Source organism: Castellaniella hirudinis (assembly GCF_042651965.1).
GTDB lineage: Bacteria > Pseudomonadota > Gammaproteobacteria > Burkholderiales > Burkholderiaceae_B > Castellaniella > Castellaniella hirudinis.
In genome coordinates this window covers 221,998-278,500 of record NZ_JBHSDY010000010.1, presented here as the reverse complement: position 1 = coordinate 278,500, position 56,503 = coordinate 221,998, and the positions used below count along the sequence as shown (strand labels likewise).

General features: G+C 66.9%; 48 protein-coding genes (2 of these 48 running past the window's edge). 18 read left to right on the top strand and 30 right to left on the bottom strand.

The window, feature by feature from the left end; all coding sequences use genetic code 11:
- Window positions 1–164: the 5' portion of a glutathione-dependent disulfide-bond oxidoreductase gene (gene yghU, locus ACFO0J_RS14970; protein WP_376813886.1), read on the bottom strand. 706 nt of this gene lie to the left of the window's left edge; only the first 164 of its 870 coding nucleotides appear in the window; it begins with the start codon at window positions 162–164; the stop codon falls past the left edge of the window.
- 122 nt (window positions 165–286) lie between these two features.
- A complete protein-coding gene (locus ACFO0J_RS14965) occupies window positions 287–697 on the bottom strand; it encodes a hypothetical protein (RefSeq protein ID WP_376813885.1) in 411 nt (136 codons plus the stop codon).
- A 200-nt stretch (window positions 698–897) separates the two neighbouring features.
- Here ACFO0J_RS14965 and ACFO0J_RS14960 point away from each other — a divergent pair, with 200 nt between their 5' ends.
- Window positions 898–1,146, top strand: coding sequence for a GlsB/YeaQ/YmgE family stress response membrane protein (locus ACFO0J_RS14960; protein WP_376813884.1), 249 nt, complete (start codon window positions 898–900; stop codon window positions 1,144–1,146).
- Between the two features lie 76 nt (window positions 1,147–1,222).
- Here ACFO0J_RS14960 and ACFO0J_RS14955 read toward each other — a convergent pair whose 3' ends face one another.
- The 5 genes from ACFO0J_RS14955 to ACFO0J_RS14935 all read right to left on the bottom strand — a co-directional run bounded on the left by ACFO0J_RS14955 (window position 1,223) and on the right by ACFO0J_RS14935 (window position 5,678).
- Complete coding sequence (locus tag ACFO0J_RS14955) at window positions 1,223–1,456, bottom strand: SlyX family protein (protein WP_376813883.1); 234 nt, start codon at window positions 1,454–1,456, stop codon at window positions 1,223–1,225.
- Window positions 1,457–1,637: 181 nt separating this feature from the next.
- Window positions 1,638–2,885 (bottom strand): M20/M25/M40 family metallo-hydrolase, encoded by a 1,248-nt coding sequence (locus ACFO0J_RS14950; RefSeq protein ID WP_376813882.1) that lies wholly within the window; start codon window positions 2,883–2,885, stop codon window positions 1,638–1,640.
- An 11-nt stretch (window positions 2,886–2,896) separates the two neighbouring features.
- Window positions 2,897–3,937: an allantoicase gene (gene alc, locus ACFO0J_RS14945; RefSeq protein ID WP_376813881.1), complete on the bottom strand. Its 1,041-nt coding sequence runs from the start codon at window positions 3,935–3,937 to the stop codon at window positions 2,897–2,899.
- 25 nt (window positions 3,938–3,962) lie between these two features.
- Window positions 3,963–4,892, bottom strand: a complete 930-nt coding sequence (gene puuE, locus ACFO0J_RS14940; RefSeq protein WP_376813880.1) for an allantoinase PuuE — start codon at window positions 4,890–4,892, stop codon at window positions 3,963–3,965.
- Window positions 4,893–4,913: 21 nt separating this feature from the next.
- On the bottom strand, window positions 4,914–5,678 hold the full coding sequence (locus ACFO0J_RS14935; protein WP_376813879.1) for a GntR family transcriptional regulator: 765 nt from the start codon (window positions 5,676–5,678) through the stop codon (window positions 4,914–4,916).
- Window positions 5,679–5,896: 218 nt separating this feature from the next.
- On the opposite strand from ACFO0J_RS14935, the gene uraH reads away from it, so the two are divergent.
- The 3 genes from uraH (at window position 5,897) to ACFO0J_RS14920 (ending at window position 9,194) form a co-directional block, all read left to right on the top strand.
- Entirely contained in the window at window positions 5,897–6,250 is a 354-nt protein-coding gene (gene uraH / locus ACFO0J_RS14930; RefSeq protein WP_376813878.1) for a hydroxyisourate hydrolase, read from the top strand.
- Between the two features lie 54 nt (window positions 6,251–6,304).
- Entirely contained in the window at window positions 6,305–7,534 is a 1,230-nt protein-coding gene (locus ACFO0J_RS14925) for a urate hydroxylase PuuD (protein WP_376813877.1), read from the top strand.
- 172 nt (window positions 7,535–7,706) lie between these two features.
- A complete protein-coding gene (locus ACFO0J_RS14920) occupies window positions 7,707–9,194 on the top strand; it encodes a TPM domain-containing protein (protein ID WP_376813876.1) in 1,488 nt (495 codons plus the stop codon).
- Window positions 9,195–9,264: 70 nt separating this feature from the next.
- On the opposite strand, the gene prpF is transcribed toward ACFO0J_RS14920, so the two are convergent.
- The 11 genes from prpF to ACFO0J_RS14865 form a co-directional block, all read right to left on the bottom strand.
- Window positions 9,265–10,443, bottom strand: a complete 1,179-nt coding sequence (prpF, locus tag ACFO0J_RS14915; protein ID WP_376813875.1) for a 2-methylaconitate cis-trans isomerase PrpF — start codon at window positions 10,441–10,443, stop codon at window positions 9,265–9,267.
- Window positions 10,444–10,571: 128 nt separating this feature from the next.
- On the bottom strand, window positions 10,572–11,666 hold the full coding sequence (locus tag ACFO0J_RS14910; protein WP_376813874.1) for a hypothetical protein: 1,095 nt from the start codon (window positions 11,664–11,666) through the stop codon (window positions 10,572–10,574).
- Entirely contained in the window at window positions 11,656–12,231 is a 576-nt protein-coding gene (locus ACFO0J_RS14905; protein WP_376813873.1) for a type 4 pilus major pilin, read from the bottom strand. The genes ACFO0J_RS14910 and ACFO0J_RS14905 overlap by 11 nt, the downstream gene beginning before the upstream one ends.
- Before the next feature lie 44 nt (window positions 12,232–12,275).
- Window positions 12,276–13,391: a hypothetical protein gene (locus ACFO0J_RS14900; RefSeq protein ID WP_376813872.1), complete on the bottom strand. Its 1,116-nt coding sequence runs from the start codon at window positions 13,389–13,391 to the stop codon at window positions 12,276–12,278.
- On the bottom strand, window positions 13,388–15,112 hold the full coding sequence (locus tag ACFO0J_RS14895) for an ATPase, T2SS/T4P/T4SS family (RefSeq protein WP_376813871.1): 1,725 nt from the start codon (window positions 15,110–15,112) through the stop codon (window positions 13,388–13,390). Before ACFO0J_RS14895 ends, ACFO0J_RS14900 begins: the two co-directional genes overlap by 4 nt.
- Window positions 15,109–15,717: a hypothetical protein gene (locus ACFO0J_RS14890; RefSeq protein ID WP_376813870.1), complete on the bottom strand. Its 609-nt coding sequence runs from the start codon at window positions 15,715–15,717 to the stop codon at window positions 15,109–15,111. Before ACFO0J_RS14890 ends, ACFO0J_RS14895 begins: the two co-directional genes overlap by 4 nt.
- Window positions 15,701–16,969 carry a hypothetical protein gene (locus ACFO0J_RS14885; RefSeq protein ID WP_376813869.1) on the bottom strand — a complete coding sequence of 423 codons (1,269 nt, stop codon included), beginning with the start codon at window positions 16,967–16,969 and terminating at the stop codon, window positions 15,701–15,703. The genes ACFO0J_RS14890 and ACFO0J_RS14885 overlap by 17 nt, the downstream gene beginning before the upstream one ends.
- 1 nt (window position 16,970) lies before the next feature.
- Window positions 16,971–18,569 (bottom strand): hypothetical protein, encoded by a 1,599-nt coding sequence (locus ACFO0J_RS14880; protein WP_376813868.1) that lies wholly within the window; start codon window positions 18,567–18,569, stop codon window positions 16,971–16,973.
- Window positions 18,566–19,444, bottom strand: a complete 879-nt coding sequence (locus ACFO0J_RS14875; protein WP_376813867.1) for a TrbG/VirB9 family P-type conjugative transfer protein — start codon at window positions 19,442–19,444, stop codon at window positions 18,566–18,568. The genes ACFO0J_RS14880 and ACFO0J_RS14875 overlap by 4 nt, the downstream gene beginning before the upstream one ends.
- 169 nt (window positions 19,445–19,613) lie before the next feature.
- Entirely contained in the window at window positions 19,614–20,927 is a 1,314-nt protein-coding gene (locus ACFO0J_RS14870; protein WP_376813866.1) for an extracellular solute-binding protein, read from the bottom strand.
- A 6-nt stretch (window positions 20,928–20,933) separates the two neighbouring features.
- A complete protein-coding gene (locus ACFO0J_RS14865; RefSeq protein WP_376813865.1) occupies window positions 20,934–22,187 on the bottom strand; it encodes a D-amino acid dehydrogenase in 1,254 nt (417 codons plus the stop codon).
- 271 nt (window positions 22,188–22,458) lie between these two features.
- Here ACFO0J_RS14865 and ACFO0J_RS14860 point away from each other — a divergent pair, with 271 nt between their 5' ends.
- From ACFO0J_RS14860 to ACFO0J_RS14835, 6 genes are all read left to right on the top strand, one after another.
- Entirely contained in the window at window positions 22,459–23,037 is a 579-nt protein-coding gene (locus ACFO0J_RS14860; RefSeq protein ID WP_376813864.1) for a methylated-DNA--[protein]-cysteine S-methyltransferase, read from the top strand.
- Window positions 23,038–23,063: 26 nt separating this feature from the next.
- Entirely contained in the window at window positions 23,064–23,756 is a 693-nt protein-coding gene (locus ACFO0J_RS14855) for a 2OG-Fe(II) oxygenase (RefSeq protein WP_376813863.1), read from the top strand.
- A gap of 2 nt (window positions 23,757–23,758) precedes the next feature.
- Window positions 23,759–24,403 carry a DNA oxidative demethylase AlkB gene (gene alkB / locus ACFO0J_RS14850; RefSeq protein WP_376813862.1) on the top strand — a complete coding sequence of 215 codons (645 nt, stop codon included), beginning with the start codon at window positions 23,759–23,761 and terminating at the stop codon, window positions 24,401–24,403.
- Window positions 24,404–24,502: 99 nt separating this feature from the next.
- Window positions 24,503–25,366 carry a bifunctional DNA-binding transcriptional regulator/O6-methylguanine-DNA methyltransferase Ada gene (ada, locus tag ACFO0J_RS14845; protein ID WP_376813861.1) on the top strand — a complete coding sequence of 288 codons (864 nt, stop codon included), beginning with the start codon at window positions 24,503–24,505 and terminating at the stop codon, window positions 25,364–25,366.
- Between the two features lie 14 nt (window positions 25,367–25,380).
- Window positions 25,381–26,121 (top strand): 2OG-Fe(II) oxygenase, encoded by a 741-nt coding sequence (locus ACFO0J_RS14840; protein ID WP_376813860.1) that lies wholly within the window; start codon window positions 25,381–25,383, stop codon window positions 26,119–26,121.
- Entirely contained in the window at window positions 26,105–26,413 is a 309-nt protein-coding gene (locus tag ACFO0J_RS14835; protein ID WP_376814170.1) for an Ada metal-binding domain-containing protein, read from the top strand. Before ACFO0J_RS14840 ends, ACFO0J_RS14835 begins: the two co-directional genes overlap by 17 nt.
- Here ACFO0J_RS14835 and ACFO0J_RS14830 read toward each other — a convergent pair.
- From ACFO0J_RS14830 to ACFO0J_RS14820, 3 genes are read right to left on the bottom strand one after another with little or no spacing between them, the layout of a single operon-like run.
- Entirely contained in the window at window positions 26,376–27,422 is a 1,047-nt protein-coding gene (locus tag ACFO0J_RS14830) for a CDP-6-deoxy-delta-3,4-glucoseen reductase (RefSeq protein WP_376813859.1), read from the bottom strand. The genes ACFO0J_RS14835 and ACFO0J_RS14830 overlap by 38 nt on opposite strands.
- A 60-nt stretch (window positions 27,423–27,482) precedes the next feature.
- Window positions 27,483–29,795, bottom strand: a complete 2,313-nt coding sequence (gene parC, locus ACFO0J_RS14825) for a DNA topoisomerase IV subunit A (RefSeq protein ID WP_376813858.1) — start codon at window positions 29,793–29,795, stop codon at window positions 27,483–27,485.
- 9 nt (window positions 29,796–29,804) lie between these two features.
- Window positions 29,805–31,766 (bottom strand): DNA topoisomerase IV subunit B, encoded by a 1,962-nt coding sequence (locus ACFO0J_RS14820; protein WP_465251289.1) that lies wholly within the window; start codon window positions 31,764–31,766, stop codon window positions 29,805–29,807.
- Window positions 31,767–31,907: 141 nt separating this feature from the next.
- Here ACFO0J_RS14820 and trxA point away from each other — a divergent pair, with 141 nt between their 5' ends.
- From trxA to gdhA, 3 genes are all read left to right on the top strand, one after another.
- Complete coding sequence (gene trxA, locus ACFO0J_RS14815) at window positions 31,908–32,234, top strand: thioredoxin TrxA (RefSeq protein WP_376813857.1); 327 nt, start codon at window positions 31,908–31,910, stop codon at window positions 32,232–32,234.
- 108 nt (window positions 32,235–32,342) lie between these two features.
- Window positions 32,343–33,599 (top strand): transcription termination factor Rho, encoded by a 1,257-nt coding sequence (gene rho, locus ACFO0J_RS14810; protein ID WP_376813856.1) that lies wholly within the window; start codon window positions 32,343–32,345, stop codon window positions 33,597–33,599.
- Window positions 33,600–33,618: 19 nt separating this feature from the next.
- A complete protein-coding gene (gene gdhA / locus ACFO0J_RS14805) occupies window positions 33,619–34,959 on the top strand; it encodes an NADP-specific glutamate dehydrogenase (protein ID WP_376813855.1) in 1,341 nt (446 codons plus the stop codon).
- An 86-nt stretch (window positions 34,960–35,045) separates the two neighbouring features.
- On the opposite strand, the gene ACFO0J_RS14800 is transcribed toward gdhA, so the two are convergent.
- Complete coding sequence (locus tag ACFO0J_RS14800; protein ID WP_376813854.1) at window positions 35,046–38,657, bottom strand: YhdP family protein; 3,612 nt, start codon at window positions 38,655–38,657, stop codon at window positions 35,046–35,048.
- Window positions 38,658–38,701: 44 nt separating this feature from the next.
- Between ACFO0J_RS14800 and glnE the strand changes: the two genes are divergently transcribed.
- Window positions 38,702–41,455 carry a bifunctional [glutamate--ammonia ligase]-adenylyl-L-tyrosine phosphorylase/[glutamate--ammonia-ligase] adenylyltransferase gene (glnE, locus tag ACFO0J_RS14795; protein WP_376813853.1) on the top strand — a complete coding sequence of 918 codons (2,754 nt, stop codon included), beginning with the start codon at window positions 38,702–38,704 and terminating at the stop codon, window positions 41,453–41,455.
- 158 nt (window positions 41,456–41,613) lie between these two features.
- Here glnE and ACFO0J_RS14790 read toward each other — a convergent pair whose 3' ends face one another.
- The 5 genes from ACFO0J_RS14790 to ACFO0J_RS14770 all read right to left on the bottom strand — a co-directional run bounded on the left by ACFO0J_RS14790 (window position 41,614) and on the right by ACFO0J_RS14770 (window position 46,763).
- Window positions 41,614–43,263: a TRAP transporter large permease gene (locus ACFO0J_RS14790; protein WP_376813852.1), complete on the bottom strand. Its 1,650-nt coding sequence runs from the start codon at window positions 43,261–43,263 to the stop codon at window positions 41,614–41,616.
- Window positions 43,260–43,841 carry a TRAP transporter small permease subunit gene (locus ACFO0J_RS14785; RefSeq protein WP_376813851.1) on the bottom strand — a complete coding sequence of 194 codons (582 nt, stop codon included), beginning with the start codon at window positions 43,839–43,841 and terminating at the stop codon, window positions 43,260–43,262. Before ACFO0J_RS14785 ends, ACFO0J_RS14790 begins: the two co-directional genes overlap by 4 nt.
- Window positions 43,842–43,937: 96 nt before the next feature.
- A complete protein-coding gene (locus ACFO0J_RS14780; RefSeq protein WP_376813850.1) occupies window positions 43,938–45,038 on the bottom strand; it encodes a TRAP transporter substrate-binding protein in 1,101 nt (366 codons plus the stop codon).
- Between the two features lie 106 nt (window positions 45,039–45,144).
- Window positions 45,145–45,882: a glutathione S-transferase family protein gene (locus ACFO0J_RS14775; protein ID WP_376813849.1), complete on the bottom strand. Its 738-nt coding sequence runs from the start codon at window positions 45,880–45,882 to the stop codon at window positions 45,145–45,147.
- Window positions 45,879–46,763 carry an HpcH/HpaI aldolase/citrate lyase family protein gene (locus ACFO0J_RS14770; RefSeq protein ID WP_376813848.1) on the bottom strand — a complete coding sequence of 295 codons (885 nt, stop codon included), beginning with the start codon at window positions 46,761–46,763 and terminating at the stop codon, window positions 45,879–45,881. Before ACFO0J_RS14770 ends, ACFO0J_RS14775 begins: the two co-directional genes overlap by 4 nt.
- Window positions 46,764–46,889: 126 nt before the next feature.
- On the opposite strand from ACFO0J_RS14770, the gene ACFO0J_RS14765 reads away from it, so the two are divergent.
- The gene (locus ACFO0J_RS14765) at window positions 46,890–48,320 is read left to right on the top strand and encodes an aminotransferase-like domain-containing protein (RefSeq protein WP_376813847.1); all 1,431 of its coding nucleotides are present in this window, start codon (window positions 46,890–46,892) and stop codon (window positions 48,318–48,320) included.
- On the opposite strand, the gene ACFO0J_RS14760 is transcribed toward ACFO0J_RS14765, so the two are convergent.
- Entirely contained in the window at window positions 48,315–49,667 is a 1,353-nt protein-coding gene (locus ACFO0J_RS14760; RefSeq protein ID WP_376813846.1) for an aminotransferase-like domain-containing protein, read from the bottom strand. The two genes, ACFO0J_RS14765 and ACFO0J_RS14760, sit on opposite strands and share 6 nt — an antisense overlap.
- Before the next feature lie 126 nt (window positions 49,668–49,793).
- Between ACFO0J_RS14760 and ACFO0J_RS14755 the strand changes: the two genes are divergently transcribed.
- A complete protein-coding gene (locus ACFO0J_RS14755) occupies window positions 49,794–51,011 on the top strand; it encodes an MFS transporter (protein ID WP_376813845.1) in 1,218 nt (405 codons plus the stop codon).
- A 37-nt stretch (window positions 51,012–51,048) separates the two neighbouring features.
- Here the strand turns inward: ACFO0J_RS14755 and ACFO0J_RS14750 are convergent, their stop codons facing one another.
- Window positions 51,049–51,897: an SDR family oxidoreductase gene (locus ACFO0J_RS14750; protein WP_376813844.1), complete on the bottom strand. Its 849-nt coding sequence runs from the start codon at window positions 51,895–51,897 to the stop codon at window positions 51,049–51,051.
- Between the two features lie 157 nt (window positions 51,898–52,054).
- Between ACFO0J_RS14750 and ACFO0J_RS14745 the strand changes: the two genes are divergently transcribed.
- Together ACFO0J_RS14745 and ACFO0J_RS14740 are read left to right on the top strand one after the other, a co-directional pair.
- Window positions 52,055–52,453 carry a winged helix-turn-helix transcriptional regulator gene (locus ACFO0J_RS14745; protein WP_376813843.1) on the top strand — a complete coding sequence of 133 codons (399 nt, stop codon included), beginning with the start codon at window positions 52,055–52,057 and terminating at the stop codon, window positions 52,451–52,453.
- A 12-nt stretch (window positions 52,454–52,465) separates the two neighbouring features.
- Window positions 52,466–54,016 carry a phospholipase D family protein gene (locus ACFO0J_RS14740; protein WP_376813842.1) on the top strand — a complete coding sequence of 517 codons (1,551 nt, stop codon included), beginning with the start codon at window positions 52,466–52,468 and terminating at the stop codon, window positions 54,014–54,016.
- 95 nt (window positions 54,017–54,111) lie between these two features.
- On the opposite strand, the gene clpB is transcribed toward ACFO0J_RS14740, so the two are convergent.
- Window positions 54,112–56,503, bottom strand: the 3' portion of a protein-coding gene (gene clpB / locus ACFO0J_RS14735) for an ATP-dependent chaperone ClpB (protein WP_376813841.1). 200 nt of this gene lie beyond the right edge of the window; the window shows 2,392 of its 2,592 coding nt (coding positions 201–2,592); the start codon falls outside the window, past its right edge — the gene reads right to left on this strand; its stop codon occupies window positions 54,112–54,114.

Sequence of the window (56,503 nt, the reverse complement as noted above, 5' to 3'; positions counted from 1 at the left end):
TTGGGCGTGCCCTGGGAATAAAGCTGCAAAGGGTGCCGCCCGACCGGCAGTTCGCGCTCATGCGTCGGCCCCGAGACGGGACGATTGATGTTGGCGAACTTGCCGCCGCTGGGCTGATCCCAGGTCCACACCCTGGGGGGCTGGTATTCGGACGACTGACTCATGCTGCATGCTCCTGAAGGCTGACCCGAAGGGCGTCAGGCGCCCGGCACGGTCAGCGACAAAAGCATCTACGGTAACAGCGATTCCAGCATCTCATCAACGCGGCTCAATGCCGCAACGCTGTTCAACGCGGCTTCTTCGATTCAGACGACGGCTTCGTTTCAGGCGGCTGCTTCGGTTCATAGAATTTCTTCGGCTCAACGAGCTCCCAGCTCCAGCCCTTCATGCCCATGCACTGCTTGACCATGTGATTACGGCCGCCTGCATTCCCATCGACGTACTCAATCTGTTCCGGCACATAGTCTCCCCCCGTCGTGATGCATTCGAGCTTCTTGCCGACCGTTTCGCAGCTGGTCTTTTTAGGCGTGGTGTAGGCGGTTCTGGCGATCCTCGAAACTTGCTTTGGGGGGTAGAGCTTCGTCGCCTCACCCAGGCACGCATAGTTGTCTCGATCCTGCTCCTGTTGGGTGGCCCCCGGCTTCACCCACTGATACTGAGCACACCCGCCCAGCATGAGGACAAACACAGCAGCCATCCATCTACGCATCGTCGGTCTCTCCCCTCGGCGGCTCAAATGCTTCAAAAACAATTCAATTTTTAACAATCCAAGACTGTATTATTCGCCACGGAATGTAGCATGAGGCATGATGGATGGCCCTAGGTATTAATACTGGACGAGCCGCTGACCCGGCCCTATGATGTGCCCAAACCCTTGAACCCTAAAAGGAGCAGCACATGGGTATTATCGGCATGATCATCGTCGGTTTCATCGTCGGCCTGATCGCACGGGCGCTCATGCCCGGCGAGCAGAAGCTGGGCCTCATCCTGACCACACTCCTGGGGATCGTCGGTTCGGTCGTGGCCGGTTACCTGGGGGCCGCGCTGGGCATCTACCAGGCCGGCCAGGGCGCAGGCTGGATCGGCTCCATCGTAGGGGCTCTGATCGTGCTGTTCATCTACGGCCTGATCGCCAAAAAAGCCTGATCGCCCGCACGTCCCGAGCGGATGCGATGCGCCGGCCCGAGGGTCGGCGCAGTCCTGCAATCGTCGCAAGCCGCGGTCAGTAGTGCGGCGGTCGTTCGTCAGTGCCGCCGCCGGGGCCGGGCGTGCCGCTGGCCGCGAACTGCTGGCGCAAGGCCAGCAGTTCGCGCGCCAGGGACTCGATCTGCTGTTGCTGGCGGAAGATCGTATGGTTCAAGCGATCCAGCAGGTCGTCGGCGTACGCGGCCTTGACCTCCAGATCGACCAGACGTTTTTCCAGTGCGGCGTCGGAATCATGGTCGGTTTCGTTCATGCTCGTATCCTACCGGGATTCCCGCACTCAGGCGGCCGGCGCCGGAAAAATACCCCCACGCTGCGCCCTGCGGGCTTGCATCCACCGCGCGGCTTGCAAGCCGCTTGGATTCGCCAGGCAGGGAACAGTCCATTGGGACTGCTCCCTGTCCGGGCTCATCCCCCAAGGGGGCCGTTTTTGTCTAGGGACGGCCCGGCGCCAAAAAATCCGCCAGCACGCAGGCCATCACCCGGGTGGCGCCGCGCAGATCCTCCAGCGCCACGTGTTCGTCGGACTGCTTGGCGCGCGATTCCATGACCGTGCGCGGCCCGGCCCCGTACATGACGGTCGGCACGCCGTGTTCGGCATACAGCCGCGCATCCGCATACAAGGGCGTGCCCACGGCCGGGATGTCTTCGCCGAACACCGCGCGCGCATGCGCCTGCAGGCTGGCGACCAGCTTTTCATGGCCCGGCAGCGGCCGCAAGGCGCGGGCCAGCAGGATGCGGCTCACCTCGACGGTGATGCCCGGCAGGCCGGCCACGGCGGCGGCGATGAAGGCGCGCACTTCGGCCTCGACCGTTGCGGGGTCTTCCTCGGGGATCAGGCGGCGGTCCATCTTCAGCACGACCTTGCCCGGCACCACATTGGTATTGGTGCCGCCGTCGATGCGGCCCACGATCATGGTGGGATGGGTGATGCCGTCGATCCGGGAATGGATGCCGTCGAGCGCGTCGGCCTGGCGGTAGATCTCGTCCAGGATGCGGCTGGCGGCCCGCAGAGCGTCATGCCCGGTCTTGGGCGCGGAACCGTGCGTGGCCTTGCCATTGACGGTGATCTCGAACTGCAGGCAGCCGTTATGCGCCGTGACCACGGCGTAGCTGAAACTGGCGCAGATCGCGTAGTCCGGCTTGCTCAGGCCGCGCTCCAGCAGCCAGCCCGGCCCCTTGAGTCCGCCGAATTCTTCGTCATAGGTGAAGTGCAGTTCCACCGCGCCCTTCAAGGGCGCGCCGCCGGCCTCCAGGGCGCGCACGGCGTGCAGGTAGGTGGTGAAATCGCTCTTGGACACGGCCGAAGCCCGGCCGTAGAGACGCCCGTCCGCGACCTCGCCGCCGTAGGGATCATGGGTCCAGCCTTCGCCCGGAGGCACCACGTCGCCGTGGGCGTTGAGCGCCAGCACCGGGCCGTCCGCGCTGTAGCGGCGGCGCACGATCAGGTTGGTGATGCTGCGCATGCCGTAGGCCTGCATTTCTTCATCGGGCACGGCATGGCGCTCGACTTCCCAGCCCCAGCCTTCGAGAATGGCGGCCACGGTTTCGGCATGCGGGGCGTTGTCGCCCGGCGGCGTGTCGGTGGGCACGGCCACCAGGCGTTGCAACAGCGCGACCTGCTCGTCGAAATGGGCGTCCACCCAGGCGTGCAGCGTGGAACAAGGGATCGTCGATGCCATGGGTTCCTCTATCAACGCGCCAGACGGCCCCAGATGCGCACGCGGCTGATGCCGCCGTCGGGGAACATGTTCACCCGCACGTGCGAGACCGGGCCGACCTTCCGGATCACGTCGCCTTCGTAGAAGTGCTGCTTGTCCATCTCGGTCTTCTGTTCGCCCAGCAGTTCGGGCCAGAACATGGCCTGGGTCACCAGCGACTGGTCGGTGGATTCGGCCACCAGCGCGCCCTGCACCGAGACGCGATCGGGATAGTTGCCCTTGAAGTGCGCCGTGTCGATCTCGATCTTTTCCACGATGACCGGATGGCCCATTTCCAGGATCAGCCAGTCGTTGCCCGGCTCACGGCGGCGGCGGGTTTCCCAGCCGTCGCCCATGTTGACGCCACGGCCCGCCTGGATGACGGTGGTGGGCGTGCCGAAGTGGGCGTCGCTGTAGGCGACGATGCGCCCGCCGCTGGCCAGGGCCGACACTTCGTACAGGGCGTCCGGGTCGCGCTGATCCCAGTTGCAGGCCGGCTGGCCGTAGACACGCAGGCGGGCCACACCGCCGTCGGGGAAGATGTTCACGCGCAGGTGAGTCCAGACGCGGCTGTCGCCGATCTCGACGAAGTGGTGGGAATTGCCCTGCAGCGACTTGGCGGGGACGAGTTCGACCCATTCAGTCCTGGCGTCGGGTTCGCCTTCGCAGGACGCCGCCTGGACGGATGCGGCGGGCGGGAAATTGCCGGTGAAGTGGCTGGTGTTGATGTCCAGGCCCTTGATCGTGCCCGGCAGGCCCAGCTTGACGATGGCGTGGTCGTGACCGCCGTTGCGGCGGCGACGGGTTTCCCAGCCGTCCATCCACTTGCCGTGATCGTCGAACTTGCCGACGATGAAGACCGGTTCGGCATCCTGCAGCATGCGCTGCGCCGAGGCGAAGAATTCGTCCGAGCAGGACAGCACCCGGGCGCCCAGGCTCTCGCTGGCGAGGTTCGGGTGGCGGGTGGCGAAAACGGGCAGATCAACCGCGGGGGCGTCGATGACGGTGCCGACGGGCAGATTGGGGGAGGCCATGAGGATAAGCTCCAAAAAGTGGGAATCAAGCGGGCTTGTAGGGATGTTCCTGCACCCAATGACGGGCGATGTCGGCGCGGGTGGCGACCCAGACGCGGTCGTGCTTCTGGATGTGGTCCAGGAAGCGCTGCAGACCGGCGAAACGGCCCGGGCGGCCGATCAGGCGGCAGTGCAGACCGACCGACAGCATCTTCGGCGCAGTCTCGCCTTCGGCGTAGAGCACGTCGAACGCATCACGCAGATAGGTGAAGAAATGATCGGCGGTGTTGAACCCCTGAGGCGAGGCGAAGCGCATGTCGTTCGTGTCCAGGGTATAGGGCACCATGAGCTGGGGATGAGTCTTGCCGTTGCCCAGGTCCACATCGGTCCAGAACGGCAGGTCGTCGCCGTAGTAGTCGGCGTTGTACAGGAACTTGCCTTCCTCGGCGACGATGCGCTGGGTGTTGGGGCTGTCACGCCCGGTATACCAGCCGTCGGGGTGGCGGCCCAGCAGCTTCGTGACGATTTCCACGCAGCGCTGGAAGTGCTCGCGCTCGATGTCCTCGGGCACGTTCTGGTAGTGGATCCAGCGATAGCCGTGGCAGGCGACTTCATGGCCCAGCTCGACGAAGGCGCGCGCGACGTCGGGGTTGCGCTCCAGCGCCATGCCCACGCCGAACACCGTCAGCGGCAGGCTGCGGCGCTCGAATTCACGCAGCAGGCGCCAGACGCCGGCGCGCGAACCGTATTCGTAGATGGACTCCATCGACAGGTGGCGCTCGGGATAGGCCGCCGCGCCAATGATCTCGGACAGGAACTGCTCAGAGCCCGGATCGCCGTGCAGGACGCAGTTTTCCCCGCCTTCCTCGTAGTTGAGGACGAACTGCACCGCCACGCGGGCCCGCCCCGGCCAGTTGGCGTGCGGGGGGGTGCGGCCGTAGCCGATCAGATCGCGGGGGTAATGCGTGTCTGCCATGAGAGTCTCCAGTGAATGAGGTCAGATCGAGGGGGTCAGTGTGTGGCGCTGGAATGCGGACCAGGGATCGACGCCGGGCTCGACGTCCATCCGCTGTTCGCAATCCTTGAGGTGATGGTCCATGGCCGCCCGCGCGCCCGCAGCGTCGCGCTGCGCGATGCGGTCCAGGATGTCCCGATGCTCCAGATACGAGCAGGCGCTGCCCTCGGTGCTGTCCCCCAGGGCGATGATCAGCGTCGTACGGGCGCACAGCCCGGCCAGCATGTCCGTCAGCACCTGGTTGTCCAGCACGCGGGCCAGTTCAACGTGAAAGGCGTTGGACAGGCGCAGCCAACTGATGCGGTCGCCCTGCTCGAAGGCGCGCTGTTCTCGCTCGACCATCCCGCGCAAGGGCTCCAGCCGGTCGGCCACGTCGTCGAGCGCCACCAGCATGTCGATCACGATGCATTCCAGCGCGCGGCGCATGGCGAATACGTCGTGCACTTCCTTGGGTTCGGCCTGCCAGACGTAGGCGCCGCGATTGGGTTCGATCGCCACCAGCTTGTCGTACGCCAGCCGCGCCAACGCCGCCCGCACCGTGCCGCGCGAGCAGTCAAAGGCGGCGCACAGCGTCGATTCGGTCAGCTTGGCCCCCGGCAGCAATCGACGGTCCATGGCGGCGTCGAAGATTTCCCCATAGACGCGATCCACGTCCGACGGCTCGCCGGCAGGCTTGGGATCGCGCAGGGTCGAGGCGCGCGGCGCTTTCAGATCCTGGGCGGCGCGGTCGGGCTTCAATCGGAGCATGGCCATAAGGGAAAACGACAGGGTTGATTGACGACGAAAATTGTTGACAATTATTGTGTATCAAGCCAGAATCGTCAACACAAATTGTTCACAATATTTGAACCGTCCTGCCCCGAAACCTGCCGGCCCGCTCCGGCACTTCGCGAACCGGCGAACCATTCGCCGGGTCCGGCCATACCGGGGGCCTATTGGCAGGATACTGACCGGCGTAAATCCCCATGGGAAAACTCTCCACCCATGTCCTGGACACTGTTCACGGTGTGCCAGCCCAGGGCGTCGCCCTTGAACTCTATCGCCTCAACGGCGATTCCCGCACCCTGCTCACGCAGACGGCCACCAACCAGGACGGCCGCTGTGACGCCCCCCTGCTCAGCGGTCCCGCGCTGACCCAGGGCGTCTACGAGCTGGTCTTCCATGCCGGCGATTATTTCGCCCGCAAGGGGGTGCCCCTGCCCGAACCCCGGTTCGTCGATCAGGTCGTGCTGCGCTTTGGCGTGGCCAACCCGGATGAGAACTATCACGTTCCCCTGGTCGTGACGCCGTGGACCTGGTCCACCTATCGCGGCAGCTAAGCGTCACGCTTACCCCGGCACCCCCTATCTCGAAGAAATCAAGAGGAGACTCTCATGGAAGGCTTTTTCCTTGAGTACGGCAATCTGTTGCTGCGCTGGCTGCACGTCATCGCCGCCATTGCCTGGATCGGCGAATCGATCTATTTCGTCATGCTCGACCTGAGCCTGCACGCGCCCAAGGGCGAACACAGCAAGAAGCTGGGCGTGTACGGTGAGATGTGGGCCGTCCACGGCGGCGGTTTCTACCACAACCAGAAATACCTGACCAATCCGGCCGAACTGCCCGATGACCTGCACTGGTCGTTCTGGAAGGCCTACACCACCTGGCTGTCGGGCTTCGGCCTGTTCATGCTGCTGTACCTGCTGCGCGCCGACATCTATCTGGTCAACCCGGCCAGCCCCTGGGAATGGGCGCGCAACATGAACGGCACCGAAGCCGGCATCCTGGCCGTGGCCTTCCTGGTGATCGGCTACAACGTCTATTCGCGCCTGTGCCGCATCATCAGCCCCACCGTCAATCGCGACGGACTGCTGAGCGTGGCCGTGGGCGTGATGATGGTGTTCGTGTCCTGGCTGACCACGCAGATCTTCCCGGGCCGCGCCGCGTTCCTGATCACCGGCGCGCTGATGGCGACCTGCATGTCGGCCAGCGTGTTCTTCTGGATCATTCCCGGCCAGCGCCGCATGGTCAAGGCCCTGAAAGCCGGTGAAAAGCCCAACCCGCTGGACGGCGCCTGGGGCAAGCAGCGCTCGGTGCACAACACCTACTTCACCCTGCCGGTGATCTTCCTGATGCTCAGCAACCACTATTCGTTCACCTACACGAACGAATACGCCTGGGTCATCATGAGCCTGTTCATCTTCGCCGGCGCGGTGATCCGCCAGTACTTCGTGCTGCGCCACACCGGCAAGAACGATCTGCGCTATCCGCTGGCCGGCATCGTGATGCTGGCGATCATCGGCTGGATCGCCGCCCCGGCGCCCGCGCCGGCCGTCGCCCCTGCCGCGCAGACCACTGGCGGTGCGGCGGCTCCGGCCCAGGCCGCCGTCACGGCGGATCAGGTCCACGACATCATGGCGGCCCGCTGCATCCAGTGCCACTCGGCCAAGCCCACGCAGTTCCCCTCCGCCCCGGCCGGCATCATGCTGGACACCACGGAGCAGACCCTGCAGCACGCCGAGCAGATCAAGCAGGTCGTCGCCAGCAAGTACATGCCGCTGGCCAACATGACCCAGATGACGGACGAGGAACGCGCCGTGATCGCCGCCTGGAACGGCAAGTAAGCCCCTTTGCGCGGGACGGTTCGACGAAGACCGCCCGCGTTTGCAGGATCAAGGCGACCCGGCTCCTTCGAGAGCCGGGTCGCTTTTTTCATCGCCGGGCCACCCCAAGATGAACGTAGAATGCGCGGGTATGCGCTTCGGCGCCTCTTGCCCTTTTGACACGATGCACACGATGCACAAAAAAATCCTCGTCCTGCTGACCGCGCTGATCGGCCTTCTCGGAGGCCTGGGCGTCCAGGCGCAGTATGCGTTCGACGCGGTGCCCAACCCGAAAAGCCAGGGACACGCGCATTACGTCAGCGACCCGGACCGCCATTTAAGCGGCAACACCCTGGCGCAGCTCGACGCCCTCGGGGCGAAGATCGAGGCGGCCAACGGCAGCGAATTCGCCATCGTCATCGTCGACGACTATCAAGGCGACGATGATTTTCATTTTGCGCTGAATCTGTTCAACCATTGGGGCATCGGCAAACAGGGCAGCAATAACGGGTTGCTGCTGTTCCTGGCCATGGACCGCAGGGAATACCGTTTCACCACCGGCAGCGGCCTGGAAGGCATTTTTCCCGATATCCTGCTCAAGCGGATCGGCGAAGACTATCTGGTGCCGTACCTGCAGATCGGCGATACGAACGGCGCCGTGCTGGCTGCTGCCAAGGCGGTGGAAAGCGTGTTTCTCTCGCCCGATCACTCGCTGGAGCTGGACGGACTGCAGGCCTACCGGCCCACGTTCTGGAACCTGCACGCGGCAGCCCTGGAACGGACTGCGGCCGTACTGGCCCTGTACGCCCTCGCCTACGGCTGGATCAGTTTCGCGCGCACCCGCGTCCTGAAACGAGCCGGTCTCAAAACCGCACGCGATACCGCATGGTCGTTCTGGTTCGCCCTGCTCGCCTTTCTGTTCGTCCTGTTCATCAGCCTGTTCCCGGTCCTTTTCCTGGAAATCGGCAGTCGCGTCTACCAGTTCGGGAACCTGCCCTATTTCGCCGCCCTGTTCGGCATGCTGCTGCTGTCCTTTCACTACTACCGATGCGCCGAATTCGTCCAGAAAGACACCAAAGACAAGAAAACAAGCCTGGACAGGCTGGTCGCCTTGACCCGTCTGTGTCTGCCGGCCCTGCTGCTGTCGCCGCTGGCGTACAAGGCCGTTCACGACCTGAAGAAACACCGCCGGCACGCCCAACTGCGGGAGACCCCGCCTGACGGGGCCGGCCCCTGGACCCGACTGGACCGCGATACGCTCAAGCGCGGCAGCCTGAAAACCTACCTGAGCGCGTTGCAACAACGGGAAGAAAAACTCGACGCACAATCCTACGAGATCTGGCAAAACACCGACACCGGCGACATCCGGCTCAAGGCGTTTCCCGGCACACATGCCGAGGACTATACGACGTGCCCGTCCTGCCAGGGACACACGCTGAAAGAGCCGGCCGTCAAGGTCCGCAAACCCGCCACCTACTCCAGATCCGGGACGGGAGAACGCGTGCAGGCCTGCGCCTTCTGCAACTACGCGAACTCGCTGGGCATGGTGACGCTGCCCAAGTTGGAGCGCGACTCCGGCTCCGGTTCAGGCGGGTCGGGCGGCGGCAGCGGCGGGGGAAGCTCGGGGAGCAGTTTTGGCGGCGGCTCCAGCAGCGGAGGCGGCGCGGGCGGCCGGTGGTAGGCCTCACGGTCCGCGTATCATTCCGGAGACGGCATGCAGCCCGCCCAAGGGCTTTCAGGACCAGTGCGCCCTAACCCGCGTCCGGCGCCGGGTGCACCATGCCCGTCATCAGGCGGCGCGCGCTGCGGCTGACGGCCACCTGGGTGATCCGCCAGCGACCGTCGGCGCGTTCCGCCTCGGCGCCGACCGCCAGGACGCCCGAGGCATGCCCGATGCGCACGCGGCCGTCCGCGCCGGACCGCCGCAGCCGCGCCACCAGCGTGCCGGGAATCGCGGCGGCCGACGCGATGGCGACCGCCCCGGTCCCGGTCATGGCGTGATGCAGCTTGCCCATCGACAGGATGCGGGCCAACACGTCGATCTCGCCGGCGGCGACCCGCCGGCCATCGGCCGCCGTGAAATCCGCAGGCGGCGCCAGAAAAGCCAGTTTGGGGGTGTGGGGCCGGTCGCGCGTCGCCGCCTGGACATCCGCGGCCAGTCCCATGACCACGGCCCCCTGCGCGCGGACGGCTTCCAGCCGGGCCAAGAGCGCGGCGTCGGTGTTGACCTCGGCCTGGGTCTCGTCGCCGCGCAGCCCCAGGCTGGCGGCCGTGACGAAGATCGAAGGAATGCCCGCATCGATCATCGTGGCCTCGATCCGGCCGACGCCCGGCACCTCCAGTTCGTCCACGGCGCGCCCGGTCGGCAGCAGCGCGTCGCCCGCGCCGGGATCGAGAAATTCGAGCCGGATCTCCGCGCCGGGAAACGTGACCCCGTCGAGCCTGAATGAACCGGCCTCTACGACCCGGCCATGCGACACAGGCACGTGGGCGATGATCCGCTTGCCGATATTGGCCTGCCAGATGCGGACCGCGACCACGCCGTCCGCCGATGCGTCCGCCAGACCGCGCGCCAGCGCGAAGGGGCCGACCGCGGCGGTCAGATTGCCGCAATTGCCGCTCCAGTCGATCACCGGCGTGCCGATGGACACCGCGCCGTACAGGTAATCGACGTCGCAATCGTCGCGCATGCTGCGCGACACCAGCACCACCTTGCTGGTGCTGGACGTGCCGCCGCCCATGCCGTCGATCTGCTGGCCGTAGGGATCGGGACTGCCGACCACGCGCAGCAGCAGCCGGTCGCGCGCGGCGCCGGGCACGCGCGCCGCCGGAGGCAGATCGTCGGGCGTGAAGAACACGCCCTTGCTGGTGCCTCCCCGCATATAGGTGGCCTGGATCGACCCCTCGGGGTCGTAGGCGTCGCTCGTCATGGGTCTTCCTGGAAGCGGTTCGGGCGCCGGTGCGGGCGCAAACCGGGAAGCCATTCTACCGCGCGCCCGATGCCGGCCTCCGGCCCGCGCCGATCGCCTCGACACGCCGGAACCCTGATCCGCCGGGGTCATCGCCGCGCCACGCATACATACCCCACGGTCCAACCCTCGGGCGCCACGAGGGAGCCGGATTCGGCCACCTGCGCCATGGCGTAGCCCGCCGGACACGAGCACGTGCCGGTCACCGGATTGGCCGAGGAGCCGCCCGCGGCATTCAAGCAACCCCGGCGGCTGTTGAGCATGTAACCGCCCCCGGGAGGCCGCGCCAACAGTTCCCAGAGTCCCTGCCGGCAGGCCAGCACACCCGCCCCTTCCTTGAGGCGGCCCAGCATCCCCTCCTGCGCGCACGGCCCGCCGACGATCCAGCCCTGTCCCAGGAGCAAGCCGTCGCGCGCAGCCAGGTAGGTCCCGCTGCTCACCACGCCCTGAACCGTGGCATCGCCCTGAAAATCCGGATCGCGGGCGTCCCGCACCCGCAGATAGTCCTCGCCGCCCCCGGCGCCGGCTTCACCGCTGCGCGTCGAGACAGTCCGGGCCGCCAGCGCCACGACGCCCGGCGCCCAGTCGGCGGCGCCCGTCTCCGGCACGGGCACGTGCCAGCCGGCGCCTCCCAGAACCCCGGGCCGGCGCGGCCAGACCACCAGCCCGCGCCCCTCGGCAGCCTGCAGCCATTCGGCCACCAGCACCTCATCCACCCCGCCGGCGGGCGTCCGCAACGCAGGACGCGCATGCAGCAGCGCCCACACCCGGCAGGAGCCTCCCGGGCATTCGCCCTCGCGCATCACCCGCAGTCCCAGGGTCCGGTGCAACGGCCCCGTCGTCTGCCAGCCCGCGCTCAGCAGACCCGCCGACCGCAGTTCGTCCCAGCGCGGCGCCGTCCAGTCGGCGATGCCCTGATCCGCCAGGGCATCGGCCGTCTCGGCGCCTGCCAACTGAGCCGCATGGCGCGACAGGAACCCCTCGGCTGCATCGCGGGCGATGCCCATCCAGGCAGCCAGGGACCGGGCCTGCAGCGCCCGGGCGCGCTGCGCCCACTCCTGACCGGCCCAGATTGCCAGGACCAGGCTCAGGACCGCGACGACCATGAACTCCAGCAGCAGGGAGCCCCGCTGAGCGTGCAGGCGAGCGCAGTCCCCGACTCTGAGGGCGGCATCAACTGACATGGAATACGAACTGATTGACGTCCCCCTTGGCGCAGGCCGATTCCGCCGACAGCGCGTGATAGGTCGTAGAGGCGTCCTTGACCGTGCGGGCGGCGCCGCCATTGGCTTCGACCGTGATGCGGTCGGCCACACGCTGCAGCACCGAGGCGATCGAGGGACAGGCCACGTGGTTCACCTGCTTGAGCCGCAGCAGGAAGGCCGCGCCCGCATCCGCCGGTTCGACCTCGACCGTGCCGCCGCCCCCCAGGCCGTGCAGCACCGTGCCGTCGGTCGCCAGGGTCAGCACGGTGGAGTCCGCCACCATGGCCGCCAGATTGGCCGTGCCGATGTCTTCATAGGGCGTGTCGCCGGAAGTCCCGGCGTTGACACGCACGTGCATGACGAAGCGGGCCAGTTCCTGGCCGACCTTGGGCACTTTGTTTTCCATCACGTAACCGCCGATCGCGGGGATGCCGATGACCGCGATCAGCAGCACGATGGCGGTGACGATCGACACCTCGACCAGAGAGAACCCCGCCTGTCCCGCCCGGCGGCGCGCGGCGCGCGATTGAGCCAATACTTGCATGAAGCCTCCTTTGCCGGACGTCCGGCGCACGAATGAACCGGCCCTCATGAGCCGGCATGAAACATCATCCAGCCGCGCCGCAGTTCGTCGAGCGCGGCGTAATGCCACAGACCGATCCCCAGCACGACCGCCACCCCCAGCAGCAGCGCCATCCAGCGCAAGGCCAGGGCCTGGAGCCGGACGCGGTCCAGCCAGCGGCCGGCCATCCGCCGGTGGGCCGCCTGCACACCGGCCTGCAGACCGCGCGCGGCGGCCATGTCCTCCAGATACCAATACAGTTCGCGGTCCAGCAGTCCCGTGTCGAAGGCCGCCGCGCCGGCCAGACCCTGATCGATACGATCGGCGATGCGCTCCAGGTGATCGCCCAGCCAGGGACCGGCGTCTTCCAGGAACAGCAGGATCACCGGCCGCAACTGGGTCGAACCGCCCGTCCCCGGCTGCAGCAGAATCGAAATCAGGGCCAGCAGGCGCAGGGACTGGACCTGGCGGTACAAGCGCCAGGGGCCGTAGCGATCCAGGCGGCGACGCCACGGCCCATACCAGCGCGGCAAGGCGTAGCCGCCCGCCGCCAGCAGCGCGAGCAGTCCGGCCGGCAGCCCGGCCCCCCAAACGCGCAGCCAGTCCGCACCGGCGAACAGCGCCCGTGACCAGTCACCCAGATAGGCGGCCGGCAGACCCTGGAAAGCCTGCCGCAAAGCCGGCACCGTCCAGTGAGGCAAAGCCAGCAGCAACAGGCTGGCCACCAGCAGGGCCGCACCCGCCGAGCCCAGCGTGGCCCAGAGCACGCGGCGGGCCTGGATCAACAGCGCCAGATGCTCGGACAGGGCCTGGAAGCACGCCAGCAAGCGGGCATTGCCATAGGCCTGGGCCGCCCGCACCAGGGCCAGTTCATCGGCCGGGAAACAGCCCGTCCAGGTGGCCCGCAGATCGCCGCCGCCGGCCTCGCAGGCCCGCGCCCAGGCCCTGGACAAGCGCCCGCGCACCGTGCCCGGGCCATGGCGCGCGGCGTCCCGGTCGAACAGTTCGCGCACGGTCAACCGGCCTTGCGCCCCCAGCAGCACCGCCTGGAGATAATCGAAGTAATCCGCGCGCCCGCCGGCGAAGCGCCAGGCATCCAGGCGCAGACGCAGACGCGCCGGCAGCGCCCCGATCCGCCTCATCGATGCGCTCCCGCGCCACGCGGCGGAACGTCATGCGACACAGCGCCACGCGGCGTAGAGCCGCCGGCCGGCAGCCGCCCCTGGCGCAGCAGCAGGGTCTCAAAGGCCATGAAACGGACTTCGACGTCCCGTGGATCCACTTGCCCGGCAGCGGCTTTTTCCATGGCATGCGCCATGGCGCTGGCACGCGGATCCGGCACATAACCGTCACCGCCGTCGGCACCGGGCAGGCCCGGTTCCAGGCATTCGGCGGCCACGGTCCGCCCGTCGTAGCCGAACAGTTCCGGCAGCGCGGCGCGGCGGCACTGCGCGCAACCGTCCGGATTGCGCAGGCGCAACACCGCAGGATCGATCTCCCAGGCCTGCCCGATCCAGCCGAGCCAGCGCCGCCAGTGGCCGATCCCGCCGCCCGGCTGCTGGCGCACGAGTTCGGCAGGCGCCGCCGGCAGCGCGCAGTGCGGACACAACCGCGGCAGCAGCGCCTGATAGACGAGCAGCTTCAAGAGGCCGGGCGTGGTCAGGAAATCGCGCGGCACGGCGATGAAATCGGAGGCCAGGCGATCGACGATGGCGCGCGCCGAAGGCGCATGCACGGTGGTGTAGACATTGACGCCGGAGCCCGCCAGATCCATGAAGGCCAAACCGCTTTCGGCGTCGCGGATTTCCCCCAGCAGCACGTCGGTCATGGCCGAACGCTTCAGGGTGCGCAGCTTGGCGGCGTACCGGCCATGCGCCTGCTGGTCCAGGTCGCGGCCGATGGTGTTCTGCACGGCCCGGTCGATCCGGTATTCCACCGGCTCTTCCAGGGTGATGATCTTGCGGTGCGCCGGCAGGCCCCGGATCAAGGTCGCCAGCGCCGTCGACTTGCCCGAGCCCACGGTGCCCGCGAACACCAGCGCGCCGCCCTCGGACTTCAGCACCCGCTCGAAACAAGCCACCTGGTCGGCCCGATAGCCCAGCCCGCCCAGCGTCGCGGGACCGGACCCGGCATCGCGCGACAGAAAACGCAGGCAGACGCTGGGGCCCCGGTCAGCGGCCAGCGAGGCCCAGCGCAGGGTATAGGCCCGGCCGTCCACGCGGCGCAGCAGGCTGCCCTGCTGCTCCAGCAGCGGATCGAAGACGGCCCCATTGCCGCCCTGGATGTCCATCCAGGCCACCGCCAGCACGTCCCGCAGCAATCCGGTCGGCATGTGACGGAAGCGTTCCGGCGCCACGTAGCGGCCGGCCACGGTATAGCGGACTTCGGATTCCGCCGCGTCGCGCAGCACGTTCAGGTGCAGGTCCGTCGCCCCCTGGCGCACGCCCCATTCGACCAGATCCTGAAACACCCCGGCCAGGGCGGTCGGCGTGCGGTCTCCCGCCTGGGCCAACGCCGCCGCGCCGCCCTCGCGCGACAGGGCCAGCAGCAGCGCCGCCGGCAGGACATAGCGGGCCGGCTCGGACAGGACGCGGCCGGCGGCCCGCAGACGCCGCTCCAGCGCGTCGGCCTGATCGCTGCCGACATATTCGGCGCGGGCCAGCAAGGTGACGCTGCCATCGGCGCGCTCCACCGGACAGATCCTGTCCGCCAGCGCCTGGACACCCAGATCCCGCGCCAGCACGCGCCGCACTTCCGGCCGCAGCGCCGACAACTGCCCGGGATGGTCGATCACACCCGCCCGGGCCGGATCGAAGGGCGGCGGGGGCTCGGCCAGCGACAGGGCGGAAGTCCAGGGCTTCATGGCCGCACCTCGCCCAGCAACATCCGCAGGCATAGAGAATGACGGTCCTCGCCGCGCTCAAGCTGGACACAGGCGCCGTTCATGCCGCGCAGTTGATAGACGCCCCGGTCCCCGACATGCCCGGCGGGCCAGGCCTGGCCGCGCACGTACAGATAGGCCCGGCGGCCCACCTGGACCTCGGCCATCAAGGCCTGACCGACGCCGTACAAAGCCACCAGGCGGGGCGCCAGCACGGGCTGTACGCCCGAACCGGCATCCGCGCGGCCGACGGTCCCGGCACCGGCGCCGGCCGTCGAGGCGCGCAAGGCTTCGCGCAGATCCTGCTGCATCAGTTCGCGCACCGACAGGGTTTCCCAGCGGGCCTGAGGATCTTCCGGCGCATCTTCTTCGGCCGCGTGCGACACACCGGCCCCGGACGACGCGCCGGCCGGCATCTTGCCGGGCGCCTCGTCCGCCCAAGAGGCCATCGGCATACCCGCCCCCAACACCAGGCACAACCACACGATCCCCGGGAAAACGCGGCAGCCTCCCGGCGCAGGCACGCCCCCCGCAAGCACAGCCCGGCCGGCCTGCAGCCCGCGCAGGCGCTCATGATCGGTTTTCATAGACGGTTCCTTCGAGATGCAGGATCAGGCGGCTGGCGCGCGCACCCGGCCGGGCGCCCGGCGCCAGGGTCAGCGCGGCCTTGTGCCAGGAGACGGCCCGCGCCAACGGCGCCAGCAGCGCGCCCGAGCGCAGCGGCCCTTCGACCCGCAGGATGCGCACGGCCAAGGCGGGCAAGTCCTCGGGCGGCGGCAGCTCCCGGCCCTGGGCGTCGCGCGGCGCAGGCACGGCCAGCGGGCGGGAGGCTTCCAGCCGCAACGCGGAGAAAGCCGGCAGCACCGCCTGCAATGCGCTCGCCCAGTCGCGGGCCAGCAGCGCCGCGCGCGGCAGGCTGCGCGGTTCCGGTCTTAGCCCGGGCACGGTCAAGGTCCAGGCCGCGCGGGCGACGTCCAGGGACGGGAAATCCAGCCGCCAGCCGGCGGGGGCAGCCCGCAGCAAAGCACGGTTGTCGGCCTCGAATCCCAGGCGGCGGTATTCGCCGACGCACTGCCAGAGCATGCCGTCAGGCCGGGGCTGACAACGCAAGTCGTGCAGGGACCAGCCCCCGATCCGCGCCGGCTGGCGGTACAAGGCGTCCAGCAAGGCGCGCGTACCCGCCTCGCCATGCAGCGGATGCCGGGCCAGCGCGCGCTCCAGCGCCGCATGCCAACCGGCACGCGCATCGGAATCGGGCGCGACGGATGCCGCCGCACCACCGCCCCAGCGCAGCCAGCCGGCCGCGCCCAGGCCCACCGCCAGCATCAGCAGCGCCAGCCGAAAACCGCGCCACCGCGTCGGTTCCAAAGGACGGCAGCCCCCCGCCTGACGCGCCAGCGTCTGCAGCAAGCCCGCTGCGTCCGGCCCCGCCTGAGCAGCGAGCAGTTCCAGTTTCGGGTGCGCCCGGCGCAAAGCCTCGATCGCCTCGCAGGCCAGCGTCTCGTCGGGATAGGCGCGATCTGCGCGCGCCAGCGCGACGCCTTCGTGCGCGGCCAGGACATGCCACAGTCCGGTGTCGAGCGGCAGCATGCAGGCCACGGTCCCGCGCGGATGGCGGCGCGCCAGCAGGTCCGCCGCCGACCAGCAGACCAGGCCGGCGGGCAGGCCGCGCGCCAGGCCCAACGCGGCGGGCGGATCGCCCGACACCACCCGGTGGGTTGCCCCCCGGCGGTGCGCCTGCGCCCGGGCGGCCTCCGGTTCGCCCAGCAGCGGCACCCAATCCAGCCCGAAGGCGAGCGGCACCTGATCCACCCAGACGAGACGAGCGGCGCGCGCCATGTCAGAGCCCCTCCTCGACCTGAGCGGTGATGATCAGCACCGTGGTCAACCGCTGGGTGTTGAGCTGATTGCCGCCGCCGAACACCGCAGGCACGCCGGGATTCAAGCGGCGCTCGGCGGATTCGGCCGTTTGCCGCTCAAACCCCGACACCACCAACGGCTGCCCCGGTTGCAGGGCCAGTTGCTGCACCGTGCCGTTGCCCTCGATGGTCAACTGCTGCAATTGCAGGGGATGGTCCTTGTCCCCGAAAGTGACCGTCTTGAGCGGCTGGGCGACGGTATTGTCATAGGCCAGCGAGAGCAGGATCCGCCCGTCTTCCTGAGCGTCCGGCACCAGGGTCAGCAAGGACCCGACGGTCTCGGCCTTCTGGTTGACGGACACGGCCGGCACGGCCAGACCCGTGGCGCCGGAGACAGGCGTGGTTTCGATCCGGTCGATGTACGAGAACGTCGTGCGGACCGCGTGCGAGACCGGCCGCCGGTTCAATCCCAGGATGGGCACGCTGCTGCGCCGCACCAGCTGGACGGACTCGCCCAGGGCGCGAATGACGGCTTCGCTGCCGGAGAAAGATCCCTGGACAATATTCACCCCCAGTTGTCCGCCCGTGGCGCCGGACAGCGCCGGCACCGCCAGTCCGGCGGCCAGGCGCGCGCCGGAAAAGATCAGATTCCAGTCGATGCCGGCCTGGGCCTGTTCGCTGAAAGCCACGGTCAACTCTTCGAACACCAGGCGCACGCGCCGCGTCAAGGCGCGGTTTTCCCGCTCCAGATACTGGGCAATGCGGTCCAGGACGTCAGGCGTATCGGTGACCACGACGGACGTCCCGGCGCCGGATTCGGCCGAAAGCACCCCGGCCCGGGACAGGAATGGCTCGATCCGGGCGCGGACGGTCTTCATCACGTCCTGGTCGCCGCCGCTCAAGCGGGTGCCGGAGGTGCTGACGAAACCGCCGTCGGCCGCGTCCCGCCCCTGTCCCAGCGAAGCCTGGACACGTGAGTCCAGCGTCAAGGCCTGGACATCGAAGACCCGCGTGTCGGTACGGAAGAATTCGATGCGGTCCCGTTCGTAGCGCCAGCGCACCCCCAGGTGCGCGCACAGACGATCCAGAATGAGCGGCAGCGGCGCCGGGCCGGCCGCCAGATCGAAAGGCTCGGGCGGCTCGGCGCTCAACATGCCCTGCCCCGCGCCGTTCGCCAGGCGCGGCAGAAAGAGCGCGGACGGCAGCAGTGCGTCGGGACGCACATGGACCGGGATGCCGGTGACGGCGGCAATGCGCCGCGCGATCCGGCGCAGGTCATCGGTGCCGTCGGCGAACAGCAGCGTCGTGCGCACACGGGCGCGCAAGGGCGCAGGCAGCGTCAGCTCACGGGCCAGCGGTTGCGCCTTGCCGGCGATCCAGGGCTGGGCGATGTCCTGGGCAGCGCGGCGCGCGGCGGCATCGGTCGCGGCCCGGGAGAAGCGCCCATGCTCCCGGGCCGCAGTGCCGTCCGCCTGCCGGAACTCGTCCGCCGCCCGGCGCAGGCGTTCGGAAAAGGCGCAGCCGGACAGCCCCAGGCACAGAGACAGGATCGCCAGCCCCACCCGGCAGCGGGACCTCATGACGCCATCCCGGGGATCCGGGTCCGGTCGCAACGCTGCGCCAAGGGCACGACGCGCAGCACTCGATTGGCATAGAAGCAAGGTTGGACCGGCCGATCCCCGAGTTCGGTGGCGGACAGCAGACCGCGCACGGCCGTGCGGAAAGAATCTCCAAAAACGGCAGAGCCCGCCAGAGGAATGTCGGCATCGACGTCCCAGTGTTCCGGCTCGAAGGTCCAACCCGCCGCCTGCGCCCAGCGCCCCAAGGCCCGGCGGACGTTGCCGTCGGCCGGCGTGACCTCGAAGGACACGGTGTGCCCCCTGGCCGGAGCCTGAGTGACCGCCGCAGTCGCAGTCCGGGCAACGGGCACGGCGGCGGCGGACTGGCCGGAAACGCCTCCTGGGGAAGGCGCAAGCGGCGCCGCCGGAACGGGCGGCTCAGGCGGAGGCGGCGGCGGCAGCGGCCGGGGATGCGGCACGGGCATCGGCAGGTGCGCCATCGGCAAGGTCGATGCCTGCGGCGTTGCCGGCGTTCCGGTCTCGCGCCAGGCCTCGGCCTGCGACAAACCGCCGCGCAGCACGATGCGTTCGGGCACGCCGCGCAGGATCAGGTAGTCCCGATCCCGCCGGGGCCGCAGCAGCCGGTCGCCCCGCGCGGTGCGTTCGAACACGGCGGGCGCCGGCTGATCGGCGGGATACTGCAGCCAGGTCTCGCGTCCATCGTCGAACACCTGCAAAGGCGCCAGCGCCGGATCACCCGCGATGCGCCAATCGAAGCGGTAGCCGCCGGGCGCCGGCGACAGCCCCGCCAGGTCGCGCCACCAGGCGCCGTCCGCCGGGGCCGCACACCCCCCCAATCCCGCCAGCAACAGCCCCGCACCCAATATCCTGATCATGTTTCTCCCCCGCGACACCCTGGTCGTGAATCACGGTGCCCATGGTGGCGCGGCCCGGCGCGGGCCGCCAGACTGGGATATACGAATGGATGAAAAGGTCCGCCCCCGGGGGCCGCACCGTGAAATCGGCGGGCGCCCGGGGGCGGATGGGGTCAGGCGGAGGCAGGAATCAGCGCTGGCGCACCAGCTTGTTGGCCTCGGCCGAAGCCGTATTCAGGGCGGTGACCGCAGGCTGCTGGCCGCTGAGCGCGGAATCCAGGATCTGCTGGAAGCGCGTGCGGATGGCCGGATAGTTATTGATGCGGAAACCCTGGGCCGTCAAGGCGGCCTTGCCGCTGTAGACCGCCACCAGATCGCGCCATTGGCCCAATTTGGCGTAATAACTGGCAGGGGTGGCATCGAAGGCGGCCTGGGTCAACGGCAGGAAGCCGGTCTGCTGATACCAGCGCGCGGCCTGCTCGGGCTGCGACAGCCAGCCCAGGAAGGCGGCCGTGGCGTCGGTGACGGGCTTGGAAGTCTTCATGACCCACAGGCCGGCGCCGCTGACGAAGGGATTGCCGGGCTTGCGCGTGACTTCGGGGTAGTACGGCAGACCGGACACCGCATAGTTCAGCTTGCGCTGGTCGCTGAATTCACCGATGTGGCCGGAACTGGACATCATCACGGCGCATTCGCCCTTGGCGAAACGTTCGGCGGAATGCATGCCGACGTCCGGGCGCACCATGATCTCGGAACGCACCCAGGTGACCATCAGGGCCAGGTGACGCACATAGGTGGAATCGAAAGAGAAGCTGGGCAGGCCCTTGGCCTTCAGGCCGTTGTCGGCGCTGGCGTAGAGCTGGTTATTGACCGCCGCCAGGTTTTCCAGATTGATCGACACCGGCAGGTCGGAGGTCAGCGGGCACTTGCGCGAGCCGTTGTTGGCCATGGTCACGAGCTGGCCCTGCAGATCCATCCAGGTGCGTTGCGGCTGGGGGGGCACCAGGCCGGCCTTTTTGAAGGCGTCCTGGTTGTAGTACATGACGGGGATTTCCAGCATGTACGGGAAGGCCATCAACTGGCCCTTGGCATCGTGAACGAACGCGTTGTCCGACGAAACGAACCAGCGCGTGTTCTTCAGCCCGGAGGCCTTCTGCAGCACGTGGAACGGCTGCACGTAGCTGCGCTGGGAGATGTCTTCCAGGGTGTGGCTGTCGCCGATCTGCGCCAGAGCGGGCAGCTCCTTGGACTTGGCAGCGGCACTCAATGCCTGATCGAGCGCCTCGGGCGTATCGAAGGCGCGCGCCACGACCTTGATGTCGGATTGGCTGCGGTTATAGGCCTTGATCAGGTCCTGAAAAGCTTCGGCATTGTGGCCTTTGAGGGTGTGCCAGACCGGCACTTCGGTCGCTGCCCACGCGGGCGTGGCCGCCACGGCGGCCGCCAGCATCCAGACAGCGCGCATCCCCGGGCGCAACATGCCGGAGCCGAAAGGAAAATTCATGATGAGTCAATCCAAAAAAGGAAAGTCGATATCCGGCGTCCGGCTGGACACCAGATCAGCCAGCACTCTGCCCGAACCCGCCCCCATGGTCCAACCGAGGCTGCCATGACCCGTGTTCAGGTAAAGATTGCGTATCCGTGTACGGCCGATGAGGGGGACGTTGGAAGGCGTCGTGGGCCGTAGGCCGGACCAGAACAGAACGTTAGCAAAATCGAGGGCGCTTGGGAACAGGGCGCGGGCCTGCTCGACCAACTGATTGCAACGGCCGGTATCCAGCGCGCGGGAATAGCCGCCGATCTCGGCCGTCCCGGCCATGCGCAGGCGGTCGCCCAGGCGCGAAAACACGATCTTGGATTCCTGGTCGACCAGGCTGACCACGGGCGCCGCGTCCGGATCCAGCAGACGGAAGGTTGCGGAGTAGCCTTTGGCCGGCCAGACCGGACAAGACAGGCCCAGCGGCGCCGCCAATGCGGGGGTGAAGCTGCCCAGGGCCAGCACGTAGGCGTCGGCCTGCAGCGGCCGGAAGGTGCCGTCGGGCTCGATCAGTTCGGCCACCGAAATCCGGCCGTCCACAGGCACCAGCCGGTTCACCCGGGTGCTGTAGCGGAAACTCACGCCCGCGTCCCGCGCCCGCTCGGCCAGGGCGCGCGTGAACAGGTGCACGTCGCCGGACTCGTCATCCGCCGTGAAGTCGCCGCCGACGATCGGGTCCCGGGCCGCCGCCAGCGCAGGTTCGATGCGCAGCACCTCGGCCGCGTCCACGATACGCCGGTCCACCCCCAGTTCGCGCATCTGCGCGGCACTGGCCTGGGCGTGCTCGAACTCGCGCGGATCACGGTAAAAAGCCAGGATGCCGCGTTCCAGATGGTCGTACTCGATACCCAGATCCGTGCGCAGCTCGCGCAGCGTGGCGCGGCTGTACTTCGCCAGGGTCACCATGGCGCGCAGATTCGCCGCGAACCGCGGCGTGCGGCATTCATTCAGGAAGCGCGCGCACCATAGCCATTGCCGGGGCTCCAGGCGCGGCGACACACGCAAGGGCGCGTCGGCCCGCCCGATCCAGCGCATGACCTTGCGCAGCGTATGCGCGCTGGCCCAGGGCTCGGCGTAGCAGACGGAAATCTGGCCGCCATTGGCCCGGCTGGTTTCCAGCGCCGCGCCCGGACGGCGCTCGATGACTTCGACTTCGTGGCCGGCCCGCGCCAGCCACCAAGCGCTGGACACCCCGATGATGCCCGCGCCGAAAACGGCAACTTTCATTTAAAAGTAACTTCATCACCCGCCGACACTTTCCAAAACCCGATCCGGCGTACTGTGCAAGAGTACACCAGCATGTTGCGAAATGCGCCTTTTCAAGCCAAAGGTTTTTGGAGGCGCGCAGTCCGAAAATCCGCACATCGCCTGGTGATCGGGCGGCGCCGGTGTCAGCACGTCGTGATCAGAAGAAAAGCTCGACCGCAAAAAGCGGAGTTTCTGGCAGCGCGCGGCCTTCTAGACTGATCTCACTCATTCATTTCAGAGAGCCGTCATCATGAAGACCCGTTCCGTTTCCATGTTCAAGTACACCTTTCGCGCCCCGGGCAGCCAAGTCGAGGGCCCCGTCCGGTTTGCCGTCGGCCGGACGGTGCTGGGCAAGGTGATTGTCGGCCGCAGCCAAAGCGGTATTTGCGCGATCTTCCTGGGGGAAGAGGCGCAGGCGTTGGGCAGGCAACTCGCCGCCGCGTTTCCGGGTATCGAGTTGCTGGCGGACCAGGCGGCGCTGGAGCACGAACTCCATCAGGTCGTCGCCTTCATCGACAAGGACACAGCCGAGGGCGTAGTCGATCTCGACATCGGCGGCACGGCGTTCGAGCAAAAGGTCTGGCAAGCGCTGTGCGGCATCCCGGTCGGCAAGACCCGCAGCTATAGCGAGGTGGCGCGTGACCTTGGTGTGCCGGAAGCCGTCCGTGCCGTGGCAGGAGCGTGCGCGGCCAATGTGTTGGCCATTGCCATTCCCTGCCACCGCGTGGTGCGCAGCGATGGCTCGATCTCCGGCTACCGCTGGGGCGTGGATCGCAAGCGCGCGCTGCTGGCCGACGAGGCGGCCGGCACCGTGGGGGCGCTCCTGTGAAACCTGCGGCGAACCATGATCCTGCCGTGCCGTCGCAGGCCTGCGACTGGGAGCGCATCGGGCGTTCGCTCGATGCGCATGGAAATGCCGTGCTGCCCGCTCTCCTGACCGACGCGCAGTGCGGCGCCCTCGCGGCGCTCTACGCCCAAGAAAAAGGCTACCGCTCGCGGATCGTCATGGCCCGCCACGGTTTCGGGCGAGGTGAATACAAGTATTTCGCGTACCCGCTGCCGCCGCTGCTCGACCGGCTGCGCCACGCGCTGTATCCCCGGCTTGCGCCCATTGCCAATCGCTGGAACCGGCAACTGGGGATCGACATACAGTATCCTGACGCGTTGGATTCCTTTTTGCAGCGGTGCCGCCAAGCGGGTCAAACTCGCCCCACACCGCTCATCCTTCAGTATGGCAAGGATGACTACAACTGTTTGCACCAGGACCTGTACGGCGAACTCGTCTTTCCCTTGCAAGTCGCCATCTTGCTGTCAAAGCCCGGCCGGGATTTCACCGGCGGGGAGTTCGTCATGACGGAATCGTCGGCCAGGGGGCAGCGCGCGGACGTCGTGGCGCTGCGTCAAGGCGATGCGGTGGTATTCACCGTCAATCAGCGGCCTGCGATGGGGCGGCGCGGACGCCGCAAGGTCGCCATGCGGCACGGCGTCAGTCGCATTCTCAGCGGCCATCGCCATACGGTCGGCCTGATTTTTCACGACGCGAGGTGAGCATGGAAACGCTGGCACTTTTCGAGGCCGCAGCGCCGGACCAGCGCCTGGGCGCTGCGGCGATGGTGTTGCGAGGCTTCGCATTGCCCTATGTGCGCGAAGTGATGCCCGCGCTTGCCGCCATCGAGGCCCAGTCACCCTTCCGGCACATGGTGACGCCCGGCGGCTTCACCATGTCGGTGGCGCTGACGAATTGCGGCGCGTTGGGCTGGACGACCGACCGCAGCGGCTATCGCTACACCTCGACCGATCCCGACACCGGCCAACCCTGGCCAGGCATGCCGGCGGTGTTTGCGCGTTTGGCGCGCGAAGCGGCCACGGCGGCGGGTTTCGACGCCTTCGAGCCCGATGCCTGTCTGGTCAATCGCTATCTGCCGGGCAGCCGGATGTCGCTGCACCAGGACAAGAACGAGCGGGATTACGACGCGCCCATCGTCTCGGTCTCACTGGGCATGCGCGCCGTGTTTCTGTTCGGCGGTCACAAACGCACCGACCCCACGGTCAAGGTGCCGCTGCTGCACGGCGATGTAGTGGTGTGGGGCGGCGTGGATCGCATGCGTTACCACGGCGTGATGCCGCTCAAGGATGAACCGCATGCGCTGTTGGGCAGCCGGCGCATCAATTTCACGTTCCGCAAGGCGGGGTGATGGCGAGGATTCAAGCGTATCGACCGCAAGAATCGGAGTGCTTGCGATCGAGGTCTTGCCTATTCTGGCTCTATGATTGATGAGGATAGGATTTCCGCCATGAAGACGACCACTGCCGCCGCCAGCCGGACTCGCACAGCCACCGAGCGTGCCGCCCTGGTGGCGCGCGCCTGCCGCTTGATCGAGGCCGCCGAGACACCGCCGTCGCTGGACGAGTTGGCTGCCGGGGTGGGCATGAGCCCGTTCCACTTCCACCGTCTGTTCAAGGCCGAAACCGGCCTGACGCCCAGGGCCTACGGCGCAGCTTGGCGCGCCCGCAGGCTGCGCGCGGAACTGGGCAGTCCGGATGCGTCCATTACCCATGCCATCTACGACAGCGGCTTCAATTCCAACAGCCGGTTCTACGAAGCCTCCGACCAGTTGCTGGGCATGCGCGCGCGGGACTATCGGGCGGGCGGCGCCGGGGCGGTCATTCGCTTCGCGGTAGGCCAATGCTCGCTCGGCGCCATCCTGGCGGCCCAGAGCCAGCGCGGCATCTGCGCCATCCTGCTGGGCGACGATCCTGACAAGCTGGTGCGCGATCTGCAGGACCAATTCCCCAAGGCCGAGCTCATCGGGTGCGACGACGCGTTCGAGCAGTTGATTGCCCAGGTAGTCGGTTTCATCGAAGCGCCTTCGGTGGGCCTGCACCTGCCGCTGGACGTGCAGGGCACGGCCTTCCAGGAACGCGTCTGGCGTGCGCTGCGCGAGATCCCGCCGGGCGCCACCGTGAGCTATTCGGAAATCGCTGAACGCATCGGTTCGCCCAAGGCCGTGCGCGCCGTGGCCCAGGCATGCGCCACGAACCACATTGCCGTGGCCATTCCCTGCCACCGCGTCGTGCGGCGCGACGGCGATCTGGCCGGCTACCGCTGGGGTGTGGATCGCAAGCGCGAACTGCTGCGCCGCGAAGCCCTGGCTTGAGGGAGAGGCGCTGCATGAGCGCATTCGAGACACGGCTTGACCACCTGGACTGGGCGGACATCGGCCGGCAGATGGATGTCGAAGGCTACGCCGTGCTGCCCGGCCTGTTGGGCCGCGATGAAGCGCGGGACCTGGCGCGGCAAGTCTCGGCCATCGGCCTCCACCGAGCGACCTTGGCCTCCAGCGGCCTCGGGCGCGGTGAGTTGTTCTACTTCGATGCCGGCTTACCCGCGCCGCTGGCACGGTGGCGCGCCGCGCTCTACCGTCGCCTGGTCGTCATCGCCAATCGCTGGAACGAAACCCTGGGCGTCGGTCACCGCTATCCGGCAGCATTCGAGGCATTTCTGCAATGCAACCGCGAGGCAGGCCAGACGCGGGCGCAGTCTCATCTGAACCGCTTGATCGAGGACGATCACCTGGCGCTGCACCAGCGCAATGACGGCGAGCAGGTGTTTCCCACGCAGATCGTCGCCGTACTGTCCGAGCCGGGCGTTGATTTTCAGGGAGGCGAGTTCGTGATGACGGAGCAGCGCCCGCGCATGCAGTCGCGCCCCGTGGTGTTGCCGCTCAAGCTGGGCGATTTGGCGGTGATCGCCACGGCGGAACGGCCTTTCAAGGGCGCCAGGGGCTATTACCGGGTCAACCTCAAGCATGCCGTCAGCCGCGTGCGACAGGGCGAACGCATCGGCCTGGAATTGTCGTTTCATGACGCGCCGCGAAATGGACCGGGGGCCGCTCATGACGGCATCGGGTAAGACTTCATCGGGCACATTCAGGCTGATCGGGCCGGATGGCAGGCCTTGCATCAGCCCCGTGCCGGGCACGCTTGGCGGCCATCGCGGCGGCAAGCGGTACGGCCGGCTCGATTGCCGCGCCGCACTGCAGGCGATTGCGCGCGGCGGCTATGTGAAACACCGCGTGTTCTTTGCCGATGAGGCCGCGGCCATCGCCGCCGGTTACCGGCCGTGTGCTGTGTGCATGCCGCGGGAGTACGCGGCCTGGAAAAAATTTACGCCTCCGCCCCGATCCGGTCCGCCGCCGAAGTGAACGCATCGGCATGGAAGGCATCCGGCGACAGCCCGCACCGCCCCACAAAATCGCGGCGAGCGGCCTCGACCATGACGGGGGCGCCGCACGCATAGACCTGGTGGCCGGACAGGTCGGGCAGGTCGTCCATGACGGCCTGGTGGACCCAGCCGGCGCGTCCCGTCCAGCCATCGGCGGGTTCGGCCTCGGACAGGACCGGCACGAAGCGGAAGCCCGGCAGGCTGTCCTGCCACCCCAGCGCCAGATCCTGTCGATACAGGTCGGCGGGGCGGCGCCCGCCCCAGTACAGCGTCGCCGGACGTGTATCGCCCCGGGCCAGCATGCCTTCGATCATGGCCTGGATGGGGGCGAAACCCGTACCGCTGGCCAGGAAGATGATCGGCCGCGTATCGTCGGGGTCCAGAAAGAACGAGCCCAGCGGCCCCTCGATGCGCAGGATCTCGCGCGGTTTGATCGGCTCGGCGCCTGCGCCGAAGACCCGGCTGGTGAACAGCCCGCCCGGCATGTGGCGCACGTGCAGGCGCACCTGATGATCGTCGGCCTGGCTGCAGGCCATGGAATAGCTGCGCCGGCTGCCGTCCTTGAGGATGAACTCCAGATACTGCCCGGGCTGGAAACGGAAGGCCTCCGCCGAGGGCAATTGCAGGGTGATTTCCATCACGTCGGATGCCAAAGGCTCCAGCGACAGCACCCGCACGGGCATCTTGCGCACCACGATGTCATCGGCCATGCGGACTTCGCGGGCCTCGATCACCAGATCCGAGGACGGCCGCGCCTGGCACAACAGGGTATGCCCCTGGGCCAGTCGGTCGGCATCCAGAATGCGCGCCGGCGCCGGCCCGGCGTCGTAGTCGCCCGAAACCACCCGGCCCTCGCAGGTGGAACAGGTGCCGTTGCGGCAGCTATAAGGCAGGACGATGCCGGCCGCCAGGGCGGCCTCCAGGACCGTCTGCCCCGGCTCGGCCGGGAATTCCCGACCCGCCGGCAGCACCGTGACCTTGAAACTCATGACGTGACTTCCATCAACATAGTGCAGGAACCCTATTCTAGTCCGGGCACGGGGCGGATCTCAGGACTCCTCCGCGCCCGGCCACAGACTGGGCTGCTTGATCTTGACGTCCAGCAGGCGGCCCTTGCGCGCCCGCCGGCCGGTGTACTGAGCCAGTTCCTCGGGCGTCAGCACCAGTTCGGTATCACGCGCCCGGTAGACGCCGCGCAGCACCACGCCCGCCGCCCCCACGCCGGCCCATTGTTCGATGCGGTCGCCTTCGTCCAGCCCCATCAGGATGGTGCCGCGCCCGCCGCTGGCCAGGGTCTTCAGTTCATCGAGCGCCACCACCAGGAACTTGCCCTTGCGGCTGAGGAACGCCACGGCCGTGTCGTCCGCGCGCAGGAGCAGCGGCTTGAGCAGCGTGTCGCCCTTGTCCAGGGTGATGAACTGCTTGCCCGCGTTCTGCCGGGTGGACAGATCGCCGATCCGCGCCAGGAAGCCGAAGCCGGAGGCCACGCCCAGCAGGATGCGCCGATCGGTCGCGCCCGCCAGCATGTGGACGATGCGGCTGCCCGCCTCCAGACTGATCATCGAGGTCACCGGCTGCCCGTCGCCGCGCGCCGACGGCAGGCTGGACACCGCGATGCTGTAGGACCGGCCGGTATTGGACAGGGCCATGAGCTCTTGCGTGCTGCGGCATTCGATAGCGTCATACAGGGCATCGCCGGTCTTGAAACCGAACTGCGTCGCATCGTGGCCATGGCCCTGGCGGGCGCGCAGCCAGCCCTTCTGGGACACCACCACCGTGACCGGCTCGTCCACCACCTGGGTTTCCAGGACGGCGCGCTCGGCGGTTTCGATCAGGGTGCGGCGGTCGTCGCCGTACTGCTTGGCGTCGGCCTCGATCTCGCGGATCATCAGGCGCTTGAACGCCGCAGGATCGTCCAGCAGTTCTTGCAGCGCCACTTGCTCTTCGCGCTTTTTCTCCAGCTCCTGTTCGATGCGGATGCCCTCCAGCCGGGCCAGTTGGCGCAGGCGCATTTCCAGGATGTCGTCGGCCTGGCGCTCGCTGAGGCGGAAGCGTTCCATCAGCGCCGCGCGGGGCTCGTCCGCCTCGCGGATGGTGCGGATGACCTCGTCCACGTTCAGGTAGACGATGCTGCGGCCTTCCAGGATGTGGATGCGGTCCAGCACCTTGTCCAGGCGATGGCGGGTGCGCCGCGTGACCGTCTGCGCGCGGAAATCCAGCCAGGACGCCAGGACCTGGCGCAGGCTGCGCTGGCCGGGCCGCCCGTCGGTGTCGATGCACACCAGATTGATCGACACATTGCCTTCCAGCCCGGTCCGGACCAGCAGCATGTTGACGAACTCGTCGCGGTCGATGCGGCTGGTCTTGGGCTCGAACACCAGCCGCACGGGATCCTGCTTGCCGGATTCGTCACGCACCGAGTCCAGCATGTTCAGCACCAGCGCCTTGGTCTGCTGCTGTTCGGCCGACAGGGATTTCTTGCCGGCGCGCGGCTTGGGATTGGTCAGGTCCTCGATGGTTTCCAGGATTTTCTGCGCCGAGGCGCCGGGCGGCAGTTCGGTGACCACCAGTTGCCACTGGCCGCGCGCCATGTCCTCGAAATGCCAGCGCGCGCGGGCTTTCAGGCTGCCCCGGCCGCCGGCGTAGATCTGGGCGATGTCCTCGGCCGGCGTGATGATCTGGCCGCCGCCGGGGAAATCCGGTCCCGGCACCAGGGCGAACAAGTCCTCGTCGGACAAGGCCGGCTTGCGCAGCAGGGCCACGCAGGCACGCGCGACCTCGCGCAGATTATGCGAGGGGATTTCCGTGGCCATGCCCACCGCGATGCCCGAAGCGCCGTTCAGCAGCATGATGGGCAGGCGCGCCGGCAGGCACACGGGCTCTTCCTGGCTGCCGTCATAGTTGGGCGTGAAATCGACCGTGCCTTCGTCCAGTTCGTCCAGCAGCAAGCGGGAGAACGGCGTCAGGCGGGCCTCGGTGTAGCGCATGGCGGCGGCATTGTCGCCGTCGCGCGAACCGAAGTTGCCCTGCCCGTCGATCAAGGGATAGCGCAGCGCGAAATCCTGCGCCATCCGCACCATGGCGTCGTAGGCCGCCTGGTCGCCGTGCGGGTGGTATTTGCCCAGCACGTCACCGACCACGCGGGCGGATTTCACCGGCCGGGCCTGCGGCCCCAGGCCCATGGCGTCCATGGCGTACAAAATGCGGCGCTGCACCGGTTTCTGGCCGTCGGACACCTCCGGCAGCGCGCGACCGCGCACCACCGACACGGCGTAGTCCAGATAGGCCTGCTCGGCGTAGCGCGCCAGCACCAGGCCGTCGTCATCCCCGCCGTCCGGCAATTCAGTCTGATTCAAATCCATTCCAGTCCTTTACACATCCACGTCGGCCAGATTGCCCTTTTCTTCCAACCAGCCGCGCCGCTGGGCGGCTTCGCCGCGCGCCATCAGCATGTCGAACATGCGCGCCGAGGCCGTCAGGCCCTCGTCGCCGTGGCGCACCTGCGCCAGACGGCGGGTGTCCGGGTTCAGCGTCGTGTCCCAGAGTTGTTCGGCATTCATCTCGCCCAGGCCCTTGAAGCGGCTGATGCGCCAGCCGCCCTCGCGCAGGCCTTCGCCGCGCAGCTTGTCCAGCACCGAATCCAGTTCCGCCTGATCCAGGCAGTAGAGCTTGCGCGCCGGACGCTTGCCGGCCGCCGGCACGTCCACGCGGAACAGCGGCGGACGGGCGATGTAGACGTGGCCGGTCTCGATCAGGCGCGGGAAGTGGCGCAGGAACAGGGTCAGCAGCAGCACCTGGATGTGCGCGCCGTCCACGTCCGCATCCGACAGGATGCAGATGCGGCCGTAGCGCAGGCCCGACAGGTCGGGTTCCTGGCCGGGACCATGCGGATCGACGCCGATGGCCACGGAGATGTCATGGATTTCCTGGTTGGCAAACAGCCGGTCGCGCTCGACCTCCCAGGCGTTCAGGATCTTGCCGCGCAGCGGCAGGATGGCCTGGAATTCCTTGTCGCGGCCCATCTTGGCCGAACCGCCCGCCGAATCGCCCTCGACCAGAAAGACCTCGGTGCGGTTCACGTCCGTCGATTCGCAATCGGTGAGTTTGCCCGGCAGCACCGCCACGCCCGAACCCTTGCGCTTTTCGACCTTGCGCGCGGCGCGCGAACGGGCCTGCGCCTGGCCGATGGCCAGCTCGGCGATCTTTTTGCCGAACTCCACGTTGGCATGCAGCCACAGTTCCAGCGCATTGCGCAGGAATCCGCCCACCAGGCGCACCGCGTCGCGGCTGTTCAGACGTTCCTTGATCTGGCCCTGGAACTGCGGATCCAGGATCTTGGCCGACAAAATGAAGCTGGCGCGCGCGTACACGTCTTCGGGCAGCAGCCGGATGCCCTTGGGCAGCAGATTGTGCAATTCCGCAAACGATTTGACGGCGTTGAACAGGCCCTCGCGCAGGCCCGATTCGTGGGTGCCGCCGGCCGTCGTGGAAATCAGATTGACGTAGGATTCACGCACCACGGGGCCTTCTTCCGTCCAGGCCACGACCCACTGGGCGCCCTCGCCCGGCGAGAACTGCTCATCATCCGGGTCCGCGTACTGGGCGCCCTCGAACAGCGGCGCCAGCGTCGGCGCACCGCCCAGGGCCTCGTCCAGATAGCCGCGCAGGCCGGACTCGTAATGCCATTCGCGCCGCTGGCCGCTCTTTTCCAGCGCCAGCGTCACCCGCGTGCCCGGCAGCAGCACCGCCTTGCTGCGCAGCGCGTGTTCCAGTTCACCCAAAGGCACCTGGGCATGATCGAAATAGCGCGCATCCGGCCAGGCCCGCACCCGGGTGCCGGAACGCCGCTTGCCGACGCTGCCCACCTGGGCCAGCGGTTCGATCACGTTGCCGTCGGCAAAGACGATGCGCCATTCGCCGCCGTCGCGCCAGACGGTGACCTCCAGCCGCGTGGACAGGGCATTGGTGACCGACACCCCCACCCCGTGCAGGCCGCCCGAAAAGGCATAGGCGCCGCCATCGGCCTTGCTGAACTTGCCCCCCGCGTGCAGGCGGGTGAAGACCAGCTCGACCACGGGCGCGTGCTCCTCGGGGTGCTCGCCCACCGGGATGCCGCGGCCGTCGTCCTCGACCGTCAGGCTGCCGTCGGCGTGCAGCGTCACCCCGATGTTGCGGGCCTGTCCGGCCAGGGCCTCGTCGGCCGCGTTGTCGATGACTTCCTGGATGATGTGCAGCGGATTATCGGTGCGCGTATACATCCCGGGGCGCTGGCGTACAGGCTCCAGTCCCTTGAGGACGCGAATCGACGATTCATCGTAGCGTGCGTTGCTCAATGTTTTCCGTCCATCTGTGTGATTCAAAAGAGGCCTATTTTACGGAGAATTAATGGTATGCTTATCCTCATTGGACCGACGCGCCCTTCCTCGGGGTGATTTCTTTCCGGTCCGCCGTCTTCTCTTATCCTCGCACACGACATGAGTGACATCATCAAGCACGTCAGCGACGCGTCCTTTCAGGGCGACGTGCTCCAATCCGATCTGCCTGTTCTGGTTGACTACTGGGCCGAATGGTGCGGCCCCTGTAAAATGGTCGCCCCCTTGCTCGATGAGGCCGCCTCCCAGTTTCAGGGCCGCGTCACCATCGCCAAGCTGAACGTCGACGAAAACCCCGATAGCGCAGCCAAATACGGTATTCGCGGCATCCCCACCCTGATGCTGTTCAAAAACGGCCAGGTCGCCGCCACCAAGGTCGGCGCCCTGTCCCGTACCCAGCTTCAGGCTTTCCTCGACGAAGCTCTCTGATCTTTTCCATCCGCCCGCTTCGTTGATTCGATTCCGCGCGCGAGCCCGATCCCGGGTTCGCCGACCATCCAGCGATCCTCACTTTCCTTCCCTTTCCCTCTCTTCCCCATGCACCTGAACGAACTCAAAGCGCTGCACGTTTCGCAACTGCTCGAAATGGCCGCCGGTCTCGAGATCGAAAACGCCAATCGGCTGCGCAAACAGGAACTGATGTTTGCGATCATGAAACGGCGGGCCAAGCAGGGAGAACAGATCTTCGGTGACGGGGTCCTGGAAGTGCTGCCCGACGGCTTCGGCTTCCTGCGCTCGCCGGACACGTCCTATCTGGCCAGCACCGACGACATCTACATCTCGCCCTCGCAGATCCGGCGCTTCAACCTGCACACGGGCGACTCCATCGAGGGCGAGGTCCGCGTCCCGAAGGACGGCGAACGCTACTTCGCGCTGGTCAAGGTCGACAAGGTCAACGACGTCGCGCCGGAAGCCATCAAGCACCGGATCATGTTCGAGAACCTGACGCCGCTGCACCCCGACGACCCGCTGGTGCTGGAACGCGACATCAAGAGCAAGGAAAACGTCACCGGGCGCATCCTGGACATCTTCGCGCCGATCGGCAAGGGCCAGCGCGCGCTGGTGGTCGCCAGCCCGAAGTCCGGCAAGACCGTGATCATGCAGCACATCGCGCATGCCATCACCACCAACTATCCCGACGCGGTGATGATCGTGCTGCTGGTGGACGAACGCCCCGAAGAAGTCACCGAAATGCAGCGCACCGTGCGCGGCGAAGTCGTGGCCTCCACCTTCGACGAGCCGGCCACGCGCCACGTCCAGGTCGCCGAAATGGTCATCGAAAAGGCCAAGCGCCTGGTCGAACTGAAAAAAGACGTGGTCATCCTGCTGGACTCCATCACCCGCCTGGCGCGCGCCTACAACACCGTGGTGCCGGCCTCGGGCAAGGTCCTGACCGGCGGCGTGGACGCCAACGCCCTGCAGCGCCCCAAGCGCTTCTTCGGCGCCGCGCGCAACCTGGAAGAAGGCGGTTCCCTGACGATCATCGGCACGGCCCTGATCGAAACCGGCAGCCGCATGGACGAGGTGATCTACGAAGAATTCAAGGGCACCGGCAACTCCGAAGTGCACTTGGAGCGCCGATTGGCCGAGAAACGCATCTACCCGGCCATCAACCTGAACAAATCCGGCACGCGTCGCGAAGAGCTCCTGATCAAGCCCGAACTTCTACAGAAGATCTGGGTCCTGCGAAAGTTCATCCACGACATGGATGACGTCGATGCAATGGAATTCATCCTGGACAAAATCCGGGCCACCAAGAACAACGCCGAATTTTTTGACATGATGAAGAAATAAGCCTAAGCGAGCACCTTTGATGACCCTATCTTCCGTCGATCAGTTCCTCACCCGGATTCAGGCCCGGGACCCGCACCAACCCGAATTCATGCAAGCTGTGAAAGAAGTCATGCACAGCTTGTGGCCCTTCATCCAGCAGAACCCGCGCTACGCCAGCCAGGCGCTGCTCGAACGCCTCGTCGAACCGGAACGCGCCCTGCAGTTCCGCATCAGCTGGATGGACGACGCCGGCCAGACCCAGGTCAATCGCGGCTTTCGCATCCAGCACAGCTCGGCCATCGGCCCCTACAAAGGCGGCATGCGGTTCCACCCCTCGGTGAACCTCTCCATCCTGAAATTCCTGGCCTTCGAGCAGACCTTCAAGAACGCACTGACCACGCTGCCCATGGGCGGCGGCAAGGGCGGTTCCGACTTCGACCCCAAGGGCAAGTCCGACGCTGAAGTCATGCGTTTCTGCCAAGCCCTGATGATCGAACTGCACCGCCACCTGGGGCCTGACACGGACGTGCCGGCCGGCGACATCGGCGTGGGCGCCCGCGAAGTCGGTTTCATGGCCGGCATGATGAAGAAGTTGTCCAACCAGAGCGCCTGCGTGTTCACCGGCAAGGGCCTGGCCTTTGGCGGCAGCCTGATCCGCCCCGAAGCCACGGGCTACGGCACGGTCTATTTCGCGGAAGAAATGCTCAAGCACGCCGGCCAGTCGCTCGAAGGCTACACGGTCTCGGTCTCCGGCTCGGGCAATGTGGCGCAATACACCATCGAAAAGTGCATGCAACTGGGCGCCAAGGTCATCACGGTGTCCGACTCCCACGGCTGCGTGGTGGACCCGGCGGGCTTCACGCCCCAAAAGCTGGCGGCCCTGATCGAGCTGAAGAACGAAAAGCGCGGTCGCGTCGAGGAATACGCCAAGCAGTTCGGCCTGACCTATGAAGTCGGCAAGCGCCCCTGGCACGTGCCCGTGGACGTGGCTCTGCCCTGCGCCACGCAAAACGAACTGGAAATCGAAGACGCCCGCACCCTGATCGCCAACGGCGTGCGCTGCGTGGCCGAAGGCGCCAACATGCCCTCCAGCATCGAAGCCATCGGGGCCTTCATCTCGGCCGGCGTGCTGTACGCCCCCGGCAAGGCCAGCAACGCCGGCGGCGTGGCCGTGTCCGGCCTGGAAATGAGCCAGAACGCCCAGCGCCTGCACTGGACTCGCGAAGAAGTCGACGCCAAGCTGCATGCCATCATGCGCGACATCCATGAAAACTGCGTGCGTTACGGCAGCCAGGACAAGGCCGTCAACTACCTGAACGGCGCCAACATCGCCGGCTTCGTCAAAGTGGCCGACGCCATGCTGGCCCAGGGGGTGTGCTGATGACCCATCGGATGGCACTTCCCCACCCGTGAAAAAAGCTCCCTCGGGAGCTTTTTTCACGTCAGGCGATGCGGATGGCGATCACATCATTTGACTGCCGCCGTATCAGGCGGCGTCTCATGTCCCGCGCTGACCGGCACATCCTGAATCTTGGGGTCGTCCCACGAGCCCGTGATGTGGTAGCGCACCGTCATGCTGCGGGCCAGCGGCGCTTTCAGCACCCACTGGGTGACGAAGGCGCCCAGGCCGATCAGCGGATTGATGGCAATGCCGGCCGCCAGCGCCGCGCCGCTGACGTCCAGATTGGGCACGATGACGGCCTGCAGGTCCAGCGTCTCGTTGACGATGTCGGAACTGCCTTCGAGCAGAATGGTGCCCACCGGCCCGATCACCTTGTAGTCACGGACCGTCACTTTGCCCCGATCCATGTCCAGCGCGCCGCGCAACTGGTCAAAAGGGAAACCGTCCTTGGGCAGGCCGGCCAGGCCGCGATCCAGCTTCGTCAGGCGGGTGATGGACTGCAGCGACAGGAATTCCAGCAGTTTGGCCGTGTGCGAACCCAGCTTCTGGAAGCGCCCCTTGTCCAGCTCGATCTGCAGCGAGCCGCTCAGATCCGCCTTTTCACGCGTCCAGGGCAGGTTGCGCCAGTGGAATCGGCCTTTCAGCGTGCCCTCGCCGCCCGACAGCACATCCTTCCAGCCGGCCCGCTCCATCCAGGCGCCCAGATCGCCCGCCTGGACCGAGGCGGTCAGATCCAGCCCGCGGTCCGGCCCGCGCAGGCGCCAGGTGCCTGACCCGCGCAAGCGGGCGTCCTCGTCCCCCAGGCGCAGATTATTCAGTTCCCATATGTGGCGGGCGCCATCGCGCACCCCCTCCAGGGACAAGGCGCCCACCGGATGCCCGTACAAGCGCAATTCATCGGCCTGCAACACGATGCCCGGGATTTCCAGGTCATCGTCGAACGAATCATCCTCGTTGGGCGCGGCCTCGGGCAGCAGCGAGTGGCCGTCGCGCGGATCATCGCCCAGGCTCAGGCGGGCAAAGCGCGCCGACATGCGGCCCATCACCCGCCCATCGCGCTCCTGCCATTTCAGTGTGCCGGTGGTCTGCTCCGAACGCAGGTTCATCGACCACTGCTCCTCAGGCGTACGCGACACCCGCAACACCGCCTGATCCAGGCGCGTGCCCGTCATCCGCAACTGGTCGGCCTGGACGCTCAGCAGACTCAGATCCGGCCACAGCGGCCGCGTGGCCGGCTTGCGCGCGCCGGTGCCGCGCCGGGGGATGGAAAACTCGTCGACGATGCGGTTCCACAAATCCAGATCGAACAGCGGATAGGCGACCTCGACCTGCAGGCCGTCCGCGTCGGCCGCGGCGGCACGGCCTGCCCCGACGCCGGCGCTCTGAAAATACGGTCCGCTGCGCGTCTTGCGGTCATGCCGCAGGGCCAGGCGCAGGTCGCTGCCATACTGCGCGTCCAGCCGGTCCGACGTGGGATCAGCGTCCGTCCACTGCACGTGCAGGGACCGCGGCTGTTCGGCAGGTTTGGCCAGCGGCGCGGGAAAATCCAGCACCAAGCCCCGGGTATCCGAATCCAGGACGAAGGTCGTGCTGCGCCCCTGCATCCGCAAAGAGGCCCGATAGTCCAGCGCGCCCGTGATCCGCTGCATCCCCGGCACACCCACGAAATCGGCCAGCGCCCGGGCGCCGATCCGGCCCTGAAAATCCAGGCCGGTATCCTGGGCCCCGCCCAGGCTGCCGCCGACCTTCACGTTCCCCCCGAGCAGTCGGGCGTTGAGGGGCTGGGCAATGCGCACGCCCTGCTCACTGAAATGCAGTTGCCCGTCAATGGCCTGAAAGGCCGGCGCATGCGGCAGAAACTGCAGGCTGCCCTGCTGCAGATCCACGCGCCCCTGGACCTGGGTGTCCTCGCTGTGCAGCAGGGGGATGGTCAGGGACAAAGGGACCGACCAGGCGCCACCGGCGCGCGCTTCGTCGAAAATGCCGTCCAGCAGATCAGCCAGCGGCGAATGCTGGATCAAGGCCATATACGCCTGGCCGGGCGCCGCGGTCTGGCCCGAAACGTGCAGGGTGGAGTTGTTTTCCAGGTCCGGAATCCGGGCCCTCAGCCCCGACAAGGCGATCTCCTGACCGGATGCGGGGCGCATCCGCGCCGTGGGGGCGGTCAGCCGCAGGTCGGTGCGATGCATGTCGGCCGTGCCCGTGACATCCTCCAGCAAGGGCCAGGCATCCTTCGGCCCGGCCCCCGGCACGAACTCGATGCGCGCGCCGCGAAAGCCCCCCTGGATGCGGAAATCACCCGCCTGCGGCTGCGCGCCGTAGGGGAACTCGGCCAGGTCGCCCTGCAGCCGCCAGCGGGCATCCACGATATCGCCCGCCTGCAGGCCGCCCGCCAACCAGTCCCGGGCGTCCGGATTGACTTCGAGCGGCAGGTAGCGATGGATCGCGTCCAGACGGGCGCGGGCGATCGTGCCCTGGAAATCGGCCTGACCGGCCGCCCCCCCGGATTGCCAGGTCCCCGCGCCCCGCAAGGCGATGTCGGGGTTGTGCCAGTCCAGATCATCCAGTGTCAGGGCCCAGGCTGCGGCATGCCGCAGCCGGCCCCGGGCTTCTACAAAGCCCAGAGACAGGGGCTGGGCGAACACGTCGGGCACCGTGCCGCGCGCGCCCTGGATCCGGACCTGGAAGGCCAGACCCTCAGGCATCGGACCGCCGTGTTCCAGGGCTTGCCATTGGTCCAGCGCGCCTTCGGCCCAGACAGCGGCCCGGGGCACCTCCAGCGCCAGGCCGTCATCCTGCGCCCAACGGGCGGCCTCGGTCTCCAGCAGCACCGTCAGGCGAGGCTGACCGTCCCGCGTCCGCACCCAGGCCTGGGTCTGCGCGCCTCCTTGCAGCAGCGCCTCGGGCACGTCCACCCAGGCGCGCCAGACCTTGGACCGGACCGGACCCACCCGCAGCCAGGCCTGCCAGTCCCCGGGCAGGCGCCCCCGCGCCAACTGCCCGGAATGGGCCAGCCGCGCGCGCAGATCCAGCCGGGCGTCGGCGGCGTCCGGCACCCAGGCGCTCAACGAGACGCCCAGCGTGTCGCCGTCGCGGGCCAGCACGGCCTCGACGCCTTCCAGGCGCAACTCGGGCGCGGCGCGCGCCTGGTCCACCCAGCGCAGCGTCGTATCGTGAAAAGCAATCCGGGGCTGGGCCAGCAGCCAGCGCACTGCGGGCGCATCCTCGAACTCGGGCGTGTCGCCCGTGAGATCGAGAATCTGGCCCAGCAGAGAAAGGCGGCCGTCCGGCAAGCGGTCCAGCGTCAGGTCCATGCCCCGGACCCGCAGGTCCAGCAACCCCTGATGGCCCGGCAGGATGGCGCGCCAATCCAGCCGGGCGCGCGCATCGGGGATGGTCAGCAGATCACGGCCGTCCGCCGAGTGCAGACGCACGTCTTGTACGTCGAATTCGGGATTCCAGCCGTGCCAGCGCACCTGGATGGGGCCCAGTTCGACTGGCGCGCCCAGCACATGGGTCAGTTGCGCGGCAATACGAGGGCGCCAGGCGTCGATCTGCGGCAGCACGGCATACCGCAGGGCCAGCAAGGCGGTCCCGAGGCAGAAGTACAGGCCGACGGCGACCACGAGAAGCCGGCGGCCCCAGGTGGAACCATGGCGTGAAATGAATTGGCGCATGCCACCTTTTGCAGTATGTTAGGGATTTTTTACCAGCAGTCCCCATGTCCGAGACCATTATATTCAAGCCCGCCCTGCAATGGTCCGGCGCCCTGCGACGCTATTTGACGGCCCGCCCCGACCAGGAACCGCGCCTGGCGGTCGATGCCGCTCAGCCCGTCTCCCGCAAAACCCTGAGCGACTGGTACGCGGAACTACTCGGCCCCGAGGCCGCTCGACCGATTCCCCAGGCGGAACTGCGGCGCGCCCTGCGGCAATTGCGCGCGCGGGTCTTTGCCACGCTGACGGTGCGCGACGTCGCCGGGCTAGCGCCGCTGCACGAAGTCGTGGCGGCCATGTCCCAACTGGCCGACCTGGCGGTGGGCGAGGCCTATGCCTGCGCCATGCACGCGCTGATGGAGACCCACGGCGTTCCCCGCCGCGCCGACACCGGCGCGCCCCAGGACATGCTGATTCTGGGCATGGGCAAGCTGGGCGGCAAGGAATTGAACGTCTCGTCCGACATCGACCTGATCATGCTCTACGACGAAGAGGGCGAGACCGACGGCCGACGGCGCATCAGCAACCACGAGTTCTACGGCAAGGTCTGCCGGCTGATGATGCCGATCCTGTCGGAGCCCGACGCCGACGGCTACGTGTTTCGCACCGACCTGCGCCTGCGCCCGGACGGCGACAGCGGGCCGCTGGCCTGGAGCCTGGCCGCGCTGGAGAACTATCTGGTGGTCCAGGGCCGGGAATGGGAGCGCTATGCCTGGCTCAAGGCGCGGCTGATCCCCTGCCCCCTCTTCGACGAGGCCGCCTTCGCCGCGCAAGCGCGCGATGTCGAGTCCCTGCGGCGGCCCTTTGTGTACCGCAAGTATTTCGACTTCGATGCGCTGTCGGCCCTGCGCGGCCTGCGCGAGCGCATCCGCATGGACTGGCAGCGCCGCGCCCAGGCGCGCAAGGGTCTGGACACCCGCCACAACATCAAGCTGGGTGAAGGCGGCATCCGCGAGATCGAATTCGTCATCCAGTTGAACCAGTTGATCCGGGCGGGCCGCCAGCCTTCTCTGCAGCAGCGCAATCTGCTGGCCGCCCTGCACAAGCAGCGCCGCGCCGGCATCCTGGACGAGACCGAGGCCGCCGGCCTGGAAGCCGCCTACACCTATCTGCGGCGAGTCGAGCACATGCTGCAATACCGCGAAGACGAGCAGACCCACCTGCTGCCCCGCACGGACGAAGGCATGGACGCCCTGGCCCGGGCGATGGGCCATGCCGACACGGCCGCATTCCTGTCCGAGCTGGACCGGCACCGCGCCTGCGTCGCGCACTGCTTTCGCGATGCCTTCCGCATCGCCGGCATGGGCGGCGAGACGCAAGAGCCGGAGGCTCCGCACACGACTGACACACCCGCCGCGCCGCTGTCGGACGACCAGGCCGATGCCATGCAGGCCCGCATCGACACCCTGCTCGACAGCCATCGGATCCGCAGCCTGCCCCGCGCCAGCCTGCAACGCCTGCAGGCCCTGCTGCCGGGCCTGACCCAGGCGGCGGCCCGCACGGAGGATCCGCTGGTCGCGCTGCAACGGCTGTTGAATCTGGTGGAGCACATCGCCCAGCGCAGCGCCTATCTGGCGCTGCTGGCCGAATACCCGGAAACCCTGGCCCGCGTGGCGCGCATCGTCCAGGCCAGTCCCTGGGCCTCGGAATACCTGACCCGCTATCCGCTGCTGCTGGACAGCCTGATCGAATGGCGCAGCCTGATGCAGGCGCCCGACTTCCCGGCCCTGGCCGAACAATTGCGCAGCGATCTGGACGCCTGCCTGCTGCCCGACGGGCAGCCCGACGTCGAGCAGCAGATGAACCTGATGCGCGACGTCCAGCACCAGATCACCTTTCAACTGCTGGCCCAGGATCTGGAAAACGTCATCAGCGTCGAAGGGCTGGCCGATCACCTGTCGGCCCTGGCCGATCTGATGCTGGCCGAAGCCATCCACCGGGTCTGGCCCCAGGTGCTGCCGCGCGAACGCCGCGCCGATCCGGGCGAACCGCGCTTTGCCATCATTGCCTACGGCAAGCTGGGCGGCAAGGAGATCGGCTACGCCTCGGACCTGGACCTGGTCTTTCTGTACGACGATCCGGACCAGGAAGCCGGCGAGCGCTACGCCAAGCTGGGGCGCCGGGTGGCATCCTGGTTGTCCACCCTGACCTCGTCGGGCCGGCTGTACGAGATCGACCTGCGCCTGCGTCCTGACGGTGACGCAGGACTGCTGGCCCTGCCGATCGACGCGTTCGAGCACTATCAGTTGACGCAGGCCTGGCCCTGGGAGCACCAGGCGCTGACCCGGGCGCGCTTCGTGGCGGGCGACACGGCCATCGGCGCGCGTTTCGAAGACATCCGCGAGCGCATTCTGCTGCTGCCGCGCGACCCGGAGGCCCTGGGCCGCGAGGTGCGGGCGATGCGCGAGAAGATTTCGCAGGGGCACCCCAACCGCAGCGGCGACTTCGATCTGAAGCACGACCGGGGCGGGATGGTGGACATCGAGTTCATCACGCAGTTTCTGGTGCTCAGCCAATCCGGCGCGCACCCGGAACTGTTGGGGAACCTGGGGAATATCGCGTTGCTGGGGCTGGCGGCGCGGGCCGGGCTGATTCCGGGGGCGCTGGCGGCCGAGGCGGCGGATGCGTACCGGGTGTTCCGCCGGCGCCAGCATACCTTGCGGCTGCAGGGGGCGGACAAGGCGCGGGTGCCCCAGACGGAGTTTGCGCTGGAGCGGCGGGCGGTGAAGGAATTGTGGGGAGTGGTGTTGGGTTCGTAGTTTTTCTTAGCTGGAAGGGCTCATTCGGATGAAGCTCATCGTCGCGTCCACTCCCCGGGGCGCAGGTCGCATTTTGGCGGCTTCGCCGAAAAGGTGGAAGTGAGCTCCAACAGCACCCCGGGGAGTGGACGCGACGATTGACGTCATGCGGCGCCTCTCTAGTTGAAATTCAGCCCCCCCTCCCCTGCGCCGCCGCCGGCATCGGGCAAGTGGAACTCCGCCTTTTGCGGATCGACGTGCTTGTCGCCGCGATAATGCGTCACCAATTGCGGGAAGAAGACCAGGATGGCGACCATCAGGATCTGGATGGCGAGGAAAGGCAGTGCGCCGCGGTAGATCTGCCCCGTGGTGACAGGCTCGATTCTGCGGCCGGTGATCTTGTCCACGTACGGCGCCCTGGGGGCCACCGAACGCAGGAAGAACAAGGAAAACCCGAACGGCGGATGCATGAAGCTGGTCTGCATATTGACGGCGATCAGCACGCCGAACCAGATCAGGTCGATGCCCATCTTGTCGGCCACCGGGCCGATCAGGGGGATGATGATGAAGGCCAGCTCGAAAAAATCCAGGAAGAAGGCCAGGAAGAAAATCATCACGTTGACGACGATCAGAAAACCCGTCGTCCCGCCCGGCAGAGAACTGAGCAGGTGCTCCACCCAGCGGTGGCCATCCACGCCGTAGAAGGTCAGCGAAAACACCCGCGCGCCGATCAGGATGAACATCACGAACGCCGACAGGCGGGTCGTGGTTTCCAAAGCCGAACGCACCACCCCGAAAGAGAGACGCCCCTTGAACGCTGCGATCGCCAGCCCGCCGACCGCGCCCATGGCCCCGCCTTCGGTGGGCGTCGCGATGCCCAGGAAGATGGTGCCCAGCACCAGAAACACCAGCCCCAGCGGTGGAATCAGCACGATGATGACCTGCTGCGCCAGACGCGACAGCAGGCCCAGCTTCAAGCGCTGGTCCAGCACTGTCGCCAGGTACACCGCAACGACGCCCGCCGTCACGCTCCAGATGCCGGCATGGCCATGCAGCACGGGGCTCAGGACTCGATGGGCCGCATAGGCGATGCCCAGCATGGCGAGCAAGGCGACCACCAACGAGGTCGCGCCCTGCCCCAGCGTACGCGCCTCTTTCGGGAAAGCCGGCATGGACGCAGGCCTGAGGATCGACAGGATGAAGATGTAGAGGACATACAGCCCGACCAGCAGCAGGCTGGGCACCAAAGCACCCGCATACATGTCGCCGACCGAACGTCCCAACTGGTCAGCCAGGACGATCAGCACCAGAGACGGGGGAATGATCTGCGCCAGTGTGCCGGACGCGGCGATCACGCCGGACGCCAGCCTGCGGTCGTAGCCATAACGCAGCATGATCGGCAGCGACACCAATCCCATGGCGATCACCGAAGCCGCCACGACACCCGTGGTGGCCGCCAGCAGCGCCCCCACGAAGATCACGGCGTACGCCAACCCGCCACGGATCGGACCGAACAACTGGCCGATGGTTTCGAGCAGGTCTTCAGCCATGCCGGATCGTTCAAGCACAAGCCCCATAAAGGTGAAAAAAGGAATGGCCAGGAGCGTCTCGTTGGACATCACGGACCACAATCGATCGGGCAGCGCGGCCAGCAAAGGCCACGACAGATTGATGGCGCCGTCGGAATAAGGCGCGAGCTCGACACCGATGATGAAGAAGAACAGGCCGTTGGCCGCCAGGGAAAAGGCGACGGGATAGCCGATGAGCAAAAAAACGACCAGGGAGGAAAACATGATCGGCGCCATGTTCTCGGCGATGAGATGGATCATTTTCCTTCCTCCCCGGCGGCACGGGCGGCCGGATCCGCACCCGGGCCGGCGGCTTCCGGCTCGGCGGCCCCGCTGTCTTCAAGGACGTTCATCAGAATGGCCGCTTTCTTGATGATTTCCGAAATTCCCTGGAACATCAGCAGCACGAAACCGGCCAGCAGCAGCGCCTTGGCGGGCCACAGGATGAGGCCGCCCGCGCTGTTCGAGACTTCGCCCGACGCATAGGACAGGCCGACATAGGGAATCAGGTAGGCCGTGATCGTCGCCGTGAAGGGCATGAGGAAGAAGACGTGGCCGAACAGATCGACCTTGTGCTGGCTGCGGCGAGAGAGCTTGCCGTACAGGATGTCGACACGGATGTGCTCGTTCTTGCGCAGCGCGTAGGCAGACGCCAGGAGAAAGGCCGCGCCGTACAAATACCACTGGATTTCCAGCCAGGCGTTCGACGACATGTCGAACGTCTTTCGGACGACCGCGTTGCCGGCGCTGATGAGCAGCGAAGCGAAAATCAGCCAGATGACCGACCTTCCTATCACTGAATTGGTTCGATCGATGATCGATGCAAATGTGAGAAGCATGCGTCACTCCCGGGATGGAGAGCCATCCGGTATTTGGAAGGGTGCGAGAGGGTGAAACGGCGGCGGTCCGCCTCGCGAGCCGCCGCCTTGGCGGGCCTAGAGCTTGCCTTCGCGCTGCAGGCTCATCATGTAGTTGTCATGACCGGCTTCCGCGATCTGCGCCCAGAGATAGGCATCGCGCCGGAAGCTCACCTGACTGTCGTAGATCTTCTTGAAGTTGGCATTTCCGCTCGACAGTTCGGCCGCGACTTCGTTGGAAGCATTCCAGCAGGCGTCCAGGACCTCTTTCTTGAACAGACGCAGCTTCGCCCCATTGGCCACCAGCCTGCGGATCGCCTGGGGATTCTCGTGGTCGTAATGCGCGACCACATTGCCATTGACCGCTTCGCAGGCCACGCGGACGGCCTGCTGGTAGACGGGCGGCAGTTCTTTCCACTTGCCGGCATTGACGAAGGTATAGATCAGGGACTGGCCTTCCCACCAGCCCGGGTAATAGTAATAAGGCGCCACTTTGTAGAGGCCCAGCTTTTCATCGTCGTAAGGCCCGATCCACTCGGCGGCGTCGATCGTGCCGCGCTCGAGCGAGGTATAGATTTCCCCCGCCGGGATGGCCTGCGGTACGGCGCCCAGTTTTTCCAGCACCTTCCCGACATAGCCGCCGACCCGCAACTTCAGTCCCTTCAGGTCTTCGACAGCGTTGATTTCCTTGCGGAACCAGCCGCCCATCTGGGCGCTCGTGTTGCCGCACGGCAGTCCGTACAGGCCATGCTGCTGATAGAAATCGTTGAGCAGATCGTTGCCGCCGCCGTAATAAAGCCAGGCATTGGTCTGGCGCGTGTTCAGCCCGAACGGGATGGAGGAACCCAGGGCCCAGGTGGGATCCTTGCCCCAGTTGTACTGGGGCGGCATATAAGCCATTTCAACCGTGCCGGCCGCAGCGGCATCCGCCGACTGAAAAGGCGGCACCAGTTCACCGGCGGCGAACACCTGGATGTTGAACTTTCCATTCGTCAACACCCGTACGTGATCGGCCAGCATCGTGGCCGTGTTGAAAATCACGTCAAGCGACTTCGGGTAAGCCGACACCAGCCGCCAATTCAGTTTCGGTTCGGATTGCGCGAATGCCGGCGCCGCGATCGAGGCGGAAGCGGCCGCCGCCGTGGCGGTCAGGAAAGACCTTCTCTTCATGAACGTCATGCTTGTCTCCAAATGTTTTAGATTTCAAATAACTACTGATGCTTGACTGCGTTGATACCGGCCCGGAGGCTGTCCGCACGGGGTCGCGTCCGGGCCGCAGGCTCCATCAGCCCGCGTTCTTCCAGCGTCCAATCCCATCGAACCCCGGACCGCCATCCCGGGGATGGGTCTTGCGGCCATAGCCCTCATGCAGATCCAGTCCGCGCTGGAACCACCCGCTGATCGGATCGTCCGCCGCCAGGATTTCGAAATCGGTCGCCAGACGCCCCCACTGGAAGGCGGCGAGCACGATGTAGTCCGCATGGCCGGGGGCCTGCCCCGCCAGCCAGGGCTGCTTGTACAGCGTCAGGCGGATGGGATGGATGGCCTTTCTGAAAGCCTGCACTGTCTGTTCCCGCGTGGACTGGGCTTCTTCCAGCGTCATGCCCAGCATTTCCTCGCGCGTCCGGCGGAAATAAGGCCGGTCATAAGGATCCATGCGGTCGAACACGTCGCGCGAAACGAGCCGCAGGATGGTCGGATGGATCACCTTGTCGGTGAAGCACTCCACAAAACGGGTCAAACCCTGACCCACGGGACCGCCCAGCAGCGTGGGGCGATCCGGAAACTGTTCGTCCAGGAATTCGGCGATATTCCAGCTATCCTCGACAAAGGTGTCGCCGATGCGGATCGCCGGGACCGTGCGGTTCGTACCTCCCAGCTCACCAATGTCGGGAAAACCAATGTGCACCGACTGGAAGGACAGGCCCTTGTGGGCCAGGCCGAAACGGGTACGCCAGCAAAAGGGGCTGAAGCGGGTGTCGTCGGCGGCCGCCAGCTCATAGAGAATGATGTCGCTGCTCATGCCTGCGCCCCCTGCGACACTGCCCCCTTGCTTTGCCGGGCCAGAGCCAGGATGCGCTGCGACGCGCGCAGCACCGGTTTTTGCAGCATCAGGCCATCCAGCACGGCCAGGCCGGTGGAGCCCCCCGCCTTGAACGCCGCCACCGCCCGCTCGGCGCGGGCAATCTCTTCTTCGCTCGGCGTGAAGTACTGATGCACCACGGGAATCTGCGTCGGATGGATGCAGGATTTGCCCGTGAAACCCAGTTCGGCGGCATGCGCCGCAGCGGCATGCAGACCGTCCATGTCTTCCAGATGGATATGCGGCACGTCCATCACGTCCAGGTCAAAGGTCGCGCCGGCATGTGCGACCCGCGAGCGGGCGTAGAGCAACGCTTGCGGGGTGCGCTTGCAGCGCAGGTCGGCGGAAAGATCGACCTCACCGAACAACAGGCAGGCCATGCGCGGGCTGGCGCCCGCGATCTGGAAGACATTCTCCAGGCCGTGATTGGTTTCGAGCGTCACGTAGAACTTGCACCGCGCGGCGTTGCCCTGCAGCAGTTCATCCAGCAACTGGACTTCGGCGGCGGAGCGGACCTTGGTCATCATGACGGCGTCGGGCACGTGCTCCAGGCTCAGCAGGGCTTCGATGTCCCGCAGGCCGTGAACCGTGTCCAGGCCGTTGATCCGCAGCACGCGCTCGCATCCCGAGGGGTGGGGTTCTGCGAACAAAGGCATCACGAGACTGCGGGCCTCGTCTTTGTGGGCCACGGCCACGGCATCTTCCAGGTCGATGCAAACAACGTCGGCGCCGGCGGCCATCGCCTTGCGGGCGCGGTCGGGCCGCAGCCCCGGCGCGAACAACATGCTGCGCCGGGCGATGGGATCGGTATGGGTTTCCATGAAGTCTCCAGGGTGATGGGTCTGGAGGCCACTTTACGGACCGGGGTCGGATTGATACAGTGACAGTCGCCCAAGTAATCGACTGGTACAGTTGCCCTGTGATCCCAGGTGCAGAGGAAGTCCCGAATGACGCGCTACATGGCAATCGTCGAAAGCTTCACCGAGTCCATCCGCCATGGCGTCCTGCGACCGGGCGATCCCCTGCCGTCGGTCCGCAAGGCCGCAGAACAGCTCAAGGTCAGCAAAGGCACGGTCGTGCAGGCGTATTCGGTCCTGGAAGCGCACTATCTGATCGAAGCCCGGCCGCAGTCCGGGTTCTACGTGCGCGCGCATGCCCCCGGCGCCACCCGGCTGCCCAGCGCGGGCCTGACCCGTCCCACCGTCGTCCGCTCCGACACGCCGGACCGCATGCGCACCACCCTGGGAGACCTGGTGGGCGCACGCATCACCTCGCTTGGATCCTCGTTCGTCAATCCGTCCCTGTTCCCCATCCAGAGCCTGAATCAGGCGCTGCGCGCCAGCAGCCGCCAAAACGATTACTCGCGGACGCTGGTCGACCTGCAACTGGGCCTGCCCGCCTTGCGCCGGGCGATCGCGCAGCGTTACCTGAAACTGGGCTACGCCGTGCCCATGGACGAAATCATCATCACCTGCGGCGGCATGGAGGCGATCAGCCTTTCCCTGCAGGCGGTCACCCGGCCTGGGGACCTGGTGCTGATCGATTCACCGATGTTCTTCTCAGGCCTGCAACTGCTTAAGCAACTGGGCCTGGGGGCGCTGGAAATGCCGACCGATCCGGAAAGCGGCCTGGACCTGGACCTGCTGGACGAAACCCTGTCGAACCATCAGGTCGCGGCCTGCCTGCTGATGCCGACCTGCCAGAACCCCCTGGGATTTTCGATGCCGGAATCGAAAAAACGCCAACTCGTCGACGTGCTGCGCCGACACGGCGTACCGCTGGTGGAAAACGATGTCTACGCGGAGCTGCAGTTCGATCAGCAGAAGACGCGCGCCGCCAAGGCGTTCGACACGGAAGGCATGGTGCTGCATTGCGGCTCTTTCACCAAGTGCCTCGCGCCGGGCTTCAAGATCGGATGGGTGGCGGCGGGCCGCCACCGGGAGGCGATCGCCAACCGGAAATTCGCCACCACGCTGGGGACGTCGATCCCGCCACAGGCCGCGATCGCCCACTATCTGCTCCATCATGCGTATGACAGGCATCTGCGCAGCCTGCGCCAATTCCTGCAGGCGCGCGTTCACCAGATGACGCACGCGCTCTCCTCGTACTTCCCTGCAGGCACTTCGATCTCCAGGCCGCAGGGCGGTCACGTGCTCTGGGTGGAAATGCCGTCGGAGGTCGACTCGTTCAAACTCTTCGAGCTTGCGGCATCACACGACATCGGCATCGCGCCCGGACCGATCTTCTCGGCCCACCAGCAGTACACGAACTACATCCGCCTGAACTGCAGCCACCCCTGGTCCGATTCCCTGGACAAAACCCTGCAATGGCTCGGCAGGACTGTCTCCCAGATGTCAAAAGGCAAAACCCCGTCATGAGCCCTCCTGCACCTGGAACGCCCGCGCCAGCCCGGGCGAGAAATACGCGACGTTGATGCGGGTCGCCGCCCGGTGATCCGCCGACACGGAAAACGCCGAGCCCGGCAGCAGCAGGATGCGCTTTTCCTCCAGGCGCGCGATGAAGTCCGTCAGGTCGGGCAGGGCCGGATGACGGACCCAGAGGAACATGCCGCCGGCGGGCGCGACTTCGAAGCGCCAGCCGCGTTGGCGCAAGGCCTTTTGCGCCAGTTGCTGTTGCGTGGCCAGCCGCCGCTGGATGGCGCGTGCATGCCGCAGATAGGTGCCGTCGGCCAGGATGGTGTGCACGAAGCGTTCGCAGAATCCGGGCACCGCCACGCTGGTCAGCAGTTTCAGGCGCACCAGCGGTTCCACCAAGGCCTGCGGGCACGCCAGATAGCCGATCCGCAGCGAAGCCGACAGGGACTTGGAAAAGCTGCCGATGTAGACGACGCGCTCCAGGCCGTCCAGTTCCGCAAAGGTCTGGCGGCCCTCGGGATGAAAGTCGCCGTACACATCGTCCTCGACAATCAGGAAATCGTGCTCTACGGCCCGCTTCAACACGCCGAAGGCCGACCGGGGCGACAGCCCCGCGCCTGTCGGATTATGGAAGGTGCTGTTGCAGAAGAAGGCGCGAACGCGGTGCTGCGACAGGATCTCGTCCAGCACGACGAGATCAGGACCGTCCTCGCGGCGCGGCACCCCGATCGGAACGCCGCCGCACAAGCGGATCAGCCGCGCCAGATTGCCATTGCACGGTTCGTCCACCAGCACGCAATCGCCGGGCGACAGCAGGTGCCGCGCGACCAGGTCCAGCGCCTGCGTGGCGCCCAGGGTGGTGATCATCCGCCCCGGCGCGACATCCAGCCGCACGGTCTGCCGCAGGTGCGCGGACAAGAGCTGGCGCAGCGGCACGTAACCCTGGATGTCGCCGTATTCAATCAGGCCGCTCTGGCCCAAGCGTGCCGTCCGGCGAATGGCGCGCGCCAGCAGCTCGGTGTCGCGCCAGAGCGGCGGCAGCCAGCCGCAGCCCAGTTTGACCATCAGGCCGGGCGGCGTCTGCAGCAATTTGAACAGCGGATCACCCGGCAGCGCCGGCTCCGCGGCAAGCGACGCCGGCACGGGCAAAGGTCCCTGAAGCGCCACGTAATAGCCCCGGCCCTGCTGCGCCTCCAGCAGGCCGTCGCCGACCAGACGGCCGTAGGCGCTGACCACGGTGTGCAGGCTGACCCGCCGCTGCGCGGCCATGGCCCGGATGGAAGGCAGCCGCTGGCCCCGTTCCCATCGGCCCGCCAGCAGGTCCGTCCGGAGATCATCGTAGAAGCCCATCACGACCCGTCCAACTGTTTGAAAAAATACGCGAACAGTTTACGGAAAAAGCGGACGGGTGTTTCCGACATACGGACGCCGGGATGCCACAATGCGTGCCAACGAAACGCGAATGGACGAAACCCGATGACCCCCATGCTGCCCTTCAGGACCTACCTGTATTTCCTGGCGCAATCCATCAATCTGACCACCGCCGTGATGTCGGTGGCCATGGCGGCCATCGTGGGGGCGTCGCTGACGCCCAGCCTCTGGCTGTCGACCGTGCCCTACGGGTTTCAGTTCCTGTTCGTGATGCTGATGACGGTGCCCGCGTCCCGGCTGATGAAGCGCATCGGCCGCAAGCCCGCATTCCTGCTGGCGACCCTACCTCTGGCGCTGTCGGGCGTCACGGGCTATTTCGCCGTCGACCGGGCTTCATTCGCGCTGCTGATCGTGTCGCACGCGCTGCTGGGCACCTACATCGCCTTCGCTAACTTCAACCGCTTCGCGGCGACCGACGGCCTGGACGCCCAGCTCAAGCCCAAGGCGATCTCGCTGGTCGTGGCGGGCGGCGTCCTGGCGGCACTGACCGGCCCGCTGCTGGCCGATCGTCTGAAGGATGCCGCCGGCTACGCGCCCTTCGCGCTGTGCTACGCCGCGTTCATCGGCCTGGCGCTGCTGTCCTTTCTGGTGCATCTGTCGGTCAAGGAGTCACCGGACGCCGCGCGGCCCCAGGCCGCCGTGGCGGGACACGCAGGCGCCGCCTGGGACGTCATCCGGCGCACACCCGCCCTGGCGGCGGCGATCGCCGTGGGCGCGCTGGGCTACGGCATCATGAATCTGCTGATGATCCAGGCTTCGCTGCACATGGCCGGCCTGCACATGCACTTCTCGGACGTCGGGACGGCCATCCAGTGGCACGTGGTGGCGATGTTCGCGCCGTCCTTCTTCACCGGCGCGATCATCGGCCGGCTCGGACTCAGGACCGTGATCGCCGGCGGCATCCTCCTGCTGATCGCCGCCAGCATCCTGAACCTGCTGTCCAACGACTACTTCATGCTGGTCGCCAGCCTGGTGGTGCTGGGCCTGGGATGGAACTTCACCTATGTAGGCGGCAGCGCCCTGCTCGCCCGGATCCTGGGTGAACAACCCCACGCGATCGAGGTGCAAGGCCTGAACGACCTGGGGCTGTCCGTGATGGCCACCGCCGGCGCCTTCCTGCCCGCCCTGCTACTGCAGGGGCTCGGCTGGACCGGCACCAATCTGGCCTGCATCATGCTGTGCCTGGCGCTGCTGCTCTACGTCCATCGCTGCCTGAGAAACCATCCGGCGGCGGATGTGGAGTCCGCGGCGGCGAGGGCTTGAGGGCGGCCGGACCCGGCGCCAGGCATGGATCCGGGCGCTAAGCCTGCAGCGCCGCCGCCACGGACACGGACAGCGGCGTCGTCGGCCGGCCGATCAGCGCCGACAGGCGACGGCCGTCATCGAACAACGCGCCCTGCGACGCATCGACGTCCCAGCCGGCGATCGCCCGGGCAAGATCCGGCGGCAGGCCATGATCGGCCAGGATGGCGGCATAGCCGGCCTGGGGCAGGTTGCGATAGGGAATCGTCCGGCCCGTCTGGCGCGAGATCTCGGCGGCCAGTTCGTCCAGCGTGTAGGCCGTGTCGCCGGCCAGTTCATAAGTCTGCCCTTCGTGACCGGCGCTGGTCAGGACTACGGCAGCAGCCTCGGCGTAATCCGCACGCGCGGCCGAGGCGATCCGGCCCTGGCCGGCGCTGCCGACCAAGGCGCCGCCCGCCAGCGCACCCGCCACGGCCCCCATGTAGTTTTCGGTGTACCAACCGTTGCGCAGGATCGTCCAGTTCAGGCCGGAGTCCTTCAGCATCCGCTCGGTGTCCCGGTGTTCGCCCGCCAGGCTGAGCGCCGAAGTATCGGCATGCAGCAGGCTGGTGTAGACGACATGCCGCACGCCCGCCGACCGGGCCGCCTCGATGGCGTGGCGGTGCTGTTCGGCGCGGCGACCGACTTCGCTGGAAGAAATCAGCAGCAGCGTGTCCACGCCCGACAGCGCCGCCGCCAGGGTTTCCGGCCGGTCGTAGTCGGCCTCGTGCACCGGGATGCCCAGATCGGCCGCCTTGGCCGGCGTGCGCGCCAACGCCCGCAGGCGGGCAGGCTCCACGCGGGTCTTCAGCCCTTCGACGGCCAGACGGCCAAGTTGCCCCGTCGCGCCGGTGATGGCAATGGTCATGATGTTTCGTCCTTGAAAGTGAGTGTGACGTCACTCTATCCCATGAACAAACTTTTAGTAAGTACGCACATAAATGTTAGTATTGGAATCGTGACATCATTGATCCGCGCCCTCCGCCCAGCCGAACCCGCACGCCCCCACGCCACTTGCTCACGACATGATCCCACCCGCCCTACCGCTTGCCGCCGACGCCGCCCCCCTGCCCCTGTCGCAGCAGTTGCGGCCCGGCAACCTGCTGGCCGCCGATTGTCCTTCCCGCGAGGTGCTCAAGCACGTCACCAGCCGCTGGGGCGTCCTGGTGCTGATCGTCCTGGAAACCCGGATGCATCGCTTCAGTGAACTGCGACGCGCCATCGGCGGCGTCAGCGAACGCATGCTGGCGCAGACCTTGCAATGGCTCGAAGGCGACGGGCTGGTGCTGCGCACCGCGCTGGAGGTCGTGCCGCCCCACGTCGAATACAGCCTGACCCCGCTGGGCCGCGAGGCCGCCGAAAAAGTGCGGATCCTGGCCGACTGGATCGAGATCAATCTGCCCCGGATTCACCCTGCAACCTGACGGGCAATCATCATGATCCGATATATCATCCTGACCTGCCTGGGCTTTGTGGCAGCCTCCACACTGGCGACCTGGCTGTATGGCGCCTTTGCAGCCCGCGTCCAGGGAGAAGACGCCTACGCACTGTCCACCGAGGGCGGCCATACGCCGCTCGACCTGAAAATCGGCGCCGTGACGGCCGCGCACCCGGGTAAAAGCGGCCTGCACCTGCTGGACCAGAATCTGGACGCCTTTGCGGCGCGCGGCCTGTCGGCCCGCCAGGCCGGGCGCTCGCTCGACCTGATGTACTACATCTGGCACGAGGACCTGACGGGCCGCCTGCTGCTGTCCGAGGTACTGGCCGCAGCAGAACGCGGCGTGCGGGTGCGGATGCTGATCGATGACATCGGCACCAGTCACACGGGGGACGCGATGATCGCGCTGGCGCATCATCCGCAGATCGAAATCCGCCTGTTCAATCCGACCCGCGCCCGCGCGGGCGGCCTGCGGCGAGGCATCGAAATGGCCTTGCGGGCCTTCAGCGTGACGCGGCGCATGCACAACAAGGCCTGGATCGTCGATGGGCGTCTCGCCATCCTGGGCGGGCGCAACATCGGCGACGAATACTTCGACGCCGCCGAAGACACCAATTTCCGTGACATGGACGTGCTGGCCATCGGGCCGGTCGTCAGGCAGACGGAACAGGTGTTCGACGACTACTGGAACAGCGGCGTGGCACTGCCGCTGGACAAGCTCTCGCCGCTGCAGAACCCGGCGGCCGCGCTGGAAAAGATCGCCCCCGGACTGCGCGCCGCCCTCTCCGAGACCGGGGCCCGTCCCTACCTGAAGCGTCTGGCCGAGCGTCTCTCGCTCCTCGACCCCGGGACGGAGCAAACCGACTGGATGAGCAGCGCGCGCATCATTGCCGACCCGCCGCAGAAGGCGCTCGGCCAAGGCGGCGAGAACTGGCTGATGCACGAACTGCTGCCGGTCTTCGAGGGTGCGCAGAAACGCATCGAGATCACCTCGCCCTACTTCATCCCGGGAGACCTCGGCACGGCGAAGCTCGCCGCCCTGGCCGCCCGAGGCGTGTCCGTGTCCATCCTGACCAACTCCCTGGCGGCGACCGACGTCGCAGCGGTGCATGGCGGCTATGCGCGCTATCGCGTCCCGCTGCTCGAGGCGGGAATCAAGCTATGGGAGCTGCGGCCCGAGGCTCAGAAAAACGACTTCTCGCTGCGCGGATCGAGCCGCGCCAGCCTGCATACCAAGGCCTTCACCGTCGACGGACGCTCGGGCTTCATCGGCTCGATGAATCTCGACCCGCGTTCGACCTCGCTCAATACCGAGATGGGGGTGCTCTTCGACTCCGCAGCGCTGGCGGCAAAAATGGATGCCGTCTGGCAGAGCGAAACCGATCCCGAGCACAGCTATGCGGTTCAACTGACGTCTCAAGGCAGGCTGAGCTGGAGCACGCGCCGCAACGGCGAGACCGTCCGCTACGACCAGGAACCGGACACCTCATGGCTGCGCCGGCTGGTTGCGCGCGTCATCGGCCTGTTGCCGCTGGAGTCCCAGCTTTAGGCCGGGGCACGCAGCAGGCGGCGCAGCCCCAAAACGCGCGGGCGTGAAGCCGGTCACCCCGGCTCCACGCCCGCAGCGTGCCGTCCCGTACGACTTTATTGCAGCGTGCGTTCGAACACGAACCGTTCGCCGTCCCAGTCCACCGGCACCACGTCATTCGGGCCGAAGCGGCCTTCCAGAATCAGGCGCGCCACGGGGTTTTCCACATACTGCTGGATGGCGCGCTTCAAGGGCCGCGCGCCGAACACCGGGTCGTAGCCTGCGCGGGCCAGCTCCTGGACCGCCGCCTCGGACACTTCCAGGCGCATTTCCTGCTGGGCCATGCGCTCGGCCAGGCGCTTCAACTGGATACGGGCGATCGGCTCGATGTGCGTCGCATCCAGGCCGTGGAAGACCACGATCTCGTCGATCCGGTTGAGGAATTCCGGCCGGAACGCCGTCTTCAGTTCGTCGCGGATGACTTCCTTGACGACTTCATACGGCTGATCGGCCATGTTCTGGATGTGCTGCGAACCGATATTGGACGTCATGATGACCACCGTATTGCGGAAATCCACGGTGCGGCCCTGGCCGTCGGTCAGGCGGCCGTCGTCCAGCACTTGCAGCAGCACATTGAACACGTCCGGGTGGGCCTTTTCGACCTCGTCGAGCAGGATCACGCTATAGGGTTTGCGGCGCACGGCTTCCGTCAGATAGCCGCCTTCTTCGTAGCCCACGTAGCCCGGGGGCGCGCCGATCAGGCGGGCCACGGAATGTTTTTCCATGAACTCGCTCATGTCGATGCGCACCAGGTGGCTGTCCGAATCGAACAGAAACCGCGCCAGCGCCTTGGTCAGCTCGGTCTTGCCCACGCCGGTCGGCCCCAGGAACAGGAACGAACCGTAGGGGCGGTTCGGGTCCGACAGCCCGGCGCGCGAGCGGCGGATGGCCTCGGACACCAGGCGCACGGCCTCGTCCTGACCCACCACCCGTTCGTGCAGCACGGCTTCCATGCCCAGCAGCTTGGCGCGTTCGCCCTGCATCATGCGCGACACGGGGATGCCGGTGGCGCGCGACACGACCTCGGCGATTTCCTCGGCGCCGACCTGGGTGCGCAACAGGCGCGGCTTGGCGGCGTCCTCGGCCTTGGGCGCGGATTCCGCCGCCTTCAGGCGGGCTTCCAGTTCGGGCAGGCGTCCGTACTGAAGCTCGGCCAGTTTGTCGTACTGACCCTTGCGCTGCAGTTCCGCCATTTCGGCGCGGACCTGGTCGATTTCCTCTTTCACCGCCTGCGAGCCCTGGACGGCGGCTTTTTCCGCCTTCCAGACTTCCTCGTAGTCGTTGTATTCGCGCTGCAACGATTCCAGTTCGTCCTCGATCGCCTTCAGGCGGCGCTCGGAGGCCTCGTCCTTGTCCTTCTTGACGGCCTCGCGCTCGATCTTCAACTGGATGATGCGCCGGTCGAGCCGGTCCATGACTTCCGGCTTGGAGTCGATTTCCATGCGGATGCGCGCCGCCGCTTCGTCGATCAGGTCGATGGCCTTGTCGGGCAGGAAGCGGTCGGTGATGTAGCGATGCGACAGTTCCGCCGCCGCGACGATGGCCGGGTCGGTGATCTGCACGCCATGGTGCAGTTCGTAGCGTTCCTGCAGGCCGCGCAGAATGGCAATGGTGGATTCCACGTCGGGCTCGTCCACCAGCACCTTCTGGAAGCGGCGCTCCAGCGCGGCGTCCTTTTCGATGTACTGGCGGTATTCATCCAGCGTGGTCGCGCCCACGCAATGCAGTTCGCCGCGCGACAGCGCGGGTTTCAGCATATTGCCGGCGTCCATGGCGCCCTCGGCCTTGCCGGCGCCGACCATAGTGTGCAGTTCATCGATGAAGACAATGGTCTGGCCCGAATCCTGGGACAGCTCCTTCAACACCGCCTTCAGGCGTTCCTCGAACTCGCCCCGGTATTTGGCCCCGGCCAGCAGTCCGGCCAGGTCCAGCGTCAGCACGCGTTTGCCTTTCAGCGTCTCGGGGACTTCGCCGTTGACGATGCGCTGGGCCAGGCCTTCGACAATCGCGGTCTTGCCCACGCCGGGCTCGCCGATCAGCACGGGGTTGTTCTTGGTGCGGCGCTGCAGGATCTGGATGGTGCGGCGGATCTCGTCGTCGCGCCCGATCACCGGGTCGAGCTTGCCCTCGCGGGCGCGGGCGGTCAGGTCCAGGGTGTATTTTTTCAGCGCCTGGCGGTTGTCCTCGTCTTCGGCGCCCGACACGGACGCCCCGCCGCGCACCGCCTCGATGGCGGTTTCCAGCGCCTTGCGCTGCAGGCCGGATTCGCGCAGGGCGCGGCCGACCTCGCCCTTGTCATCGGCCAGGGCCAGCAGATAGAGTTCGCTGGCGATGTAGGCGTCGCCGCGCTGCCCGGCTTCTTTGTCGGTGCGCGCCAGGGCGGCCTGCAGTTCGCGGCCGGCCTGGACATTGCCTTCGGCCCCCTGGATCGTGGGCATGGCCTTGATC

Excerpts from the sequence above, each read along its gene's own strand:
- ACFO0J_RS14965 (WP_376813885.1), bottom strand. The coding sequence starts at position 697 with ATGGCTGCTGTGTTTGTCCTCATGCTGGGCGGGTGTGCTCAGTATCAG.
- ACFO0J_RS14960 (WP_376813884.1), top strand. The coding sequence starts at position 898 with ATGGGTATTATCGGCATGATCATCGTCGGTTTCATCGTCGGCCTGATC.
- ACFO0J_RS14955 (WP_376813883.1), bottom strand. The coding sequence starts at position 1,456 with ATGAACGAAACCGACCATGATTCCGACGCCGCACTGGAAAAACGTCTG.
- ACFO0J_RS14950 (WP_376813882.1), bottom strand. The coding sequence starts at position 2,885 with ATGGCATCGACGATCCCTTGTTCCACGCTGCACGCCTGGGTGGACGCC.
- alc (WP_376813881.1), bottom strand. The coding sequence starts at position 3,937 with ATGGCCTCCCCCAATCTGCCCGTCGGCACCGTCATCGACGCCCCCGCG.
- puuE (WP_376813880.1), bottom strand. The coding sequence starts at position 4,892 with ATGGCAGACACGCATTACCCCCGCGATCTGATCGGCTACGGCCGCACC.
- ACFO0J_RS14935 (WP_376813879.1), bottom strand. The coding sequence starts at position 5,678 with ATGCTCCGATTGAAGCCCGACCGCGCCGCCCAGGATCTGAAAGCGCCG.
- uraH (WP_376813878.1), top strand. The coding sequence starts at position 5,897 with ATGGGAAAACTCTCCACCCATGTCCTGGACACTGTTCACGGTGTGCCA.
- ACFO0J_RS14925 (WP_376813877.1), top strand. The coding sequence starts at position 6,305 with ATGGAAGGCTTTTTCCTTGAGTACGGCAATCTGTTGCTGCGCTGGCTG.
- ACFO0J_RS14920 (WP_376813876.1), top strand. The coding sequence starts at position 7,707 with ATGCACAAAAAAATCCTCGTCCTGCTGACCGCGCTGATCGGCCTTCTC.
- prpF (WP_376813875.1), bottom strand. The coding sequence starts at position 10,443 with ATGACGAGCGACGCCTACGACCCCGAGGGGTCGATCCAGGCCACCTAT.
- ACFO0J_RS14910 (WP_376813874.1), bottom strand. The coding sequence starts at position 11,666 with ATGTCAGTTGATGCCGCCCTCAGAGTCGGGGACTGCGCTCGCCTGCAC.
- ACFO0J_RS14905 (WP_376813873.1), bottom strand. The coding sequence starts at position 12,231 with ATGCAAGTATTGGCTCAATCGCGCGCCGCGCGCCGCCGGGCGGGACAG.
- ACFO0J_RS14900 (WP_376813872.1), bottom strand. The coding sequence starts at position 13,391 with ATGAGGCGGATCGGGGCGCTGCCGGCGCGTCTGCGTCTGCGCCTGGAT.
- ACFO0J_RS14895 (WP_376813871.1), bottom strand. The coding sequence starts at position 15,112 with ATGAAGCCCTGGACTTCCGCCCTGTCGCTGGCCGAGCCCCCGCCGCCC.
- ACFO0J_RS14890 (WP_376813870.1), bottom strand. The coding sequence starts at position 15,717 with ATGAAAACCGATCATGAGCGCCTGCGCGGGCTGCAGGCCGGCCGGGCT.
- ACFO0J_RS14885 (WP_376813869.1), bottom strand. The coding sequence starts at position 16,969 with ATGGCGCGCGCCGCTCGTCTCGTCTGGGTGGATCAGGTGCCGCTCGCC.
- ACFO0J_RS14880 (WP_376813868.1), bottom strand. The coding sequence starts at position 18,569 with ATGAGGTCCCGCTGCCGGGTGGGGCTGGCGATCCTGTCTCTGTGCCTG.
- ACFO0J_RS14875 (WP_376813867.1), bottom strand. The coding sequence starts at position 19,444 with ATGATCAGGATATTGGGTGCGGGGCTGTTGCTGGCGGGATTGGGGGGG.
- ACFO0J_RS14870 (WP_376813866.1), bottom strand. The coding sequence starts at position 20,927 with ATGAATTTTCCTTTCGGCTCCGGCATGTTGCGCCCGGGGATGCGCGCT.
- ACFO0J_RS14865 (WP_376813865.1), bottom strand. The coding sequence starts at position 22,187 with ATGAAAGTTGCCGTTTTCGGCGCGGGCATCATCGGGGTGTCCAGCGCT.
- ACFO0J_RS14860 (WP_376813864.1), top strand. The coding sequence starts at position 22,459 with ATGAAGACCCGTTCCGTTTCCATGTTCAAGTACACCTTTCGCGCCCCG.
- alkB (WP_376813862.1), top strand. The coding sequence starts at position 23,759 with ATGGAAACGCTGGCACTTTTCGAGGCCGCAGCGCCGGACCAGCGCCTG.
- ada (WP_376813861.1), top strand. The coding sequence starts at position 24,503 with ATGAAGACGACCACTGCCGCCGCCAGCCGGACTCGCACAGCCACCGAG.
- ACFO0J_RS14840 (WP_376813860.1), top strand. The coding sequence starts at position 25,381 with ATGAGCGCATTCGAGACACGGCTTGACCACCTGGACTGGGCGGACATC.
- ACFO0J_RS14835 (WP_376814170.1), top strand. The coding sequence starts at position 26,105 with ATGACGGCATCGGGTAAGACTTCATCGGGCACATTCAGGCTGATCGGG.
- ACFO0J_RS14830 (WP_376813859.1), bottom strand. The coding sequence starts at position 27,422 with ATGAGTTTCAAGGTCACGGTGCTGCCGGCGGGTCGGGAATTCCCGGCC.
- parC (WP_376813858.1), bottom strand. The coding sequence starts at position 29,795 with ATGGATTTGAATCAGACTGAATTGCCGGACGGCGGGGATGACGACGGC.
- trxA (WP_376813857.1), top strand. The coding sequence starts at position 31,908 with ATGAGTGACATCATCAAGCACGTCAGCGACGCGTCCTTTCAGGGCGAC.
- rho (WP_376813856.1), top strand. The coding sequence starts at position 32,343 with ATGCACCTGAACGAACTCAAAGCGCTGCACGTTTCGCAACTGCTCGAA.
- gdhA (WP_376813855.1), top strand. The coding sequence starts at position 33,619 with ATGACCCTATCTTCCGTCGATCAGTTCCTCACCCGGATTCAGGCCCGG.
- ACFO0J_RS14800 (WP_376813854.1), bottom strand. The coding sequence starts at position 38,657 with ATGCGCCAATTCATTTCACGCCATGGTTCCACCTGGGGCCGCCGGCTT.
- glnE (WP_376813853.1), top strand. The coding sequence starts at position 38,702 with ATGTCCGAGACCATTATATTCAAGCCCGCCCTGCAATGGTCCGGCGCC.
- ACFO0J_RS14790 (WP_376813852.1), bottom strand. The coding sequence starts at position 43,263 with ATGATCCATCTCATCGCCGAGAACATGGCGCCGATCATGTTTTCCTCC.
- ACFO0J_RS14785 (WP_376813851.1), bottom strand. The coding sequence starts at position 43,841 with ATGCTTCTCACATTTGCATCGATCATCGATCGAACCAATTCAGTGATA.
- ACFO0J_RS14780 (WP_376813850.1), bottom strand. The coding sequence starts at position 45,038 with ATGACGTTCATGAAGAGAAGGTCTTTCCTGACCGCCACGGCGGCGGCC.
- ACFO0J_RS14775 (WP_376813849.1), bottom strand. The coding sequence starts at position 45,882 with ATGAGCAGCGACATCATTCTCTATGAGCTGGCGGCCGCCGACGACACC.
- ACFO0J_RS14770 (WP_376813848.1), bottom strand. The coding sequence starts at position 46,763 with ATGGAAACCCATACCGATCCCATCGCCCGGCGCAGCATGTTGTTCGCG.
- ACFO0J_RS14765 (WP_376813847.1), top strand. The coding sequence starts at position 46,890 with ATGACGCGCTACATGGCAATCGTCGAAAGCTTCACCGAGTCCATCCGC.
- ACFO0J_RS14760 (WP_376813846.1), bottom strand. The coding sequence starts at position 49,667 with ATGGGCTTCTACGATGATCTCCGGACGGACCTGCTGGCGGGCCGATGG.
- ACFO0J_RS14755 (WP_376813845.1), top strand. The coding sequence starts at position 49,794 with ATGACCCCCATGCTGCCCTTCAGGACCTACCTGTATTTCCTGGCGCAA.
- ACFO0J_RS14750 (WP_376813844.1), bottom strand. The coding sequence starts at position 51,897 with ATGACCATTGCCATCACCGGCGCGACGGGGCAACTTGGCCGTCTGGCC.
- ACFO0J_RS14745 (WP_376813843.1), top strand. The coding sequence starts at position 52,055 with ATGATCCCACCCGCCCTACCGCTTGCCGCCGACGCCGCCCCCCTGCCC.
- ACFO0J_RS14740 (WP_376813842.1), top strand. The coding sequence starts at position 52,466 with ATGATCCGATATATCATCCTGACCTGCCTGGGCTTTGTGGCAGCCTCC.